The sequence below is a fragment of the Sphingobacterium sp. E70 genome (genome assembly GCF_019285695.1).
Taxonomy (GTDB): domain Bacteria; phylum Bacteroidota; class Bacteroidia; order Sphingobacteriales; family Sphingobacteriaceae; genus Sphingobacterium; species Sphingobacterium detergens.
In genome coordinates this window covers 441,783-496,717 of sequence record NZ_CP079104.1, presented here as the reverse complement: position 1 = coordinate 496,717, position 54,935 = coordinate 441,783, and the positions used below count along the sequence as shown (strand labels likewise).

80 protein-coding genes, 1 tRNA gene and 6 pseudogenes are annotated in these 54,935 nt (G+C 39.1%); 59 read left to right on the top strand and 28 right to left on the bottom strand.

The annotated features are described in order from the left end of the window. Positions 1-73: 73 nt before the first annotated feature. The 7 genes from KUH03_RS03680 to KUH03_RS03660 form a co-directional block, all read right to left on the bottom strand. Positions 74-253, bottom strand: a complete 180-nt coding sequence (locus KUH03_RS03680; protein WP_257091629.1) for a hypothetical protein — start codon at positions 251-253, stop codon at positions 74-76. Positions 254-368: 115 nt separating this feature from the next. Beyond that, positions 369-569, bottom strand: a complete 201-nt coding sequence (locus KUH03_RS03675) for a hypothetical protein (RefSeq protein ID WP_257091628.1) — start codon at positions 567-569, stop codon at positions 369-371. A 372-nt stretch (positions 570-941) separates the two neighbouring features. Next, positions 942-1,763 (bottom strand): TonB-dependent receptor, encoded by an 822-nt coding sequence (locus tag KUH03_RS45175; protein ID WP_306429928.1) that lies wholly within the window; start codon positions 1,761-1,763, stop codon positions 942-944. Beyond that, positions 1,667-2,602, bottom strand: a complete 936-nt coding sequence (locus KUH03_RS45170; protein ID WP_306429430.1) for a TonB-dependent siderophore receptor — start codon at positions 2,600-2,602, stop codon at positions 1,667-1,669. Before KUH03_RS45170 ends, KUH03_RS45175 begins: the two co-directional genes overlap by 97 nt. Positions 2,603-2,759: 157 nt before the next feature. Then, entirely contained in the window at positions 2,760-2,993 is a 234-nt protein-coding gene (locus KUH03_RS45165; protein WP_306429429.1) for a hypothetical protein, read from the bottom strand. 159 nt (positions 2,994-3,152) lie between these two features. Next, positions 3,153-3,314: a hypothetical protein gene (locus tag KUH03_RS03665; protein ID WP_257091627.1), complete on the bottom strand. Its 162-nt coding sequence runs from the start codon at positions 3,312-3,314 to the stop codon at positions 3,153-3,155. A gap of 93 nt (positions 3,315-3,407) precedes the next feature. Then, positions 3,408-3,830: a hypothetical protein gene (locus KUH03_RS03660; protein WP_257091626.1), complete on the bottom strand. Its 423-nt coding sequence runs from the start codon at positions 3,828-3,830 to the stop codon at positions 3,408-3,410. 872 nt (positions 3,831-4,702) lie between these two features. Between KUH03_RS03660 and KUH03_RS03655 the strand changes: the two genes are divergently transcribed. The 31 genes from KUH03_RS03655 to KUH03_RS03505 all read left to right on the top strand — a co-directional run bounded on the left by KUH03_RS03655 (position 4,703) and on the right by KUH03_RS03505 (position 24,532). Continuing rightward, positions 4,703-7,189: a TonB-dependent receptor plug domain-containing protein gene (locus tag KUH03_RS03655; protein ID WP_306429927.1), complete on the top strand. Its 2,487-nt coding sequence runs from the start codon at positions 4,703-4,705 to the stop codon at positions 7,187-7,189. Next, the gene (locus KUH03_RS03650) at positions 7,105-7,446 is read left to right on the top strand and encodes a hypothetical protein (RefSeq protein ID WP_257091625.1); all 342 of its coding nucleotides are present in this window, start codon (positions 7,105-7,107) and stop codon (positions 7,444-7,446) included. The genes KUH03_RS03655 and KUH03_RS03650 overlap by 85 nt, the downstream gene beginning before the upstream one ends. Before the next feature lie 72 nt (positions 7,447-7,518). Continuing rightward, on the top strand, positions 7,519-8,145 hold the full coding sequence (locus tag KUH03_RS03645) for a RagB/SusD family nutrient uptake outer membrane protein (protein ID WP_257091624.1): 627 nt from the start codon (positions 7,519-7,521) through the stop codon (positions 8,143-8,145). Then, on the top strand, positions 8,142-8,882 hold the full coding sequence (locus KUH03_RS03640; protein ID WP_257091623.1) for a RagB/SusD family nutrient uptake outer membrane protein: 741 nt from the start codon (positions 8,142-8,144) through the stop codon (positions 8,880-8,882). Before KUH03_RS03645 ends, KUH03_RS03640 begins: the two co-directional genes overlap by 4 nt. A 267-nt stretch (positions 8,883-9,149) precedes the next feature. Beyond that, positions 9,150-9,653 carry a fasciclin domain-containing protein gene (locus KUH03_RS03635; protein ID WP_257091622.1) on the top strand — a complete coding sequence of 168 codons (504 nt, stop codon included), beginning with the start codon at positions 9,150-9,152 and terminating at the stop codon, positions 9,651-9,653. A 227-nt stretch (positions 9,654-9,880) separates the two neighbouring features. Continuing rightward, positions 9,881-10,507, top strand: coding sequence for a DUF5007 domain-containing protein (locus tag KUH03_RS03630; protein ID WP_257091621.1), 627 nt, complete (start codon positions 9,881-9,883; stop codon positions 10,505-10,507). Next, the gene (locus tag KUH03_RS03625) at positions 10,479-10,640 is read left to right on the top strand and encodes a DUF5007 domain-containing protein (RefSeq protein ID WP_257091620.1); all 162 of its coding nucleotides are present in this window, start codon (positions 10,479-10,481) and stop codon (positions 10,638-10,640) included. Before KUH03_RS03630 ends, KUH03_RS03625 begins: the two co-directional genes overlap by 29 nt. A gap of 11 nt (positions 10,641-10,651) precedes the next feature. Continuing rightward, positions 10,652-12,121: a TonB-dependent receptor plug domain-containing protein gene (locus KUH03_RS03620; protein ID WP_257091619.1), complete on the top strand. Its 1,470-nt coding sequence runs from the start codon at positions 10,652-10,654 to the stop codon at positions 12,119-12,121. A 50-nt stretch (positions 12,122-12,171) separates the two neighbouring features. Next, entirely contained in the window at positions 12,172-12,348 is a 177-nt protein-coding gene (locus KUH03_RS03615) for a hypothetical protein (protein WP_257091618.1), read from the top strand. A 4-nt stretch (positions 12,349-12,352) separates the two neighbouring features. Further along, positions 12,353-13,642, top strand: a complete 1,290-nt coding sequence (locus tag KUH03_RS03610; RefSeq protein ID WP_257091617.1) for a hypothetical protein — start codon at positions 12,353-12,355, stop codon at positions 13,640-13,642. 11 nt (positions 13,643-13,653) lie between these two features. Then, positions 13,654-13,812: a hypothetical protein gene (locus tag KUH03_RS03605; protein ID WP_257091616.1), complete on the top strand. Its 159-nt coding sequence runs from the start codon at positions 13,654-13,656 to the stop codon at positions 13,810-13,812. An 11-nt stretch (positions 13,813-13,823) separates the two neighbouring features. Further along, the gene (locus tag KUH03_RS03600) at positions 13,824-14,201 is read left to right on the top strand and encodes a RagB/SusD family nutrient uptake outer membrane protein (protein ID WP_257091615.1); all 378 of its coding nucleotides are present in this window, start codon (positions 13,824-13,826) and stop codon (positions 14,199-14,201) included. A 19-nt stretch (positions 14,202-14,220) separates the two neighbouring features. Next, positions 14,221-14,982 (top strand): RagB/SusD family nutrient uptake outer membrane protein, encoded by a 762-nt coding sequence (locus tag KUH03_RS03595; protein WP_257091613.1) that lies wholly within the window; start codon positions 14,221-14,223, stop codon positions 14,980-14,982. Continuing rightward, complete coding sequence (locus KUH03_RS03590) at positions 14,979-15,266, top strand: RagB/SusD family nutrient uptake outer membrane protein (RefSeq protein ID WP_257091612.1); 288 nt, start codon at positions 14,979-14,981, stop codon at positions 15,264-15,266. The genes KUH03_RS03595 and KUH03_RS03590 overlap by 4 nt, the downstream gene beginning before the upstream one ends. 145 nt (positions 15,267-15,411) lie before the next feature. Further along, positions 15,412-16,158 (top strand): fasciclin domain-containing protein, encoded by a 747-nt coding sequence (locus KUH03_RS03585; protein WP_257091611.1) that lies wholly within the window; start codon positions 15,412-15,414, stop codon positions 16,156-16,158. 2 nt (positions 16,159-16,160) lie between these two features. Next, the gene (locus tag KUH03_RS03580) at positions 16,161-16,757 is read left to right on the top strand and encodes a DUF5008 domain-containing protein (protein WP_257091610.1); all 597 of its coding nucleotides are present in this window, start codon (positions 16,161-16,163) and stop codon (positions 16,755-16,757) included. 83 nt (positions 16,758-16,840) lie between these two features. Further along, complete coding sequence (locus tag KUH03_RS03575; RefSeq protein ID WP_257091609.1) at positions 16,841-17,068, top strand: hypothetical protein; 228 nt, start codon at positions 16,841-16,843, stop codon at positions 17,066-17,068. A 64-nt stretch (positions 17,069-17,132) separates the two neighbouring features. Next, positions 17,133-17,516, top strand: a complete 384-nt coding sequence (locus KUH03_RS03570; protein ID WP_257091608.1) for a delta-60 repeat domain-containing protein — start codon at positions 17,133-17,135, stop codon at positions 17,514-17,516. Then, on the top strand, positions 17,509-17,646 hold the full coding sequence (locus KUH03_RS03565) for a hypothetical protein (RefSeq protein WP_257091607.1): 138 nt from the start codon (positions 17,509-17,511) through the stop codon (positions 17,644-17,646). The genes KUH03_RS03570 and KUH03_RS03565 overlap by 8 nt, the downstream gene beginning before the upstream one ends. Positions 17,647-17,770: 124 nt before the next feature. Beyond that, positions 17,771-17,953: a hypothetical protein gene (locus KUH03_RS03560; protein ID WP_257091606.1), complete on the top strand. Its 183-nt coding sequence runs from the start codon at positions 17,771-17,773 to the stop codon at positions 17,951-17,953. Then, positions 17,950-18,195: a hypothetical protein gene (locus tag KUH03_RS03555; protein WP_257091605.1), complete on the top strand. Its 246-nt coding sequence runs from the start codon at positions 17,950-17,952 to the stop codon at positions 18,193-18,195. The genes KUH03_RS03560 and KUH03_RS03555 overlap by 4 nt, the downstream gene beginning before the upstream one ends. Then, positions 18,192-18,332 carry a hypothetical protein gene (locus KUH03_RS03550; protein WP_257091604.1) on the top strand — a complete coding sequence of 47 codons (141 nt, stop codon included), beginning with the start codon at positions 18,192-18,194 and terminating at the stop codon, positions 18,330-18,332. The genes KUH03_RS03555 and KUH03_RS03550 overlap by 4 nt, the downstream gene beginning before the upstream one ends. Before the next feature lie 23 nt (positions 18,333-18,355). Then, positions 18,356-18,721 carry a hypothetical protein gene (locus KUH03_RS03545; protein ID WP_257091603.1) on the top strand — a complete coding sequence of 122 codons (366 nt, stop codon included), beginning with the start codon at positions 18,356-18,358 and terminating at the stop codon, positions 18,719-18,721. 118 nt (positions 18,722-18,839) lie between these two features. Next, positions 18,840-19,508, top strand: coding sequence for a LamG-like jellyroll fold domain-containing protein (locus tag KUH03_RS03540; protein ID WP_257091602.1), 669 nt, complete (start codon positions 18,840-18,842; stop codon positions 19,506-19,508). Between the two features lie 7 nt (positions 19,509-19,515). After that, positions 19,516-19,863, top strand: coding sequence for a hypothetical protein (locus KUH03_RS03535; protein WP_257091601.1), 348 nt, complete (start codon positions 19,516-19,518; stop codon positions 19,861-19,863). After that, positions 19,818-20,552 (top strand): M60 family metallopeptidase, encoded by a 735-nt coding sequence (locus KUH03_RS03530; RefSeq protein WP_257091600.1) that lies wholly within the window; start codon positions 19,818-19,820, stop codon positions 20,550-20,552. The genes KUH03_RS03535 and KUH03_RS03530 overlap by 46 nt, the downstream gene beginning before the upstream one ends. Next, on the top strand, positions 20,513-20,860 hold the full coding sequence (locus tag KUH03_RS03525) for a M60 family metallopeptidase (RefSeq protein WP_257091599.1): 348 nt from the start codon (positions 20,513-20,515) through the stop codon (positions 20,858-20,860). Before KUH03_RS03530 ends, KUH03_RS03525 begins: the two co-directional genes overlap by 40 nt. Before the next feature lie 28 nt (positions 20,861-20,888). Then, positions 20,889-21,050 (top strand): hypothetical protein, encoded by a 162-nt coding sequence (locus KUH03_RS03520; RefSeq protein WP_257091598.1) that lies wholly within the window; start codon positions 20,889-20,891, stop codon positions 21,048-21,050. 89 nt (positions 21,051-21,139) lie between these two features. Further along, complete coding sequence (locus KUH03_RS03515; RefSeq protein WP_257091597.1) at positions 21,140-21,538, top strand: hypothetical protein; 399 nt, start codon at positions 21,140-21,142, stop codon at positions 21,536-21,538. 38 nt (positions 21,539-21,576) lie between these two features. Continuing rightward, complete coding sequence (locus KUH03_RS03510; protein ID WP_257091596.1) at positions 21,577-23,304, top strand: LamG-like jellyroll fold domain-containing protein; 1,728 nt, start codon at positions 21,577-21,579, stop codon at positions 23,302-23,304. A gap of 547 nt (positions 23,305-23,851) precedes the next feature. Further along, positions 23,852-24,532, top strand: a complete 681-nt coding sequence (locus tag KUH03_RS03505; protein ID WP_257091595.1) for an alpha/beta hydrolase — start codon at positions 23,852-23,854, stop codon at positions 24,530-24,532. A 543-nt stretch (positions 24,533-25,075) separates the two neighbouring features. Here the strand turns inward: KUH03_RS03505 and KUH03_RS03500 are convergent. The 4 genes from KUH03_RS03500 to KUH03_RS03485 form a co-directional block, all read right to left on the bottom strand. Continuing rightward, entirely contained in the window at positions 25,076-25,225 is a 150-nt protein-coding gene (locus KUH03_RS03500; protein ID WP_257091593.1) for a hypothetical protein, read from the bottom strand. Between the two features lie 187 nt (positions 25,226-25,412). Next, on the bottom strand, positions 25,413-25,958 hold the full coding sequence (locus KUH03_RS03495; RefSeq protein WP_257091592.1) for an ABC transporter permease: 546 nt from the start codon (positions 25,956-25,958) through the stop codon (positions 25,413-25,415). Continuing rightward, a complete protein-coding gene (locus KUH03_RS03490) occupies positions 25,897-26,706 on the bottom strand; it encodes an ABC transporter permease (RefSeq protein WP_257091591.1) in 810 nt (269 codons plus the stop codon). Before KUH03_RS03490 ends, KUH03_RS03495 begins: the two co-directional genes overlap by 62 nt. A 243-nt stretch (positions 26,707-26,949) precedes the next feature. Then, a complete protein-coding gene (locus tag KUH03_RS03485) occupies positions 26,950-27,447 on the bottom strand; it encodes an ABC transporter permease (protein ID WP_257091590.1) in 498 nt (165 codons plus the stop codon). Between the two features lie 416 nt (positions 27,448-27,863). On the opposite strand from KUH03_RS03485, the gene KUH03_RS03480 reads away from it, so the two are divergent. Then, complete coding sequence (locus tag KUH03_RS03480) at positions 27,864-28,631, top strand: two-component regulator propeller domain-containing protein (RefSeq protein ID WP_257091589.1); 768 nt, start codon at positions 27,864-27,866, stop codon at positions 28,629-28,631. 906 nt (positions 28,632-29,537) lie between these two features. Here KUH03_RS03480 and KUH03_RS03475 read toward each other — a convergent pair. Both KUH03_RS03475 and KUH03_RS03470 read right to left on the bottom strand, forming a co-directional pair. Then, on the bottom strand, positions 29,538-29,720 hold the full coding sequence (locus KUH03_RS03475; protein WP_257091588.1) for a hypothetical protein: 183 nt from the start codon (positions 29,718-29,720) through the stop codon (positions 29,538-29,540). A gap of 74 nt (positions 29,721-29,794) precedes the next feature. Further along, positions 29,795-30,274: a Crp/Fnr family transcriptional regulator gene (locus KUH03_RS03470; protein ID WP_257091587.1), complete on the bottom strand. Its 480-nt coding sequence runs from the start codon at positions 30,272-30,274 to the stop codon at positions 29,795-29,797. 283 nt (positions 30,275-30,557) lie between these two features. Between KUH03_RS03470 and KUH03_RS03465 the strand changes: the two genes are divergently transcribed. The 7 genes and pseudogenes from KUH03_RS03465 to KUH03_RS03435 all read left to right on the top strand — a co-directional run bounded on the left by KUH03_RS03465 (position 30,558) and on the right by KUH03_RS03435 (position 32,941). After that, positions 30,558-30,893 (top strand): hypothetical protein, encoded by a 336-nt coding sequence (locus KUH03_RS03465; protein ID WP_257091586.1) that lies wholly within the window; start codon positions 30,558-30,560, stop codon positions 30,891-30,893. Positions 30,894-30,896: 3 nt separating this feature from the next. Further along, positions 30,897-31,199 (top strand): GNAT family N-acetyltransferase, encoded by a 303-nt coding sequence (locus KUH03_RS03460; RefSeq protein WP_257098029.1) that lies wholly within the window; start codon positions 30,897-30,899, stop codon positions 31,197-31,199. A 226-nt stretch (positions 31,200-31,425) separates the two neighbouring features. Beyond that, positions 31,426-31,614, top strand: a pseudogene (locus tag KUH03_RS03455) (mobilization protein); the annotation flags it as partial. 269 nt (positions 31,615-31,883) lie between these two features. Further along, on the top strand, positions 31,884-32,108 hold the full coding sequence (locus KUH03_RS03450) for a hypothetical protein (protein ID WP_257091584.1): 225 nt from the start codon (positions 31,884-31,886) through the stop codon (positions 32,106-32,108). Further along, a complete protein-coding gene (locus KUH03_RS03445; RefSeq protein WP_257091583.1) occupies positions 32,102-32,281 on the top strand; it encodes a class I SAM-dependent methyltransferase in 180 nt (59 codons plus the stop codon). The genes KUH03_RS03450 and KUH03_RS03445 overlap by 7 nt, the downstream gene beginning before the upstream one ends. A 124-nt stretch (positions 32,282-32,405) precedes the next feature. Further along, a complete protein-coding gene (locus KUH03_RS03440; protein WP_257091582.1) occupies positions 32,406-32,621 on the top strand; it encodes a hypothetical protein in 216 nt (71 codons plus the stop codon). Beyond that, positions 32,621-32,941 carry a hypothetical protein gene (locus tag KUH03_RS03435; RefSeq protein ID WP_257091581.1) on the top strand — a complete coding sequence of 107 codons (321 nt, stop codon included), beginning with the start codon at positions 32,621-32,623 and terminating at the stop codon, positions 32,939-32,941. The genes KUH03_RS03440 and KUH03_RS03435 overlap by 1 nt, the downstream gene beginning before the upstream one ends. Before the next feature lie 850 nt (positions 32,942-33,791). Here the strand turns inward: KUH03_RS03435 and KUH03_RS03430 are convergent. Beyond that, positions 33,792-34,124: a helix-turn-helix domain-containing protein gene (locus KUH03_RS03430; protein WP_257091580.1), complete on the bottom strand. Its 333-nt coding sequence runs from the start codon at positions 34,122-34,124 to the stop codon at positions 33,792-33,794. A 121-nt stretch (positions 34,125-34,245) separates the two neighbouring features. Between KUH03_RS03430 and KUH03_RS03425 the strand changes: the two genes are divergently transcribed. From KUH03_RS03425 to KUH03_RS03410, 4 genes and pseudogenes are all read left to right on the top strand, one after another. Continuing rightward, complete coding sequence (locus KUH03_RS03425) at positions 34,246-34,716, top strand: NAD(P)-binding domain-containing protein (protein WP_257091579.1); 471 nt, start codon at positions 34,246-34,248, stop codon at positions 34,714-34,716. A gap of 50 nt (positions 34,717-34,766) precedes the next feature. After that, positions 34,767-35,141: pseudogene (locus KUH03_RS03420) on the top strand (hypothetical protein); the annotation flags it as partial. 326 nt (positions 35,142-35,467) lie between these two features. Further along, the gene (locus tag KUH03_RS03415; RefSeq protein WP_257091577.1) at positions 35,468-35,689 is read left to right on the top strand and encodes a DinB family protein; all 222 of its coding nucleotides are present in this window, start codon (positions 35,468-35,470) and stop codon (positions 35,687-35,689) included. Positions 35,690-36,133: 444 nt separating this feature from the next. Then, positions 36,134-36,304: a hypothetical protein gene (locus KUH03_RS03410; protein WP_257091576.1), complete on the top strand. Its 171-nt coding sequence runs from the start codon at positions 36,134-36,136 to the stop codon at positions 36,302-36,304. A gap of 85 nt (positions 36,305-36,389) precedes the next feature. On the opposite strand, the gene KUH03_RS03405 is transcribed toward KUH03_RS03410, so the two are convergent. The 8 genes and pseudogenes from KUH03_RS03405 to KUH03_RS03380 all read right to left on the bottom strand — a co-directional run bounded on the left by KUH03_RS03405 (position 36,390) and on the right by KUH03_RS03380 (position 40,942). Then, positions 36,390-36,632 carry a hypothetical protein gene (locus KUH03_RS03405; RefSeq protein ID WP_257091575.1) on the bottom strand — a complete coding sequence of 81 codons (243 nt, stop codon included), beginning with the start codon at positions 36,630-36,632 and terminating at the stop codon, positions 36,390-36,392. A 365-nt stretch (positions 36,633-36,997) separates the two neighbouring features. Beyond that, positions 36,998-37,073: transfer RNA gene (locus KUH03_RS03400), tRNA-Lys, on the bottom strand. A 141-nt stretch (positions 37,074-37,214) separates the two neighbouring features. Next, positions 37,215-37,493: a hypothetical protein gene (locus tag KUH03_RS03395; protein WP_257091574.1), complete on the bottom strand. Its 279-nt coding sequence runs from the start codon at positions 37,491-37,493 to the stop codon at positions 37,215-37,217. Positions 37,494-37,580: 87 nt separating this feature from the next. Then, entirely contained in the window at positions 37,581-38,357 is a 777-nt protein-coding gene (locus KUH03_RS48045; protein WP_373564628.1) for an HAD-IC family P-type ATPase, read from the bottom strand. A gap of 9 nt (positions 38,358-38,366) precedes the next feature. After that, positions 38,367-39,641: a heavy metal translocating P-type ATPase gene (locus tag KUH03_RS48040; protein WP_373564933.1), complete on the bottom strand. Its 1,275-nt coding sequence runs from the start codon at positions 39,639-39,641 to the stop codon at positions 38,367-38,369. A 12-nt stretch (positions 39,642-39,653) separates the two neighbouring features. Further along, a pseudogene (locus KUH03_RS48035) lies at positions 39,654-39,752 on the bottom strand (hypothetical protein); the annotation flags it as partial. A gap of 47 nt (positions 39,753-39,799) precedes the next feature. Next, positions 39,800-40,444, bottom strand: a pseudogene (locus KUH03_RS03385) (heavy metal-binding domain-containing protein); the annotation flags it as partial. Positions 40,445-40,801: 357 nt separating this feature from the next. Beyond that, on the bottom strand, positions 40,802-40,942 hold the full coding sequence (locus KUH03_RS03380) for a hypothetical protein (protein ID WP_257091572.1): 141 nt from the start codon (positions 40,940-40,942) through the stop codon (positions 40,802-40,804). Between the two features lie 263 nt (positions 40,943-41,205). Between KUH03_RS03380 and fbp the strand changes: the two are divergent. The 4 genes and pseudogenes from fbp (at position 41,206) to KUH03_RS03360 (ending at position 43,851) form a co-directional block, all read left to right on the top strand. Continuing rightward, positions 41,206-42,211: pseudogene (gene fbp, locus KUH03_RS03375) on the top strand (class 1 fructose-bisphosphatase). 200 nt (positions 42,212-42,411) lie between these two features. Next, on the top strand, positions 42,412-43,071 hold the full coding sequence (locus KUH03_RS03370; protein WP_257091571.1) for a hypothetical protein: 660 nt from the start codon (positions 42,412-42,414) through the stop codon (positions 43,069-43,071). 16 nt (positions 43,072-43,087) lie between these two features. Further along, entirely contained in the window at positions 43,088-43,294 is a 207-nt protein-coding gene (locus KUH03_RS03365; protein ID WP_257091570.1) for a L,D-transpeptidase family protein, read from the top strand. Continuing rightward, positions 43,261-43,851 (top strand): L,D-transpeptidase family protein, encoded by a 591-nt coding sequence (locus KUH03_RS03360; RefSeq protein ID WP_257091569.1) that lies wholly within the window; start codon positions 43,261-43,263, stop codon positions 43,849-43,851. Before KUH03_RS03365 ends, KUH03_RS03360 begins: the two co-directional genes overlap by 34 nt. On the opposite strand, the gene KUH03_RS03355 is transcribed toward KUH03_RS03360, so the two are convergent. Continuing rightward, positions 43,848-44,201 (bottom strand): hypothetical protein, encoded by a 354-nt coding sequence (locus KUH03_RS03355; protein ID WP_257091568.1) that lies wholly within the window; start codon positions 44,199-44,201, stop codon positions 43,848-43,850. The two genes, KUH03_RS03360 and KUH03_RS03355, sit on opposite strands and share 4 nt — an antisense overlap. A 268-nt stretch (positions 44,202-44,469) precedes the next feature. Continuing rightward, positions 44,470-45,414, bottom strand: coding sequence for a DUF3943 domain-containing protein (locus KUH03_RS03350; RefSeq protein ID WP_257091567.1), 945 nt, complete (start codon positions 45,412-45,414; stop codon positions 44,470-44,472). Positions 45,415-45,582: 168 nt separating this feature from the next. Here KUH03_RS03350 and KUH03_RS48030 point away from each other — a divergent pair. From KUH03_RS48030 to KUH03_RS48020, 3 genes and pseudogenes are all read left to right on the top strand, one after another. Beyond that, positions 45,583-45,945 (top strand): annotated as a pseudogene (locus KUH03_RS48030) (SulP family inorganic anion transporter); the annotation flags it as partial. Between the two features lie 136 nt (positions 45,946-46,081). Then, a complete protein-coding gene (locus KUH03_RS48025) occupies positions 46,082-46,402 on the top strand; it encodes a SulP family inorganic anion transporter (RefSeq protein ID WP_373564627.1) in 321 nt (106 codons plus the stop codon). Positions 46,403-46,430: 28 nt separating this feature from the next. Beyond that, positions 46,431-47,111: a SulP family inorganic anion transporter gene (locus KUH03_RS48020; RefSeq protein WP_373564626.1), complete on the top strand. Its 681-nt coding sequence runs from the start codon at positions 46,431-46,433 to the stop codon at positions 47,109-47,111. A gap of 90 nt (positions 47,112-47,201) precedes the next feature. Here the strand turns inward: KUH03_RS48020 and KUH03_RS03340 are convergent, their stop codons facing one another. After that, positions 47,202-47,384, bottom strand: a complete 183-nt coding sequence (locus KUH03_RS03340; RefSeq protein WP_257098027.1) for a hypothetical protein — start codon at positions 47,382-47,384, stop codon at positions 47,202-47,204. Further along, entirely contained in the window at positions 47,354-47,701 is a 348-nt protein-coding gene (locus tag KUH03_RS03335) for a TPMT family class I SAM-dependent methyltransferase (protein WP_257091566.1), read from the bottom strand. Before KUH03_RS03335 ends, KUH03_RS03340 begins: the two co-directional genes overlap by 31 nt. 323 nt (positions 47,702-48,024) lie before the next feature. Here KUH03_RS03335 and KUH03_RS03330 point away from each other — a divergent pair, with 323 nt between their 5' ends. Together KUH03_RS03330 and KUH03_RS03325 are read left to right on the top strand one after the other, a co-directional pair. Then, the gene (locus KUH03_RS03330; protein WP_257091565.1) at positions 48,025-48,546 is read left to right on the top strand and encodes a bestrophin family ion channel; all 522 of its coding nucleotides are present in this window, start codon (positions 48,025-48,027) and stop codon (positions 48,544-48,546) included. Further along, entirely contained in the window at positions 48,528-48,821 is a 294-nt protein-coding gene (locus KUH03_RS03325; RefSeq protein ID WP_257091564.1) for a bestrophin family ion channel, read from the top strand. Before KUH03_RS03330 ends, KUH03_RS03325 begins: the two co-directional genes overlap by 19 nt. Positions 48,822-48,939: 118 nt before the next feature. On the opposite strand, the gene KUH03_RS03320 is transcribed toward KUH03_RS03325, so the two are convergent. Both KUH03_RS03320 and KUH03_RS03315 read right to left on the bottom strand, forming a co-directional pair. Beyond that, complete coding sequence (locus KUH03_RS03320) at positions 48,940-49,545, bottom strand: hypothetical protein (RefSeq protein WP_257091563.1); 606 nt, start codon at positions 49,543-49,545, stop codon at positions 48,940-48,942. Positions 49,546-49,559: 14 nt separating this feature from the next. Then, on the bottom strand, positions 49,560-49,823 hold the full coding sequence (locus tag KUH03_RS03315) for an NAD(P)-binding domain-containing protein (protein WP_257091562.1): 264 nt from the start codon (positions 49,821-49,823) through the stop codon (positions 49,560-49,562). Between the two features lie 140 nt (positions 49,824-49,963). Here KUH03_RS03315 and KUH03_RS03310 point away from each other — a divergent pair, with 140 nt between their 5' ends. The 7 genes from KUH03_RS03310 (at position 49,964) to KUH03_RS03280 (ending at position 54,922) form a co-directional block, all read left to right on the top strand. Then, positions 49,964-50,320, top strand: coding sequence for a helix-turn-helix domain-containing protein (locus KUH03_RS03310; RefSeq protein WP_257091561.1), 357 nt, complete (start codon positions 49,964-49,966; stop codon positions 50,318-50,320). Between the two features lie 190 nt (positions 50,321-50,510). Next, positions 50,511-50,909, top strand: a complete 399-nt coding sequence (locus tag KUH03_RS03305; protein ID WP_257091560.1) for a hypothetical protein — start codon at positions 50,511-50,513, stop codon at positions 50,907-50,909. A 395-nt stretch (positions 50,910-51,304) separates the two neighbouring features. Beyond that, entirely contained in the window at positions 51,305-51,847 is a 543-nt protein-coding gene (locus tag KUH03_RS03300) for a hypothetical protein (RefSeq protein WP_257091559.1), read from the top strand. A 363-nt stretch (positions 51,848-52,210) separates the two neighbouring features. Then, complete coding sequence (locus tag KUH03_RS03295; RefSeq protein WP_257091558.1) at positions 52,211-52,615, top strand: hypothetical protein; 405 nt, start codon at positions 52,211-52,213, stop codon at positions 52,613-52,615. 356 nt (positions 52,616-52,971) lie between these two features. Next, positions 52,972-53,580, top strand: a complete 609-nt coding sequence (locus tag KUH03_RS03290; protein WP_257091557.1) for a class I SAM-dependent methyltransferase — start codon at positions 52,972-52,974, stop codon at positions 53,578-53,580. Between the two features lie 49 nt (positions 53,581-53,629). Continuing rightward, a complete protein-coding gene (dapB, locus tag KUH03_RS03285; protein ID WP_257091556.1) occupies positions 53,630-54,430 on the top strand; it encodes a 4-hydroxy-tetrahydrodipicolinate reductase in 801 nt (266 codons plus the stop codon). Positions 54,431-54,763: 333 nt separating this feature from the next. Beyond that, positions 54,764-54,922, top strand: coding sequence for a hypothetical protein (locus KUH03_RS03280; RefSeq protein WP_257091555.1), 159 nt, complete (start codon positions 54,764-54,766; stop codon positions 54,920-54,922). The last annotated feature ends 13 nt before the right edge of the window (positions 54,923-54,935 follow it).

Sequence of the window (54,935 nt, the reverse complement as noted above, 5' to 3'; positions counted from 1 at the left end):
AATGTTAAATTGATATCATTCCCATTGTTGAAGTCGTCGTTGACCGCATAAATATCTTTCAATTGTTTGTCGTTTAGAAAAACGATAAATCTATACTGATTGATTTGATCTGCCGGATCCTTATAGAAGACTTTAATATTCCGTTTTCCTTATCGCCAAATTTTGGTTTTTCGACAGCAATAGAGTCCAGTGAAACGATTTGCGGCATTTGCGAAGTTGCTTGATATTTATCTTGATCAATGCGTACTTCCATTGTGTATGTCTCCCCGGGATTCCTGTCAATTTTTGCGCTTTGTATGTTCCGGCTTCGGTTTCCACGAATGTATATTCGTTCTGATTCTGATCCCTTACCACGATCGTCGCTCCGTTTACCGCGGGTAATTGTTGCCGCCAGAGAAGGCTGCATTTCGACTCAGTTTTATTTCTTGTTCTGTTGTTGTGTTATTGATGACGCCTTCAATAACTAATCGGCCAACTTCATCATTGACCTGAATATCGATGACTTTCTCACAGGATGAAATGAAGGTCGTAAGGATAAGTATACTGGAGATAACAATAATATGTTTCATATATAAATATTTTATGAGCGCGCTATGCTCGGTTTGCTTTATTTTCCTCAGTGTTTGCCCCTCTTGAAATAGAGGCATTTCATGTTTTTGAAAATCTGGGATTAAAATTTAAAATTCCAGGTAAACGAGGGGATAGGGATACCAAAAATACTTGTTTGGACAGCCTCTGTTGCGTTGGCAACGGTTTTACTATCTCTAAATGCGATTCTGTAAGGATCCTTATGCCCATAGACATTGTAAATGCCAAATGTCCAGCTTGATTGATAACGTTTCCCCGGTTTTCCTTCAAAGGTGGCGGCAATATCAAGCGATGTGATGCGGGCATACGATAAGCATTACGCTCCGAATAAGAGAAGGTAGTATTGCCACCGACTATGTATTTTCCCGTTGGATAAGTGACAGCCCTTCCTGTTCCATAAACGAAATTACTGGAGAAAGTCCACTTTTCATTGAGCTTATAGATACCGACAATAGATACATCATGGGTACGGTCCTGCGTTGCAGGAAAGTATTTTCCTGCGTTGATCTCATCAAATTTGCGTTCGGTTTTAGACCAGGTATAACCCACCCAGCCATTAAAACGGCCATATTTTTCTTCAGAAATAATTCGACACCATAGGCTCGCCCTACGCCATAAACCAGTTGGGATTCGACGTCTTGGTTGACAAGCAATTGCGCGGCATCTTTATAATCGATTTGATTTTGTAGATTTTTGTAATAGACCTCCGCGGAGAACTCATATAGATTATCTTTAAAGTTTCTGAAATAACCCGTGGAGAACTGATCAGCAATTTCGGGCTTGATATTCTTGCTGCTCATCACATAGAGATCCGTCGGACTAGCGCTTGTAGAGTTTGTCAATAGGTGAATATTTTGTGTATTTCTATTGTAAGAAGCTTTGATGGACTGTTGTTCATTGAGTAGATAACTTACACTAAAGCGAGGCTCCAAATTGAGATAATGTTGTACTAGCTCTCCGGATTTGTATTGTTGTGAGCCAATGGTGTTACCCGCCGCGTCATAAGTACTAAAAGTTCCTGGACCAACCAGCAACATCGCGCTTAAACGCAGGCCATAGGCCATATTCAGCTTGTCGTTTACCTTCCAGTCGTCACTGGCGTAGGTTGCCATTTCGTAACCAAAGCGATGTTCGACATGTTTGTCATTGAAACTGGAACTGGCTGTTGTCGTAATATCACCCGGAGCAATATCATGTCGGTAACCTGCAATCCAAATTTTAGCGCATGGTCAGAACTTGCATAATATTGGAAATCCTGCTTAAAATTTAGATCGGTAATCTTAGACGTTGCCTTAAAGCCATCGTTGCGGTCCAACCCTTCGATGACATAGTTAAACTTGCTATAGACAACTGAAGTGTTTGAGAATAATTTATTGTTAAAGATATGGTTGAACCGTAGGGTTCCGGTTGCATTTCCCCAGTTGGTGCCGAAAATATCCTGGAGCCCCAATACATCTTTACCAAAATATCCGGATAGATAGATCGCATTTTTATCGTTGAATCTATAGTTGACCTTCGCATTGATGTCATAAAAGTAAAGCGTACTTTTATTAATTGTTGTATCCGAGGAGGCTTTCATAAAGAGATCCATATAAGTACGACGGGCGGATAACATAAATGAGCCTTTGTCCTTAACCAGTGGACCCTCTACTTTAATGCGGGAAGCAATTAATCCAATACCACCCTGAACAGTGGTTTTCTTATTATTACCTTCATTCATTTTTACATCGAGCACCGATGACAGCCGTCCTCCATATTCAGCAGGCATACCGCCTTTATAGATACTGACATCTTTGATGGCATCTGAATTGAACGTAGAAAAGAAACCGAGTAGGTGAGTGGCATTATAGACGGTTGCTTCATCCAGTAAAATTAAATTTTGATCGGCACCACCACCACGGACATAGAAACCTGTATTTCCTTCACCGGAGGTTTTAATGCCCGGCATTAATGTGATGCTTTTTAAAATATCGCGTTCACCTAAAACTACGGGAAGCTGATTGATCTGGTTCATATTGAGTTTTTCAACCCCATTTGTGGCGAGGAAACATTTTTATTATTACGTCTGTTGGATGAGATGACAACCTCATCCAGTAAGGTCTGTGATCGCAGCGTGAGATTAAGGGCTTGATCTTTGTTTAATTCGATTGTGTCAATACGGGTATTGTATCCTACATAGGAGGTGGAGAGTAGATACCTTCCTTCGGGGCAGCCATGGAATAGAAACCATAAGAATTACTGGAACTTCCAGATTGGGGAAGTTCGCGTAGTTTGACCGACGCACCAATAAGTGTTTCTCCTGTTGATACGTCGGTGATTGTTCCAGATAATGTATAGCGCTTTTGTGCAAGGGCAGTGCTGCCAAGTGAAATAGAAAGTAATAAAATGGGTAATGATCTGAGCATATTGCGAATTTTTCACGAAAATAGGGGTTAGTGAACTGTGAAAAATTTCTTTTATAGCAACTTGGTTAGATATTATAGCAACCTATTGTTTTGGCGACTTTTTAGTGAATTGAAATTTACTTTTGGTATTCAGCTTTTTTGGTATACGAGCTGATGTCTTTATTCTATTTTGGCTGAATAAAGTACATATTCCGTTCCGTTGAGCCCTACGTATATGTATTTATTGAAATCCCCACTAAATGCGACAATCAAGGGATACTGATGTACACGTAAGGGATTATTGTAGTATTCTTCAATAGAGGCATATTGTGCTTTGATCATGATTTCACCTGTTTTTTTATTTTTATTCCTGGAGTAGCGTCTGTTCATCGGAAAAGTAGGTATATGGCATTTCTGTGAATTTAGGATAATAAATCAATCGGATTCCTTCGTCGATAAATGTTTTATTTTTTTTTTAAAGTCAGCCATGGATCGATCGTCAGGAAATGCAATTTGACCCGTTTGATCGTTCTTTATTTGTTGGAATAGGGTCGTTTCGTCCACTTTATTTATCGTATGTGATGTGGAATTTTTAAAGAGCTGAATGAGTGTTTCTCCAGTTTTAAAATCTGCTGCATCATACTTATAAACCGGATCACCATTTTTGTCGATACGATAACGCTCACCATGGCGTTGAACCCACGCGTATTCAGCTGATCCATACTTTACAATTTCGGGTTTGTTGACATGGAAAATCTGGAAATTAAAATCTTCTTCAAATAGTTCCGCCTTTTCATACACCGGTGACAATTTTATGTCAAGAACACTATCACAATAGCCATATAGACTATCGTTCACCAGTACCGGGATTAATTCGGGGTAGGATAAGCTTTTGGTTATAGGGTTCGTCTGCGCATAAGTAAAGGTACTTAGCAGTGAAAAAGAAATATGAAAATGGAACGCATCTAGTTGTGTTTTTTCTAATATATCAAAAATACAGCAATATTGATCCATTTAATATCCATGAAATCAGGGGTTTTTGTAGTGGATGCGAGGTCCTTTCATCACCCGATGAGCGGTCAAAGGACTTGTTTTGCATTGTTTAACTCTAAACTGTATTTATCATTAAAACTAAATGGTTAGTTAGACGCATACTTCTGCAATTTTTAAAGTTTGTTGAAAAATCTAATGACAGTATTTTTTTTTCTAGCTAATCGCAAGATGTACAAAGTTTATTAGTCTTAAATAGCTGATATTTAGATTGTTGTTTATTTTTTAAGCGGCAATTTTAAGGTTTAATATATTTTCTTTTAAGTAAATATAGTGTAGTTTTTATTGAAAATATGATTGTTAACTGAAAAAACATAATGTATAAAATACACGATAACGTTGTAGTAAATTATGCAAACGATTGTGTTTGTTGAACGATAATTTGGGGTGATTTTTTTATGTAAAATTGTTGGAAAGTGATAGTACTAACCAATATCAAGAGAAGAAACTATCTATAATCCTAAATAATAAAGTTCAATTCTAAATGAGACAGTTTTACATGATCAATTTAGCGTTCTTTATGCTACTTTTTGAGTCTTCGGCAGTGAAAGCTGGTGATCCCGGTCTGACGCCAGGTCCAAAAATAGCTAAAGAAAGGGCCGGTAGGGCTCGGATGAAGAGTAAATCAATGTCGATTCTTTGACAGCAACAAGTAAGTTCTCCACGATACCTGTGTTGGGATCCGATACAATCTCAGTCGTGGAATTATCGAAATACCCCTCGTTACTTTAGAGCAGATACTGAAGGGCAATATTTCTGGTGTGTATGTGCAGGAACCTTCGGCAGAACCAGGCACAGTGCAACAAAATATGTTGGTTCACGGAATTACAAGACCCGTTTTTACAGCAAGAAATTTTAAGGAAAACCGTCCACTAATTGTTGTTAACGGTATTCAGATCATTGATGAAACCAGTCTTATCTATAACATACAAAACGAGGAAACACAACCTATCGGGGCTGCGACTAATATGCTATCTCTTTTTGACCTCGATAATATTGCGTCTATCGAAGTATTAAAAGATGCCGGGCAGATTGCTAAATATGGACCAAGAGCTGTAAACGGTGTTGTGTATGTCACAACGAAAACTGCACAAGCCGGAGATAAAAAAATCTCCATTAATGGCTATTCTGGATTTGCTGTTCCGAACAACATCACTACAGTCAATGCCGAATTCGAAAGGGATTTTAGACAAACATTTTACGATAAATACGCACGTGCCGAACAGATTGCGGCCTATCCGAGTTATCTGAGTGATTCTTCGAACACCAATTATTACGGTCCGTCAAACTGGGTAGATCAATATTATAAACTCACACCCTTGTATTCGATCAATGGTGCTCTGATGGGCGGAACTAACCGTTCGAATTTCCGATTCTTTGCGAATCATACACAAAATGTCTCTGGGGCAGATGATACCAAGTTTAATAGAACCTATGGTGGATTCAGTATCAATATGTTGCCTACGACTTGGTTCAAAGTCAGTGGTAATATCCAGATCGGTCGCTTGGCGCGGGACAGAAATCGATCATTGACCGAAAGGTATACAGAGACCAAGTATACGCCGGATTTATCTACACCTTTGGCGCCGAACAAAAGTCTGTATAATCTCTATCTACGAAATTTTGACAAATTAACACTGGATAACAACTATAATACCAGTGTCCTGGCTTCGTTGGGACTAGATATCAACATCATGCCAGGCCTTGACGTTACTTCCAGGATAGCATTGGATTATAATGAAAACCGTAGGGACGTATTTTGGCCTTCAACATTGATGGAAGGAAACAATTATACATCTAATTATCTGGGATATAATGAGCGTTTGAGTTTTGACAATAATATAAGTTATGTCAAGGAACTGAATACGGGGAAGTTATTGTTCGAAGCTGGGCTTCAAATACAGGCAGATCGACAAAAATACAATTATCTCCAAGCCTATCGAGGACCCAATGATTATATCAAGATCAATAAAGTAGAGGGCGATAAGAACAAGACTAACTATCTTGTTTCCATAGGTTTTATTCCTTATATCTATGGCGACAAGACCATTCATCATCTGATCAATACGTATTTCAGAACGACTTACGAATGGAATGGTCTAAAACTTTCAGGATTGATACGCCGGGATGGTTCCTCTTGGCAACAATTATCCGAGCGTTGGTATACTTCGTATGCTGTGAACGGTGAGTATGATCTGAGTTCCAAAATCGAAAACGATAAAATAGATATCCTAAAATTCAGGGCCTCCTACGGCCATATCGGTAATTTGCCCAATTCAGATACAGAGGCAGCAGGCCCACAATATTCCTCACAATTGAGCTGGGATAAAAATACTGGAATCATGTCTTACAATGGTGTTGGAACAGTCTCACGCCCTTATTCTTATGGCTGGGTTGGCTATGATGTGCCCTGGTCATTTACAGATATGTATAATATAGGGGTCAGTCTTTCAATGGCTAAGCAATTTGGTTTGCATGTGGATTTTTACAATAAAACCACTAAAAATATGCTCCTGCCAGTCCCTACCGTGGCTGAATCAGGATATAAGTTTGAATATGCAAGTGGTATGGATGTCCAAAATAGGGGTGTCGATGTATCGCTAAATTATACAATGCCGCGCAGTACTGGCGGTTTCTGTTGGAACAGTGCGTTCAATATTGCTTACAATACCAACGAATTGAAAAAGCTTCCAAATCAATTGGATGCTATCGTGGTAGGGAAAAATAAGCTGCAAGTAGGGAACGAATTGATCAGTACTGGCTGTTGCAAAATAGAGGAAGCTATCAATCCGATGCGGAAGTGCGTCCGTGATGGCGATAACAGGGGCATGACCTACAATGGCACTGATATGAAAGGCGGCGATCCTCGTTGGGTAGATCAAGATGGTAATTTTGATATTAATAATGAGGACCGCTTATTAATGGGTAATATAATTCCCAAATGGACTGGCGGATTTACAAACCAATTCGCCTATAAAAACTTTGATCTTTCCTTCCTCTTGTATTTTAATCTAGGCCGCGAGATCATAAACCAGCAAGCCTCGAAAAATATGATTTCGCTAACGTCGCTGAATCCAAGAATTTGTATGGTGTACGTGAAATCACTTCCTGGGAGAAAAGTTTTGACGAAACAGCATATCCAATTTATAATCCTTGGTCTTCGGTAGTTCCCTATCAGGCTGAGCAGGATCTGTTTATGGAAGACGGTTCATTTGTGAAACTTAAAAATTTATCGGTGGGGTATGATTTGACTAAAGTAGTGAACAATAAAAAGTTAAATCGACTATACGTTTATGTGACAGGAAGTAATCTATTGACTATTACCAAATATTCTGGACGCGATCCTGAGCTGGTCAATTTTACGGTTACGACACTGGTACAGGAATCCGTTATCCAAAAATGTATACCCTCGGTGTCAAATTAGACTTTTAAACCTATGATGAGAAAGAATATAATACTTCGTTTTTTACTTTGTTCGACGATTGCGATCTCCGTAATGTTTGGGACAAGTAGTTGTGAAAAATTTTTGGATGTTGAATCCAATCATATTGTTAATGAGGAAAATAAGTGGAAAGATATCAATGATATCCGGGGTTCTCTTCTTGGGGTATATGGTTTGTTGCGTACCGCCTTGGCCGAAAACAATGCACATTGGCTATATGGGGAACTGCGGAATGGTGATTTTACTGCATTGAACCGTCGTGATCTACAGGATATTGTGGATGGACGTCTAAATTCTTCGGCTAAGTTGATTCAGGAAGGTTCGGATTGGCGAAGATTTTATGCCGTGATCAATGCCGCAAATTTATTTATTGAACGCTCATATGAAGTTCTCGAACATGATAAACAGTATACTGCCGCTTTGCATGAGATCGACGTCGCTCAAATGCGTGTTGTCAAAGGTTTTGTTTATTACTTATTAGCAAGAACCTGGGGTGATGTTCCCATTTGGGACAAATCTTATGAAGGGGCTTTCCCAAAGATCAAAGCTTCTTCTGTGGATCAGGTGCTAACCTACGCCGAAAACGAAATAAATGCTGTTAAAGATAAATTGCCATTTTTTTATGGATCTTTTAATGATCCCGTGCTACCTGAGATCTTTATCTGGGCTCTACTTCTGTGAAATGGTCCGGTGTATTGTTTAATAGGCTATCTGCATATACGATTTTAGCCCATATTAATGCGTTATCGGGAAATTATCTTGAAGCATCGGTGTTTGCGGATTATGTGATCGCGAATGCGACGCGTGGCGGTATCGCTGCAACCGATATAGCAGATATAACGAATACAACCAACGTAGGTTTTTTCTTTGGTAACCGCATCAAACATATTATCGGTTTTCCCTTTCCAAATTCAAGTAATGAAGGCGGAACAGATGGGCATATCGAGTCGCTGACATTGGCTAAACCATTGGTGTCAAAACCCAATCCCGATATTTATGTGAAAGTAGAGCGTATCGTCGATATTTTTAATGAGGCAGGGGACCAACGTTTTCGTATTGATTCTACTGGAACTGTTCAAACCAGTTATTTTGCTGATTTTGGAGGTATCCGACCAATTTTCAAAAAGATACACATCATTCGTAATGGGGAATCAGGCACAGATGGTTCACTCCCATTTTTCACTTCAACTTTGGTATTCAGTCGTTTTGAAGAAATCAATTTATTGCGAGCTGAGGCAAATGCAGTATTAGGACGTACAGAATTGGCTACTGCAATATTGAACCAGTCCCGCAAAAATCGAGGCCTTGTTGAGATAGGACCCAATGTTGATCTGATCGATGCCGTATTTCAGGAACGCCGCAAAGAACTGATGGGGAAGGCTGGCGCTGGTTTGATGTCGTGCGTTACAATAAAATAAAAAAGAATGATCCTGCTTTCCAGAAGTTGATTGCCCAAAAGGGAATTTATTGGCCCATTAGTCAGAATGCATTGGCAAATAATAAAGAATTGCAACAAAATACATATTGGAAATGATGAAAATAAATAGAAGATATAATGTAAGTATTTTATTGGGGATGCTCTTGTGTATAACGGCTTGTACAAAATACCAGGGCTATTATGAATATGAAAATACTGAGAAGGTATTTAACGGGAATTCACTGGCCTATTTACAATCCAAACCGGGGTGTTTGACTCCGTGTTATTGGTGTTGGATAGATTACCTTATCTCAAGGATGCAGTAGCAAACGAAAAGGTGACTGTTTTTGCACCAACAAATAGCACCTTTCAAACTGCACTTTCCAATTTAAACCTTGTGCGAGACAATCAAAAGAAAGAACATTTGAGCATCCAGAACTTGGATATCGCTCAATTGGATACCCTCATGACCAAATATATTGGCGCGGGGATCGTAACTACGGATTCTACACTCTATATCGATGGACTATTTATCGAAACCTATGGCATAAGGCACCCGATGCACGCACAACGAATCAAGGAGAATGCATCAGGTTTGGTAAATGGTGGTGCAGAAATCATGTATTATAGTGATACTAAAAATAACTCTTTCCAGTCGCAATGGATAAGAGCCAGCTCTCAGGCCGTGAATATTTTTACGGGCAATGGGGTGGTGCATGTTTTAGGGGACGTCATGAGTTTGGATTTGGCGATTTTTAACCAGAATGAATAAATAAATGAAAAATTCAATATATACTTACGAAGCAGTCTCTTGTTTTCGACAGCACTGTGTTGTTTGCAAAGCTGTGTTAAGGACTTCGTACCGAGTGAAAAAGCCGCCTTTAGCTTGGATATGGCTTTTAGTCAAACAGAGTTCAGACCGGTTTTGGGGAGAAATTATAATCAGAACTTTTTAATGATGATCAGTCGACACGTCCACTAAATTTCCGGATTTTAAATGTGCGGGCTTTCGATGGCAGTGAAGCTCCCGAATTGTTAAAACCTTTCCCGGTTGAGGTATGGAAAAAGCCGTATACGGGTTTGGAAACATCATTGGAAGAAATCAATGCCAAGCGCGAGATTGTAAACCGTCCACTTTGGGAGATCGGTTTGCATTCGGGATCCTTTACGATGTGGAATGTTGCTTCATCGGATTTTGTCCGTGTCGAGCCAGATTCCTGTTATCTATTTGATGTAGAGGTTTCCAACTCTGGTGGAAAAAGATATTTCAAAGACTTTAAATTGAAACCCCAAAAAGAAATACCTGCCAGCGCATATTTTAATGAGTCAGAGAATGTTGTTGGGGATTCTACGAGACAGCCAATTTTGGATCAACAATTCTGGTTGAACCGTACCGGCGACAGGAGTTCTATTACTTTCAAGTTTCTTGATTCAAAATTGAAACCGATTAAACTTTCGAAATTTAATGGGATGACAGCAGAAGATTGGAAGTATCTGGTTCATGGTTTTAATCCAAAGTTTGCCGCCGATTCCAGTTCCGTCACCTACGATGTGGTTTATCCAATGCCTTTGGTACCTACACTAAATACGCGATTCAATGAAGGGAAAAAGCTTTTCTACTTTTAAGTACAATCGTGTTGCTTTTGGAGGTGCACGTATTTCGTCGACCTATAAACTGCTGTATACCATTTATCAGAAAGGGGATTGGGAAATTATTGTCTACTTCCCTACACAAGCACCTTTATTTGACAATGACTAACTAAGATACGTATGAAAAGATATATAATATTAATCAGCTGTGTGCTGACTTCGGTCATGTCACATGGGCAGACTAAGGTGACTGTAAAAGGGATGGTTTTGGATGCGGTCACTAATCGGCCAATGGTAGGTGTTTCGGTGCGTTCGGCGAAAACTGACAAGGTACTTTCCGCATCAGGATCAACAGGAGCCTACAGTGTCAGCACAACAAGTAATGATGACTTGATTTTTTCTTTTACGGGTTACACAGCATCCCGTATTTCCTTGACAGGGCGAAATTCTTTTGTGATTAACGTAAAAATGTCGACTGCACAGAATATGCTCGAGGAGACTGTTGTTCAGGGATTTTCTAGACGTTCTAGACAGACTTTGACGGGGTCATCAGTTTCCATAAGCGGAAAGGACTTACAGGATAACCCAGTAGCCAATATAACTGAACTATTGCAGGGTAAGGTCGCTGGTCTGAATGTACAGATGAATAACGGTACTCCTGGTACACGGGGTACAGTCTTGCTACGTGGTCTTTCTAACTTGGGAACCGTCGGTAGCGGTGTGGATACTTACTTGATCCCTACTTCTCCACTTTACATTATCGATGGGGTGCGCGTAGATGATAATACCAATTTCGAATATGGATATGGGGGAGCGGGTACAGGTATAAGTCCTCTTTCCTTGATCCCACCTGAAGATATTGAAGAGGTGCAGATTTTGAAAGATGCGGCCTCCACATCATTGTATGGTACCAGAGGTTCCTATGGCGTGATTTTGATCCGGACTAAAAGGGGACGGTCGGAAGTGCCTCGTATCCAATATACAACCAATCAGTTTCTTTCTATACCACCGAACCTCCGTAACGTGTTGGGTGGGAAGGATGAGCGTTTGAGCCGTATTAATCAAGTCTATAATTATGCGGATAGCTACTGGCAAGGTCGGGATGATATCAATAAACATCAGGTACTGACGGATAGCTTAAATCCATACTTTAATAATTCGACTAATTGGCAGGGCGTATTTTACAAGCCAACATACAATCAGTCGCATAATATTTCAGCATCCGGTGGTGATGATAAATTCAGTTATAAGGTAAATGGAAATTATTACAAAGAGAATGGTATCGTGCAGAATACAGGTTTCAATCGCTACACACTTGATATGAACACCCAATATACCCCCAATGAGCGTCTACGTCTTTTTGCCTCCATGTCGGGTAAGATTGGTGAGCAGCAACTCGGCGGTGGTACTTCTGTGAGCCAGGGTGGAGTAGCCTCGGCAGCAACAGCCTCTTCTTTATTGCCTTCACCCTCACAAGGATTTGTTACTTCAGATTTGATCGCTGCATTGAATGGTCGTAATGATAATAAAAGTACAAACCTGATCGGTATGGTGGAGCTCGAGTTTGATATCCTCAAGAATTTCAGGGCAAAAATACCTTCTCTTATAACTATTCTACAGATCGAACGGACACGTATAAACCTGCTATAGCAAACAACAACAGGTCGAGCTTTTATAATTATGACTCGCAGACCAACTCGTTGAATAATATGTTTTTCTTGTCTTATCTGAAAGAAATCGGTAAGCACACTTTTAATACCTATGTGTTTAATGAATTGGACATGAAAGACAACCTCAGAAAGGAATACCTAAAAGATGGCTTTGCGAATGATCAATTGGAGGGACCTTTCGGATTGTCTGCTGCCAAGGGGGAGTAACGGGGTGTCGGACTACCGTAGTGCCGGCTTTGGAGCGAGTTTCTCTTATAATTATAATTTGAAATACGTTGTGGATCTGACCTATCGTATTGATAAGACCTCTACTACCGGAGCAGAAAAACCCTGGATCAAAAACCCCTCAGTTGCTGTGCGTTGGAATATGGAGCGCGAAGGATTTATGAAAAATCTCAAAGATGCCGGTTATGTAAACAGTCTGGCACTGCGAGGAAGCTGGGGCCGTAATATTACACCTACAGGAACAGTTTTCGATGCCTTCGGTAAATATATTTATACAGGCTATTTTAACAATAATCCAACAATTGGTTTTGATTGGAAAAATATGCCAAATGCTGATCTAAAACCTGCAACAACGACGTCTATGAGCTTTGCATTGGAAGGGGATTTCTTTGATAATAAATTTAATACCATTCAGGAGGTCTATTACAAACAGGTTGAAAATGAGTTGATGCAGATTGATATGGCTGATCATAATGCTTTTGGGAAACAACAATCAAACGATCTGGCTCACGTCACCTATGGTTACGAATTTACGTTGGCCTATCGTCCCTTTGATCGCGGAAGTGATTGGAATTGGCGTATTGAGCTCAATGGAGCAATAAATAAAGAAGCATTGACGGAACTACCTAACTCACGCCGCCTACATATTGCTTATGACGAAGTATACAATACTTACCACCAGGCTTATATTTTGGGTAGAAATCCCTTTTCTCATGTTTTGTATGATTATAGAGGTGTGTTCAGTACCGACGGAGATGTACCTGTCAATCCAAGCAGCGGTGAACGGATGAAAATGATAAATGGCAATACGGTCTATTATTTTCAGGGCGGAGATCCCAATTGGACAGATGTGAATGGTGACTATATTATTGATGAAAAGGATATGGTCTATGTCGGGAATTCACAACCCCGAGTAACAGGTGGTATCAATTCATTTTTAAGTTATAAAAATTGGTCTTTGAATATGATGTTCTCTTATGTCAGAGGGCGTGATATTATCAACGAAGTATTGGCCAAACAGTTGAACTCCTATTTCGATCCCTTTATGACGGATCAGGATCGTAATGGTCGTCAGAATGCTGCTTTATTGCCATTGGATAGATATGATTTCTGGCTGCGTGAAGGTGATGTCGCGACCTATCCGAATCCTTTTGATTATCAGCGACAAGGTGGTATGAAGCCATTTCGCCCCAACCAGACTTTGTTTATGGAAGATGGGAGCTACCTTAAGTTCAATTCAGCAACCCTACGTTTTTCATTTCCAAGGAGTGGATAAAGCGTTACAAATTGCATGGGTTGAATACCTACCTCACAGCAAATAACATTTATACATTCACCAGCTATAAAGGTGTCAACCCAGAGGGGGTTTCCAGTATGGGATATGATCGTTCGGATGGCTATCCAAATAGACGTTCTTTCACGTTGGGTATTAGTGCACAATTTTAATAGAGGAAAAAATGAAAAAATACTATTATAAAATCGTTGGTTCATTTCTGCTGATCTTTTCGCTGATGGGCTGTAATAAATTTGTCAACGTAGAACCTATTGACAGCCTTTCGGGTAATAATTATTGGAAAGACCAAGGTGATGCGGAGACCTTTACACTGGAATTGTATCGACTTTTTAGAGAAGCTTCTTTATTGAAAGGACCTTATTTTATCATGGGTGAGTTGCGCAATGGGATGGTTCGACGAACACAGTCTTACCCGAATCGTTTCGATATTAATTATGCGGCGATTGGAGATGTAGAGAGCTTGGCAACCACACAACGCCCCTACCAGGAACGAATGCCGATACTTTTGGACCTATATCGTCGAGTGGGATATTCTGAATAACTGGCAGCCCTTTTATAAGGTGATCCAGTCAAGTAATATTCTCTATGAGAATGTTCTTCGACTCGCCGAAAATGATAAAAGCATCTCGCCAGCAATAGTGAAGCATTATCAGGCCGAAGCAGTATTTATGCGTTGTCTGACCTATTTCTTTATGATACGTTTATATGGGAATGTGCCTTACTTCACAAATGCATACAATGATAAACCTCTGCCCAGAACATCACATATCGAGATTGCCAAAATGTGTCTAAAGGACTTAGCAGCGGTTAAGAATGATTTGCCTTGGACATATGACGAACCTGCAAATCGGGGTGTGCGTGCAATGCGTGGATCAGTGGTCGCATTGATGATGCATTTCAATATGTGGGCTGCAGGCTTTGATACAGGCAACGAACAAAAGTATTATCAACAGGCCGATGAACTTGGTGATGAACTGACTCAACAAGGTGAGCAACAAAACAAAGCTTATGAGTTATTGCCTATAAATCGGATTAAGGAGATTTTTCAGGGTAGATCGCGGGAGAGTTTATTTGAAATATCAAATAGTGTGAATTATCAAGGTTTTGTTCCTGCAAACTCGCGCAAGATGATTCCTTTTTACGTATTGGACGGTTACACCGTTCGCCTGAATCAGGACCGTGAGAATTCGGAGATGGCTTACATTCCCCAATATATCGAAAAACTATATCCGGAAGGAGAGCCAGATGGTCGTATCGCGGAATGGTTTGACGAGGCGAACTGGAAAACTGGAAACGGAAATTCCGCCTTTATAAGTTCGTGAATTTTGAGTTTACAGGCTCAAATACCGCTGAAAATTATGCCAACTCCATTATGGTATTTCGTCTGGCTGAGTCATTACTATTGCAAGCTGAGGCATGTGTTGGATTGGGAAATGCTGATAAAGCTACCACTTTGCTCAATCGGGTACGTGGCAGAGCGAATGCGTCTTTGTATCCAGCAAATGGCTATGAAAGTTTATCACAAGCTATTTTCTATGAACGCGGCAAGGAACTTATGGGGAAGGATATTATTTCTTTGATCTCGTGCGTACCAAGCGGATCTTGAGTGGAGAGTATACGCTAGCACCTTTAACATTCTCTACATTTAATGCTGGGGCATGGACATGGCCAATCAGTAGAGAGGCTTTAAAGAACAATCCACATATGTCACTTAATTATTGGAATAAATAAGATTAAAATTATATAATCAGATGAAAAAAGCTTATTTTTTACCTTTTTTACTTGCATTAATCCTGTCCGGATTTAGCTGTTCAAAAAATTACTACGATGATTCGGGTATCCATCAAGCCAAGTATGATGGCAATATGCTACAATATCTTCAATCTAAAGGGAAAGATGAACGTAGTCTGTTTGATACTTTGCTGACGGTCATCAACCTTGCCGGCTTGGAGAATACCATAGCAAATGAACAAATTACCTTTTTTGCGCCAACAGATCCAAGTATCGGCCGCGCTATTCGCATCTTGAATAAAACGTTATTTGAGGCGGGACAAGATACGGTGACGGCGTTGAACGAGATTGATCCGCGTGTATGGAAAAAGATGCTGCAAGGTTATATGATCAAGGGGAATCTTGGAATTGTAGACTTCCCTCAGGTAGATACGATGGCGTTAAATGCCTTCTCTGGTAGACTTTATCAAACCTTGGATGATGATCTCATAGTGAATATCGGTACTGTATTCCATGATCTTAAAAATGATGGTGTGACAATCAAATACCAGGGACCACGACAGCTATTGTTCTCTTATATTCCAGATATGAGTAGACCAAAGAGTTTTTGGAAAAATGGTTATGTTGCTACATCTAATATAGAGCCTACAAATGGCAGACTTCATGTACTTCGTTACATCGATCATCAATTTGGATTTTCATTTAATAACTATGCTCGGTTTTCTGACCTTGCGATAGAATATGGCATAAAATATAAGGAGAAATAGGTATGAAAAAGAATACAATACATATGCTTTTAGCCTCCTTATGTTTAGGCGGTTTCGCAATTTCATGTACAAAAAGTATTGATTATGGAACGGATCCCTATGGAACCAGTGAACATGCATTTGATTTGAAATTTGCGGATGCAGCGCCTTCTCCAAGTCAGGCGCGTCCGGGAGAAGAGGTAACATACAAACTTGTGGGGCTATCAGGTATCGATAAAACAGCGATGACATTTTTTGTCAATAATAATCCTTCAGAGATCATTGCTGCCACAGATTCTACGATAACGGTGCGTCTGCCAGAGACGGTAAGTACCGGTAGTGCAAGATTGGTTATCAATGGGCAGACCTTCGCCGGACCATTGACACCAATTATTGGTAAGGTAGCAATAGATCCGATTTTTAATGCGGGTACCGGAGCATCAGGGATACTGCATACCATTAAGCGATTGAATAACGGCCAGTTTTTTCTGGGAGGAAATTTTGATGATTATAATGGGAGTAAGGCTTTGAGTGAAATCAATGGAATTGCACGGATAACGGCTACAGGTGAATTTGTGTCGGGAATGGCGTTCGGTGAAGGAGCCAAAGGGGGACGATAAATAATATCGTCGAACTTCCAGATGGACGCTTATTTGTTGCGGGTAATTTTTCGCAATACGATACGGATAAAACTGTTCGTAGCATGAGCATATTAAATGTGTCGGGATCATTGAATAAAGAGTCTGTAGAGATATTAAACCTTACAGATGACCCGACGAAAGGTACATTGAACGTACCTGTTTTTAATGGAGGTGTTTTGGATGGTGGAATCGTTAAAGCGTTTTACAGGGATAATAAAATAACAGTGGTAGGGGCTTTAAACGCTATACCAGTAATTATTATGCACGCTCAACCTACAACCAGATCCTAAGTGATTACTTTCAGTCTGCCAGCATTGCACGTGTCAATTTAGATGGATCATTGGATTCTACTTTTTGGTTGACAATAGCTCATTTCCAAAACGTGGATCTTATGGGGTTAACGGAGGTGTATTCGATGCAACAATGGATGACAAAGGCACATTGACGATGGTGGGCTCCTTTACGCAATACAACAATAAAATCAGTGCAAGTAGAATTCTCCGTTTAAAGACATCAGGCGAATTGGATACAGAATTTAATGCTGGTGTTGGAGCCGATAATACCATTTATAAAATTGTACCGGTCGGGAACAAGTTCTATCTGATTGGAAGTTTTTTGAATTATAAAGGGCAGCAGACAAATAATATTGTATTAATCAATGCGGATGGATCGGTCGACCCAAGCTTTAAAGCAAAGAGTTTTACGGGGGATTCCAGACTACTTAGCGGTATTGGATAATGGATTATTGTTGGTGTCGGGAACTTTCAAACGATATGATAATGTGATTCGAGAAGGTTTAATGATTTTAAATTCCGATGGTAGCCTAGCCAAAGGCTATAACAATACGGGCGATTTTTGGGCAGTGTAACTGATTCTTATATCGGGGTGAACTCGATCGGACAACGCACCATTACTTTGGTTGGTCTTATCCTTTCATTTAATGGGAAGTCTGATTTGGGAAATATTGTTCGACTAACTATTCAAGATTAACGATGATGAATATCTTAAAATATAATACGAAGAGAAGCAAAGTGTATAAACTATTTTATGCCGTGTTACCCTTATTGCTGTTAGTTTCCTGTAATAAAGAGATTGAGAATAAGGCACATTTTGCTTCTACAGATGATATTAAGGACGATTATAGCGAAAAAGCTATAAAGTTGCCTATATCGTGATAGAAGGAGCCGTCGGCTCAGTCGTGGCCACAGAAGCAACGGATTATAATAAGATGCCATTTTTGGCATCAATGACGAGTAAAGGCCTATTTAGCTGGAATTCGATTGCTTCCGATGCTACACAGGATATTACGTTTTATGCGGATTTATTGACTGGTGTAAAAAAGATAAACATAAAGTTGTCTCTGATGACATTTCAGGAGCCGCCTTTGATAAGTATCCACTTATTTTCGATCGGTTGAAAAAGGATCTGGGAACCCGTACAGCGGTATTTACCTCAAATGCTATTGTAGACAAATTGAGTCAAAACTCGACGATTGATAATAAAAAGTATTGGCTTCGGATGAACAAGTTGTACAAGAAGCGAAAACAGAATTAAAACGGGACGATTCAAATTTTACGTTGGTCACTTTAAACGGAGCGGATAAAGTTGGGAAAACACAGGGGTATGGACCGAAAAGCGCAGCCTATCTCACTGCGCTCAATACAGTGGATAAACAACTGAAGGAGATTGTAGGCACGATCGAGTCACGATTAAACTATAACTCCGAAAGATGGTTAATTGTTGTTGCTTCAAATAGAGGCGGGACTTACGAATGGATCCAATACAAGACGATCATTCGTTATATTCAGTTCCGTTCCGAAACAATTTTGTCCTTTTTTACAACAATCAATTCCAATATAAATTTATTGAACGCGTGGATCTATCAGACCCGACCTATGATGGATCAGCGATCAGATATACCGGTACCGCGACAAGTGCAGTGATTGATGCTGACAAAGCCGATATTTATAATTTGGGAAATACCGTAGATAAAGAATTCACAATTCAGATGAAAATAAAGTTTCATAATCGAGGTTCATTAAATCCTACGTTTTTTCCAAAATGGGTAATACTGGCAACTCGGACGATGGGTGGTCTTTTATTCACAATGGTGGGATCGGTTGGCGATTGAAAGTGAAGGGAACACAGGTTATTGACAATGAAGTTTTCAATCTTAACGAATGGTATACCTTAACTGCAAAAATCTATAACGATAAAGGAACCAGAAAAGCAAAAGTATTCAGAAATGGTGTACTCAAAGCTGAGGGTAGTATTAATGGCGTTCAAGGAAGTTCATCACAGTCGTTGAAGTTGGGCTCTGGTGCTACTTATGGTAGCGGAGCTTCCCATACAATTACTGACGTACGGATCTATAATAAGGCTTTACCCGATGAATACATCGCTTCGAATTATTGCCAGACAGCGGTTTACGATGATAACATCTATTGGAACGATTTGATTGGGTATTGGCCAGCGATAGAAGGTGCAGGAAATGTACTTGTCGATAAATCAAAGAGTAAAATAAATTTTAATATTACTGGCGAAGTAAGCTGGAATGCATTTTCGGAGCGCTCGGGTAGTTTATGTCCCACAGCACCACAAAATCTAGAATTGTCTACGATCCGTTCGGTCGATGCTCCGGTTCTGATTTATAACTGGCTGGGGATATTAGGAACGGATAAATTTAATCTTGACTCAAAAGTTTGGACGCCAAACTATTCAAATAATTAAGCTTACGATGAAAAGGATTTTAAAATTTGTGGGTGTATTGGCATTGCTTTCCTCCACAGTAGCTTGTACGAAAAATTATGGTTATGATTTTGAAAATGGTTTCGAGATAAACAATATCGATGATACATTGGGACTAAATGTCAACAGAGATCCGAAGTTTATTGATCGATCCAAATATACGCAAGCACGTATTTTTCCCGGATTGGTGGATAATAAAGAACCCCGGCTGCAAAATTATAAGGTTACAGTAGACCTCAATTATGTACAGGTAAAAGGTTCAGATTTGAGGATATCTGTGGCGCCGGGGAATTGGCAGAGTACATCCATGTATGCGCCGGCTGGGAACTCGTTGTGATTGATGTGCCTGAGGGAATTTACGGACTTTATGCACAAATTGGGGCTCATACGACAACGGGTTCAGAGGGAATTCCTGTACCACAACGTGACTTAGTGGTATATTCCCGTCAGGTGTTGTTCCCAGGAAAAAATTACCTCAGAAATCTGTATGGCGGGCTCATCTATATTCTTCCTTCTGCACCATTAGGTCGCCAGGTTGAGCTTGCATTTTCCGGAGTTGCTAAAGCACCGAGTTTCAAACTTGGGGTAACAGATCCTATCGCTTGGGCAGAAGAGATCAAAAAATCTGCTGTGCCTTGGTTTGAATTGGAAGGTAACCGTATTGTGTTTACGATGGAAACAGCTAAAGCGCAAAAATATGGTGTAAGCAACCCAAATGAATTGATGGAAGCGTGGGATAAAGCGATCAAGGAAGGTTATTGGGATTGGACCGGCTTGGTTGAAGGAAGTACTGACCCCAAACATAGGGCACCTTTCAATAAATGGCGTATTGTCCATGATGTCCTGTTCAAAGATGGCGTAGCCCAATATTCGGGATTTCCAGTATATGCACGTAATAACGAATCTTATTTCAGGCAGGCAACCGATATTGAGGGCGTAAAAATACCAATTGGGGAACTTATCACGAATTGGGCCATAATATGCAAATGGGGTCCACCTGGAGCTTTGCCGGTAATGGTGAGGTAACCAATAATTTATTCCATTTTAAAGTATCGCGCATATTTGGTCATCAGAGTTACAAAATTGCTGAAGTCTGGAGCGCTGCAGTACCCTATATAGCAGAGCCGAAGTCGAAAACAGGTGGTATAAATTGGGCAAGCATGGATGTAGATGGCAATAAATATAAAAGTAAATCAAGTGATATCCGATTGATGATGTGGGCACAGATACTGGAAAGGTATGGTTATGATTTTATGACCTATATTTATAAGAGAGGTCGTGATGCACGCTTTACCTCCGTCAATGATCAATCAAAGGTTGATTTTTTTCTATGAGGCTTTGAGTGAATTTACGAAAACTGACATGGAACCTTACCTTAATAAATGGGGCTTATATGTCAGTTCTGTCTCTAAGCAATATGTGTCTCAGAACAAGACTTTTCCATTATTGGATCGCGATGTATGGAATTTTAATCCGGTAACCCATACCGGAGGGAATGCGTCTACTGTTGCTCCAGTTTTCTAGAAAAGAAAGGTTGGACTGCAGATGCAAATAGTTGGGATACTCGCGGAGGGGCACAAAATCGACCACCGAGTAATCTGATTGATAATAATTTGACAAATACATGGCATCCTTGTATCAGCGGTTGTACACCACCAACCAATTACGCTAACACTGCAGTTCCGGACCGGACTTTTGTTATCACGATTGATACAAAAGACGCGATAGATGCTAAAGGATTTACGTTGGTACAGCGTCACGATAGCAATACAAACCACGCGAAAAAAATCACGGTTGAAGTTGGGAATAGTATCGATGCATTTTCAACGGTTGGTGTTTTTGATTTGGAGTATGGTAGCACAGCGGTAGGAAAGGAACAAGTGATTTATTTTGATGCGGAGACTAGGACATTGAAGAACTTTAGATACATCCGATTTAAAATCAATAAATCTGATGTCAATGGTGATGCCAGTGGCAATGCAGCTTTAAATGAGTTAGGACTTTTTAAATAAGAAAAGATGAAAAGAAACGCAATATGGTATAAAGTAGGATGGGGAGTTTTGCTGATTATGCTAATGATGTCCTGCAAAAATTTGTAGATCCGGCACTAATCTTTGAAAAGGAGCCTGAGAATACAAAGGTGAAAACCCGGAAAGTATTGATTATAGCTGTAGACGGTCTATCGGGAATAGCGTTGGAAAAATACACGCCTCAACATATCCAAAAATTATTGGAGCACGCTAAATATACCTACGCTGGATTGTCCGATGCCTCAAGCGGAGATGCTTCTACCTGGGCAACATTATTATCCGGAAAATCGTCTGCGAAACATGGCGTATATGGAGACTCATTCGAAGAAGATATCGATGAAGATGACCCACATGGCCACAATTCCTCTGGTCAGGCCACAGGCTATATAACTTTTTTTCAACGTATACTCGAACAGGGCAAACGTATGAGAAGCTTTTCGGCAACTTCTTGGCAAGAATTGGATGATAATGCACTGGATTATGCAGAGACAAGAATTGTGAAAGCAAATGACGAGGAAGTGAAGAAGACTGCAATAGATACACTGAAATCTACATTCACCAATACATCATTTGGGGTTATCAATTTCAGAGGCGTCAATGAAGCGGGGAAAAGCGGTGGATTTTCATTAAGCAATGCTGCATATAAGGCTGCTATTGATAAAATAGACGGCTATATTGGTGAAATAAAAGCTGCAATTGAAGGAAGGTCCGCGTTTGAAAATGAAGATTGGCTAATTGTAGTAACGGCTAACCATGGTGGTCTAGGGCAAGGATATGGTGGCGCTTCACTGGAAGAACGAAAGATCCCTATTATTCTCTATAACCCTAATTTTGTAGGACAGAAAATGGAGGCACCAGCACTGGTAAATTCAATGGAAATTAAAACCAAAGATGCGAATATGCCAACGATCACTGCCGCGAATACGGATATCTATGACATCAAGGATGATAAAGAATATACGATTATGTGTAAAGTGAAAAATAACGTAAAACCTACAGGTGGTAATCACGCTGTAATATTGGGGAGAGTCACTCATGCTTACACGGGTGGTAACGGATGGGCTTTTATGATTGAAGGAGCTAATACAGGTAAGTATCGTTTTTATTTGGCGGATAAAAATGCTTCTAATAATCAATTACAAGTGGTTGGATCGCTAGCAGGGGAGGCCGGAAAATGGGAGACTCTTGCTGTGAAATTATATAAAAAGGACGACGGTAAGCGCTACGCGAAGTTTTACGTAAATGGTGTTGCCGGCGAAGAACGAGATATTACCACTGGTAGAGGAAGTTTTCAGGCGCCAACAGCAAATTTCTTTGTCGGCTCGGGTAATGTATCTTCGGTTGGAACCTTTAACGGTATGGTCAATAATCTGGTTTTTGTCACTAAAGCGTTATCGGATGAGGAAATTCAGTCGTATAACTGTTTGGGGACAGTAGATGAAAGTACTTCTTTTTGGAGTCAAACTGCCGGATTTTGGTCCATGGATGATATTGGACAGCGAACATTTAAGAACAAGGTAGCAACATCGCTGGATACAGACTTCAAGTTTCCTAATGGTAATTACATCTGGAATTTGAATGCGAAGTGGAATTGTCTATCTGAACAGGAAAATGCCAAATTTTTTATAATGAACCAATATGATATCGTGCCACAAATCGCTTATTGGATGGATATCAAACCGCAGGATTCCTGGCTGTTGGATGGTAAGCTTTTCTTGGATAAATATGAAATGGAATTCCTGAAATAATCTTCGATAGGATCTTCATTGTGAAATATTATTTTTAATAGTCTTCCTTGGCGCTTGCGCCGAGGAAGCTTTGTGAAACCCGTGTTTTGAAATCTCCGGACTAGCAAAAATGATCGATTTTAGAACCTTTAATAAAGGCGTATGAAATCAAGGTTTTCTAACCAGTAATGAAGCACAGGAAAAGCAGGCTTGCAGTATACATTAAGTATCGCTCAAGTATTGACTAAGTATCACTTTAGTATTTCATACACGGTACGAAGGAAATACTTCTATTTTGCTTAATACCTAATAAATATATCTCGTTGATGTCTTTGATAAGAAATGTAAGTTTAAATACACAATGATTTTACAGATCCGGTGGGGAAACACGCTTCCGAAATATGAAAAAACCAATCTTTATGCTTTCAGTGTTGAGGTTTTTATTTAATAATCAGCTGAAGATTTGATGATTATTAAGTTGTTGATAATTATTTGGTTAAGTAATGTTAAATATACGATAATATACAGCGGATCGGGTATTTTTAGGCTAAGCAAAAATAAATACAATATGAAAGGTACTTTCGCTTACTTAATTATTTCGTTTTTTTTGATATTGATGGGTTGTCAGTCGCCAAAAGCTGACTCCGTCGAGAAAGGATCGTTAATAGATTCCTTTAAGATGACCTCTGTTAATGTCAAAGATGATTTCAATATCAAGGTTAGCTTGCCTGAGGGATACGGTACTTCGGGCAATATTTATCCTGTCATATTCCTTTTAGATGCAAATCTGTACTTTGATACATTTGCCCAAGCGCTCCGGGATTATGCAAATGTAGGCCTAGCTCCCCAGGCCGTACTTGTCGGGATCGGCTATAAAGATATTCCTGCAATGGATTCATTGCGGCAGCGCGACTACACTTATCCAATAGCGAAAGCGGAATATGAAATGAGTACAAGCGGCGGTGCGGATCAATTTTTGAGTTTTATTGAGAAGGAACTTTATGGACGGATTTCCAAATCTTATCGAATAGATAGTACAAATGTCGTACTCTACGGACATTCCCTTGGGGGCTATTTTACATTATATTCGTTTTTAAAAGGGGCGAGCGCTCCGGTTAGTAAGATCAATAAATTTATTGCTGCCAGTCCCTCTCTTCATTATAACGATTATTACCTACTCTCTCTGACCAAGCAGTACCAAAAAAGTCTGCTCATTCCAAGAAAGTTTATATCACTTATGGGGAATTGAAAACACAGATGACCCAACTGGCTTAAGGCTCGAGGCGATTGCTGATACGCTTTACAAAAATATAGGTCGAGAAAACCTGGTTTTTGATATCTATTCCAATCTCGATCACATGGACACGCAGTTCCCTACATTTTTAAGGGTTTAGATCTGTTTAATAAGAACGATTGATCTCTGATACTATTAAGCGAAAAAACAATCATTAGAATAGCGTTTTCCTTTCGCAAGTTTTAAGGAACCGTGCTTAAACTGTTTATAATAGGCGCGCAAAAATTGAAATCGATGATCGGCAATAGTCCATAAGCTATGATGAAATTCTAGCCATTACCTGATCTCTTCGTAATTGCATGATAAGACCTTTCGAGGACTTCTCTACCGTTTAAGGCTTTTACGGTGCGCTAATAAGCCAAAAAGAACATAACGCTCCATATATAGTGTTGAATATGCTTCATGATTTCGCTAACTAAATATAGTTATAAATCTACGAATATTTCGTAATAATCAAAAGGATATATTACTCCATAGTTTAGCAAATCTATTCGTCCCTTAAACTATCAACGGATTAGCCAATGCTGCTTTTATGGACTGGTAGCTAATGGTCGCAAAGGAAATAAGTATAGCTGTAAAACCCGCAATCACAAAATAATACCATTCAATATTGATCCGGTATTCATAATCTTTTAACCAATTGTTCATTACCCACCATGCAATTGGTGAAGCAATGAGAAGAGAAATAATAATCAATTTAATAAAGTCCAAAGAAAGGAGGGAAGTGATTTGAGAAACAGACGCCCCAATACCTTCCGAACGGCAATTTCTTTCATTTTTGTCTCGGCTATATAGGCAATTAGGGCCAAGAGACCTAGACAAGCAATTAGTATGGTTAACCCGGCAAAGAACATTGCAATTGTACCAACTGCCTGTGTTTCTTTGAATTTACTTTGAAACATCTTATCAATAAAATGGTAAGAATAAGGGTATTCAGGATTATATTTTTAAAGATTCCTTCAATAGTTTTTAAGTTATCACTGGTGGAACGTGCTGGATTTAATCGATAATGAATCACATCAAACCAGGATTTGGGACCTAAAATGATTGTTGGCTGATTTTTACCAAACGGAGAGTCCATGATAAAATTTTTGATAACACCTACGACGGTCCATTTTGAGTCTACACCCTCAATGGTACTTCCAATTGGATTTTTTAACTTGAGGCTATTGACTGCCGCCTCATCAATCAATACCGCCGAACTATCTGTTGGAAAATTGTAAATATCTATATCCCGACCAGCAACCAGCGTGAAGCCTAAATTTTTAACAGCATCAGCATCCGAACTAAACCAGAGGTAATTGATGCGCTTATCCTCCTCATTTGATGCATTGGAAATAATTCCCTGGCCCGAAGCGTAATAATCTGTAATAGGGGACATGTTTTTGATATCGAAACAACTGCTTGACTTGCCAATAGATCATTTTTATGCTTGTATAATTCTTTGCTATATTCCCTTCTATTTCCGTATATAATAAACCATCCCCTAAATATCCTTGATCACGATCCTTTGTATGCTGAATTTGTCTTGATATCACAACAGTCGCAATAATCAGGATTATGGCCAATGTAAATTGAAAGACTACTAAAATGGATCGGATGTTAAATCCTTTACTGTTACCTTTAAATCTACCTTTTAAAGTGCTGATAGGCTTGAAAGCGGAAAGGAAAAATGCGGGATATACAGCGGCTAGAACGCCAGTTAGTAATGAAAATACCAAAAGATAGCACCAAGTCGATACTGTTAAAAATGAAATAGAAAGATTTTTAGAGACCAACGCATTAAAATGGGGAAGGGCTATAATAATTAAGATAATAGCGACAACGACTGCGAAAAAGCTGATCAATATGCCCTCTGTCAGAAATTGAAATACAAGACTCCTCTTGGTAGCACCAATTACCTTTCTTACGCCCACTTCTTTTGCTCTCCTTTCGGATTTCGCAGTGCTCAAATTCATGAAATTTATACAAGCTACCAAGAGAATAAATCCACCGATCCAACCAAACAGTTTAACCAGATCTATACGGCCAGATTTGTAAACACCGCCCTTCCCATTGTTGTATAAATATGAATCTTTGTAAGGGAACGCGAATAGGTCAACAGTACTTTTAGAAACGTTCTTTGTCAATGTTCTATCAGCATTAATATGGTCTCTGGTGAAAGATTTAATTTTTTCGTTAAAATTACCGAGCGATGTCCCTTTTTTTTAAGTATAAACGTTCTAATCGAATTATTTCCCCAGTTATCGTCGTAAAAGCCAATTTTTTACCATATTCCCAGGAAATCAACCCCTCAAAGTCGAAGCTTGAGTTTGTTGGAATATCCTTAATCACAGCCTGAACTTTGACTTGATTGACAGAATCTATTTTGACTATCTTTCCAATTGGGTTTTCAGATCCAAACAGATCTTTGGCTTTTTCTCTGTTAATACGATGGAATTGGGATCTTTTAGCAATCCAGTTTTATCGCCTGATATAAAAGAAAAACTAAACATATCAAATAATCCGGAATCAACGAATGCTAATTGGGATTTTAATTTTTTGTCGCCATAGGTGGTTAAAAATAAGTGGAAATTGCTGTATCTCGAATAAGATTCTATATCTGGAAAGCTTTCTTTCAATGATGGTCCTAGGATTTTTGGTGTAGCTGGCCAGGCATATTTATCGCCCTTATTTTCATCTCTATTGTTAATAACATACAAGCGATCAATTTTTTCATGATATCGATCCATCGTCAGCATATTTTGCAACCATAGCATAATCATCAATGCACCAGCCATCCCAATGGCCAGTCCAACGATATTGATTGTCGTAAAACCTTTGTTCTTTCTAAGACTACGGAATGCTATTTTTAAATAATTAGTTATCATAATGATCTGAGTCGTTAAACTGAGTTACACGAATTTAAGTTGTCGATATCCAAACCTCTTGCCATTGATTTAAATATTTTGTATTCAGGTTGTTGTGTTTGTTGTTGTGTTTTAAATATGTTCAATTGCGGACAGGTTTTGTCCGAAACCGAACATCGTTGCCGCTGGTGAGGAGGCTCTAAACGGAAAGCGAAAGGACTACAGCGATACCTACCAGTTACGATATATTTACAAAGTTTACATTTTTATTTACCTTCCCAATTCCCCCACTGAAAGATTCCAAAGTAAATTTGCTACATCAAATGGATGTGAACAATAAAAATATGTTAGAGTTTGCTGAACAATGAAAAGGACAACTGCATGGAGGGTGATAAGAACTTCGCAGCTATTACGCTATTAAGTCAAATAAATAAATTATGAAACAGGCACACGTATATGTATTGCTCTTGGTTTTTAACATCTCCTGTGGACAGAACCAGACAAAGACAGGACAAGATAATATTAGTAAAGGACACTACTCTGAGTCTCAATTTAGAGAGGCAGTTGCCTCCAAGGTGCCTATGAGTATGGTTCGGAATGTAAAGAAAGATCGGGACGGAAATATTTTGATCGCTTCTTACTTAGGTGTCTTTCGGTACGATGGAATATCTTTTACCAATCTAACAAGTGAAATAATTTCGCCTAGATTCGCTAGCTTCTGGGATGTTCTGGAAGATCGAAAAGGAAATCTTTGGTTTGGCACTAAGGATTCAGGTGTTTATTATTACAATGGTAAATCCTATCTGCATTTTACAACAAAGGATGGACTTGGCAGTAATTCAGCGCTTCATATTTATGAAGATAAAGCCGGTAATATTTGGTTTGGAACCAAAGGTGGTGCAAGTCGTTATGATGGGAGGTCCTTTCGGAATTTTACAACGAAAGACGGACTGCCCAATAATGATATTAATGCGATCATGGAAGACAAAAATGGCAAATTATGGTTTGGAACAAGAGGTGAGGCCTGCTATTATGACGGAAAGAAATTTACCGTTTTCAAAAATAAGGACGGTAAACCTTTTTACAACGTTTGGTCAATAATTGAAGATAAAAAGGAAAATATTTGGTTCGGCGACGCTGATGGCCTTTGGCGTTACAATGGCAAAACCTCTACTAAGGTATCACAACGGGGGCATATGCTATAGTCGAAGATAAAAAGGGAATATCTGGACTACAGGTGAAATAAATCCGAAAGTCTGGGCACTTTCACGTTATGATGTAAAATCCCTGTACAATCAAGTGCCCAGGGTAACCGAAATTAAGTCGGGAGGAAGAATGGATTTTTGGGTATATTGGAGGCTAACGATGGAAGCATTTGGTTTGGATCTGGATCTGCGGTGCATCGTTATGACGGAAAGACTATCACGAACTTTAAAGGCAATGGCGGGCAGAAAAACTAACCCGGAACTGTTATTTCCAGTCTTCTCTTCAATGTTTAATACCGTCTATTCGGATATTCTTGTCACTTCGCTTGGGACAACACACTACTTAGCTTGCTATTTCTTTGCCGTTTGAAGCCTATTTTATTGCCGTTATACCAAAGAAACAGCAAAGCAATACCAAAGCAGAAGCAAGCTAGGACCCTAGAAAGACCGAAGAAATGGCCTAGAAACGGCCTAGAATAAGCAATAAATAACCAAAGGATCACCAATAAATAACCAAAGGATCACCAATAAATAACCAAAGGATCACCAATAAATAAGCAAAGAAATAGCAACAAATAACCAAAGGATAAGCAAAGAAATACTGCTGTTTTATTCTGGAATTGCTCCACTTCGCTTTATTTTCAAAGTCGACATTCGTTATTTATTCTCATTGAATAACTTTAATCTTTCAATTCCGTTCAAAATACCACCTTTAATCATATTTCCGTATCCATCGTCAGCTAATCTGTCAGTGAACGAAAGTGCTAATTGATAATTTTACTCGCACGCTCAATATCGCCTAAATCTTCATAAAATTTACCAATATTCAAATAAAGTGAGGGTAAGCTCCGCTAACCGTATCGTCATTTATTTTCAAGGCTAAATTTAACGCTGTCTCATCCCATTTCAATTTATCCGCAATACTTTTTGATGCCTTGCCACATAATGAGATGCGATAAATCTTTCAAAATCCTTTGTTGCTTCGTGCCAAGCCTGCATAAATAGTTTACTTGCCTCTTCTGGTCTGCCCTCAATGTCCATACCTTGAGTACAAAGTTTAATAACGTGGTTATTTGGGTCAAAATGCATATAATTTAGTCTAAAATGTGTACAAGCAAAATTAAAGCATGAAAACTTTAGATACTTTGATATAAGTCAAAAAATTATCTCGATTTAAGTCTGCTCAATGTTTCTTGAGTAATGTCAAGATAGGACGCAAGGATTTTATTTGAGAGTCGTTGAATATACATTGGTTCTTCACGCATTAGCCTGTCGTAGCGTTGTTTAGCTGAAAGCGTTATGCGATTTTCTATCTTCTTATTTTGATGTAAATAAGCCATTTCTAAAAACTTTCTGTAAAAATTTTCCCATAAGGGGATATCTGACACCAACTGATAAAAATCTTTATTACTTATTGCATACAGTTCAGAATTTTCGAGCGTTTCGACAAATTCAGACGAGCTTTTTTGCGAAATAATACAACCGCTATGTACAAAATATAACTCTTTACAAGTTTCTCCCTCTGAAAGTAATAGGGTATTATTTTTTACAGTCTTTGTTCTGAAGCATCCACTTATTTGGTCGATTTGTTTATCGGTGATGTCCGTATTGTTTTTAAGATAATATTTTAGTTTTCCTGTCATACTAATTATTGTTGTGTTATCTGTTTAGCAATTACGGATAGCAATTTTGGGCTTGACATCCGAATGGATTTTTACCATATATCTAAAAAAGAGCTGATAACTCAAAGTTAAAAAAACTTTGGTATGAAGAACAAAATCCGCATTCCTCCAACCACGACTAGCTGTAAAGTTGCTAAATTGTCTTTTTTATTTAATCACACTATCCAGTTCATTTTTTGTTGTTGAAAACATCGAGCATGGCTGGAAATCGTTATCTTTCGATGTTATTTATTAAGGTAAAAAAATGGCAAATAGTGTTTCTTCAGATATTTTAGAGAAGTGGCTTAATGCTTGGTCATTATCACGAGAATTGCCGCTACCGACTAAGTTTAAATCTGGCTATAAAGTTGACGTTGGTTATGAGAAACAAAAGGCTCGCTATGTGTTTAGAGAGTTTAATAATGACTTTATTAAACTTTCAGAGACTATAAATGAAACTTGGGTTTTTTTGAAAGTTTGTGTTTCTCCTAAAGAAATCAAAAATAAGCTATCTGAAAAATGGGTAATTCAACCACAGGGATATATGATGTCTTGTATCTCTCCGATGAATATTCCAAATAAACGCCTACCCGACGGTTAAGAGATAGAATTTGATGGCTATAATTCAACAACAGTTGTTAAAATTGTGACTAAAGATGGGGAGTTGGCTTCCATAGGTCGGCTTGTTATTGTAGATGATTTGGCTGTCTATGATAGAATTTCAACAGAAGAAAATCATAAAAGAAAAGGTCTCGCTACTTTTTTGATTAAGGAGCTTGAACAAATTGCTTTATCGAAAAACGTTCACAGAAATTTCTTGGTAGCAACAGAACAAGGAAAATTGTTATATCAATCTTTGGGGTGGAAAATTTGTAGTCTTTATACTTCAGTGGTTATTCCTTTTTAATGCATGTGGAGTATAAAGTAAAAAAATCGCTTATAATTATTTTTTAGATGACGAACCCAACCGACCCTTCTTTCGAATCCTAATGCGGTTTAAACAAGAAAAGCTAATCGCAAGATTAGCTTTTCTTTGGTGATCCTATTTGTACGAAACTCGAACTTTTTTGGAATATTTATGATCATTGAACCAATTTAAAAGACTGTCTATATGAGCATAAGTTGGATATAGAGAAACCAAAGCCTATAAGGATATACCGAACATATTATCCTTTGCCGATGAAAACGGCAACGACAATATGAAGCAGGTCGTTGAAGCCAATTACAGGCAGGTCAAGGCGGATGTTGTGCATATTGTAGAAAGCGAGAGGGAACGGATTAAGAACGACCCCGATTTACAGCATTTGATACAACAGGAGTGAATTAGTGCCAATTCACCGTTGAGAATTAATCCAAATTTTCTATCTTTGTGGTCTGCTATACTATATCTAACATATTATCTGGTCTTACTCGAAAGACAACTCTAAAAACAGAGTGATTAATGCATTGAAATCTTTTGGTTTTTAATGCACAGATAATCCTATCGACTTATTTCTTAATCTTAAACAAAACAAACGATTATCAAATCGATTGCATGATCACTTTTGCGGTGTATTCAACATTTCAAAATGTGGTGACACGATGAATAAAAATGAATAGTAAACAGTTAATAAGTAGAGATATAGAGCTATTTTACAATAGAGCATCCGAAGAAACTCGACTTGACAAAGGAATGGGCGTATTTGAATTTGAAAGAATTAAATCACTCGTAGAAAAATATATACCAACTTCATCTTCAAAAATAATAGACATTGGTGGTGGTACGGGAAAGTATTCGGAATGGCTTGCTAAAAAGGACATCAAGTTCATTTGGTAGAGCCAGTTGCAAAACATATACAAATAGCCCAAAACAGGGCGAATAGATTAAAGAACAGGTTTTCTGTACATTTAGGAGAAGCTCGAAAATTGGAATTTCCAGATAATTATGCAGACCTAATAATACTGCATGGCCCTCTTTATCATCTTCAAAAAAGGAGGATAGAGATTTAGCCATCTGCGAAGCTAAACGTATTTTAAAAAATAATGGAATTATTTTGGGGTTTGCCATTAACTATACGGCATCAACATTGGTTGGTCTTTTAAGCGGCTTAATTCATAAAAACCATTTTTTGAAATGTGCAAAGAAGAATTAACAAGGGGTATACATAATCCACCTCATGATTTCCCTTGGCTTTTAGCTGAAGCATTTTATCATAATCCCGAACAGCTAAAAGATGAATTTATAAATCAAGACTTAACCTATCTAAATACTTATGCGGTTGAGGGTATGGCATGGTTAGATAAAGAATACTTTGTCAATATGCTGAATGACAAAAACGAAGAACATTAATGGAACTTATTCAAGTTACTGAAAACGACAGCTATCTTTTACCCTTTAGTCCACACATGATGATAGCGGTGCAAAAAAGTATAATTATGGAAAATAAAGCAAAATATTACAAAGCATTAATAGAAAATGACGGTCAACTCAATGAAATTGACCTCGGAGAAAAAATAGGACTTAACGAAGATGAAACAAACGAAATAATTGTACAGCTTCTATCTGAACATAAAATTGAATATGCAGAAAACAGAGCGTGTAATTACAGTCTAATGAAAAGGGTAAGAAAGAAAAATAAATTCAGTATCAACTCATACCTGTCAGAATAACAGTAAGTTACAAGGTGAAAAAAATAGGACAAGTCTTTCTTTTTTAGACTTGTCCCAAGAGGTGATCCCGCTGGGATTGGCTCAGTCCCTCAGCTCCCGCGCGCCTTCCTGAGCCTCCAATGGATCGAACCCCGCCGACTCTTCTTTTGAATCCTAATACGGTTTAAACAAGAAAAGCTAATCTTGCGATTAGCTTTTCTTTTAGGATCCTGCTGGGGTTCGAACCTAGTCCGAATCCCAGCGATTAACAATATTTTGAAGGGCTTCTGTTATCGGACTCCCGAATAACACACCTTTTTCTAATACATTTTGTCTGAAAATGCTATAATTGAATATATTATATATTTGGCTGAAAACCAATTTTATTGTCAAACATTTTTATAAATTCTAAACAGTCTATTCAAACTTCATTTTATAGATGATGTAATGTTCAAGCCAAAATTTTTCCCCAGTTTTCAATATCATTACCATTTTTTTGTACTTAACAGTACATTTTGATATTATCTTTTTCGTAATGTGGTATGTAAGCAAAAATTGGAAAAGGCTGCAACAGGTTCTATAAACTCGATGAGTCTCCGAGAAAAACTACGTCAAAGAAAAATATGGTGAATGTGGAAATCCTCTTTATAAAAATCTTCCCCAGGTTACGGAGTCTCCTAATGTACGATCGATAGACCTGACCCGTGCAGAATCTGAATTTGAAAAAAATGGAAAATAATCTTGATAAATAGATTTAGGTACTACCTGATACATCTAATATCAATTTGTTATGAGACTTGATGACCTTATTGAATTAAGGCTGCTGCACATTTTGGCTTGACAAGAAGAGGTTATAAAAATCTTATCGGGACTATTTGGTACAGAACATCACTTGTTTTTTTATTTTCTTTCTGTGTTTGGCACCAAAATCAAATAAAGCTTCAAAGACAGGTATTGTTTCGTATGCATATTCGGTAAGTGAATAAGAAACAGTGATGGGTTTGGTGTTATTTACGGTTCTTGTAACAAGAAGATTTTGTTCTAATTCCTGAAGATCTTTAGACAGCACCTTTGACGAGATACCAACAAGCGCTTCCTGCAAATCTTTGAACCGTTTTGTACCAAAAGAAAGACTTTGTAAGATTAAAAGTTTCCACTTGCCGCCAAGTAGCTCAATGGCATCTCTCATTTCCAATGTTGCCATTTTACAGGATCTATCTATAGTACAGTCAATTTCTTTTTCATTAAAAAAATCAGTTACTTACCTTGAGGTAATTGATAGTAAAAATAATGTAATTATCAAATAGATTTGCTATAAAAAAGCGATGAAAATAAGTAATACAGATTCTAATGAAAAAAAAGTAACCGTTTTCGGGTTAGGCTTAATGGGGTCAGGCATTGCGCGTGCATTTATTGCTAATGGGTACTCCGTAACCGTCTGGAACAGGGATGTGACAAAAGCTGCTTCGCTATTGTCCCGAGGCGCTGTACTGGCAAAAGATCCCAATGAAGCAATTGTAGCAAGTCCTTTGCTGGTAATATGTGTATCAGACTACAAAGTAACCCATAAAATATTCAGCAGTGCCGATGTAACTTTACTGAAAGACCGAACCATCATACAATTAAGCTCCGGAACGCCTAAAGAAGCAAGGAGTTTTGACGGATGGATACAGAAACTCGGTGGCAGTGCACTGAACGGTGATATCCTTGCTTGGCCAGCACAAATAGGCAGCAGTGAAGCTACGATCACCATTTCGGGAGCAAATCAGTATTTGAAAAGTCGGCAGCAGCGTTAAAAGCGCTTGGGGGAACAGTAGAATTTGTAGGTGAGGAATCCGGTGCATCAGCCGTGATGTTCTCCGCTACAATGGCTTATTTGGCAGGTAGTTGGATTGGGTTCACTCACGGTGCACTCATTATGGAAAGTGAAGGGATGCGCGCCGATACCTTTGGGAACCTTGCTGCAGGTATGTCGTCGCTATTGGCAGCCGATTCGATCCATATGGGTGAAGCGATACAACAGGGCAAATTTGGCGATCCTGAAAGTACCATCCACACCACGGCACTTGACCTGCACCTGTTGGTACAGCATTCAAAAGAGGCTGGTATTAGTGCTATGCTGCCAACATTTGCAGCCAATTTGTTCCAGCTGGCAGTGGATGCAGGATATGGAAAGGAAAAACACGCGGCAATTATTAAAGTGCTACGTCATCCAGAATGATTCGCGGGACAATCAGACTTTTTTAATCTGACAAACGATAGCATTCGGATTTATTTTTATTGCGATAACCATTGATGCTATTCTTGTCATATGGCAATAGGTGATTTTGTTAATTAATATAAATTTGAATGACTTAAATCCTTAGGTATGTTAATTCAGGTTATTTTTATATGAATGGCTTTCCCGAGTATAATATTGTTCCAACCTGGAATAGGCATGAGAAAGGAGCCTCTTATTTTTTTTTTTGCTATGGCAAATTATCATTGGCATAGCTTCATATTTGGGGGCAAATACGATATTGTTTCTCAAAGTAAATTAAATAAAATATGCAAGAGACCACATTTGAAGAATTTCATAAAACAGCGTTAAGATTATTAAATATTCTAAACGCTTTAACGGAAGAACAAATAAACTTTCAACCAGAGGAAGGCTGGTCAGCTGGTCAGTTTGGAGACCATTTGTTGAAATCTTACGCATTCGTTAGAACATTGAACGGAGAGACAAGAAAAACGGAACGACCTATTGATCAAAAAATTGGAACCTGTTAAATTAATGTTCGCTGATGATTCAATTAAAATGGACGCCCCAAAAGCTATTGTACCCACTAATGAAAAAACAAATAAAGTAGAAATAATTAGTGGTTTAGAAAAAAGATAGCGCAAATAGAAAAAGTCATACAAACGAAAGATCTATCTTTAACTTGTGTTGATTTTTCAATTCCTGAATATGGTGAATTCACACGGTTCGAATGGATATGGTTTAATATTTATCACACGCATAGACACATTCGCCAATTAGAGGATATGTTGAGGACAAATAATATAAAAAAATGAAAACACGCGTAATTATACAGGCATATTTTTCTTGCTACGAGAAAAGCGACAGAAACACTTTGGAAAATCTTATCGATGATAGACTTGAATTCAGCAGTCCACACGACGAGAAGCTAGACAAAGTAACATATTTTGAGAAATGTTGGGGTTTAACAAAAGGTGGATCGGTATGAAATATTGAAATTCGTTGAAAATAATGATGAAGCATTTATAAGCTATCGGGCAATCACTTACGACAATCATCAATTTGAAAATGCGGAATATTTTCAAATTCAAGGAGCAAAAATTATTAAAATCAAGGTGTATTATGGAAATTTACCTAGTAAATAAATATTGCCAACGCAGATGACTAAAGAAGAAATGTATTGGAAAAAATGCGTTATTCAGTTTATTTTCCGATACTCTCAAGGTTACCCTAAATATCGGAACGATAAGGATTGGTCCGCGGATGTATTGCCACTACTTTTAAGATAACAGTAAAAAGGGATAAAAGGTACAGCATAGAAGTCTTTAAGTCTTGTGTTTTGCCATTTTTCCCTTGATAAAAATTGACCGTTAATCCCTTAAATTTGGGTATAACCAACTGTAAACGCTTATGAGCATCAATTATTTCAGCCCGCGTGATCGTTTTTACTTTGGACGTGGATGGTCTGGACATTGGTAATCCTATAAATTGGTACAGGGATCACTTTCTAAAGCACCTCTTCAAAAAGCTATTTGCCCTCCTAGGGCATTGGCTCGAGGGATTCTACGGCCATCACCTTGCATATTACCTTGAAAAGCATCCACAAGAAGAAGAACGTATCTTTTTCAATTCCTACATATTTAAACGTTAAAAAACGGTTAACGCTTTAACCAATTATCATTGTCAATCACTCTTCGTGTTGTCCAAAATTAAGCCATTCGAATGGACACCAGATAATATGATTTAATATGACTTTAAATGAATTGAATATTAGTGCAGAAATGCTGAAAAGATATGCTTTAAACAAGAAAAGCTAATCTTGCGATTAGCTTTTCTTTTGGTGATCCCGCTGGGATTCGAACCCAGGACCCATACATTAAAAGTGTATTGCTCTACCAGCTGAGCTACGGAATCTTACTTCTTTGTTTTTGAACTATCGTTCCTTGTTTGAAGTGATGCAAAGATAGGGTTAATCTCTATTCCTCGCAACTATTTATGTGATAAAAATGCCTTTAATGTGTTTAAACCTTCATTTTTAGCTATTTATTTTTACCACTAAGACAAAAAATCGCGATCTTCATCGGATAATGTAGACTTAGGGGCCCGATTGTCGTCTTCTGATTGATCAAATGCCGCCGTGTTTTCCTGCTGTTTCGTCTTTTTACCGCTTTTTAGGAGAAAGGCAAAGAGTACTCCCATTGCGAAAAATGTCAATAGGAGTTTCCATAATGCTACTTTGCTCTCCACAAAAAGATCAATATTGATTGTTTGCGGGTTTTTGACACAAACTAGCGTTACGATAACCGATAGAAGTATTAAAAGTATATTACGCATAATTAATAATGATAAATATATGTCATTAAGAATAGCGAATATAGTTAATTATCTATTTTCGTTGCTATCAAGCGCCTTTCTTTTTGTTTACTTCTTATCTACCTCTATTGTTGCACGGTTTAAGCGTAGTGAGTTTAAAATCACCGAAACGGAACTAAAGCTCATTGCAGCAGCAGCTATCATTGGTGATAACAGGATGCCAAAGCTCGGATATAGGAGTCCTGCAGCCAAGGGAATGCCCAAAATATTATAGATAAAAGCAAAGCCTAAATTTTCTTTAATGTTTCGGAGAAGTTTCTTACTCAATATTTTGGCTTTAGCGATGCCTAATAGGTCTCCTTGTAGCAGGGTCAGAGACGCACTTTGTATCGCTACATCTGTTCCTGTTCCCATAGCGATGCCAATATCGGCTTGCGCAAGGGCAGGAGCATCGTTAATACCATCACCAGCCATTGCTACAATATGTCCTTGTTCCTGAAGCTTATGTATTTCCTGTAATTTATCCTTCGGTAATGCATTTGCTTTGAAATGTTTGATCCCGACCTGTCCGGCGACGGATTTTGCTGTGTGTGCATTGTCTCCAGTAAGCATAATTACATCTACATCATGCTGAAGCAGGTAGTGGATGGCCTGTTTGGAAGAGGTCTTGATCTGATCGGAGATGCTAAAGTAGCCAAGTAAATCACTTCCTTTCGCGAGATAGGAAACGGTTTTGCCATTGGATTGGGCTGACTCGACAGCTTTTCGTATTTCGTCTGGGATGATCACCTGCATGGATTCCATCAACAATTGATTACCGAGGGCAACCAATTGGCCGTTAATATGCCTTGATACCTTGTCCGGCAACGTTTTCGAAATCTTCAACCTGTTGTTCTATTTTATTTCCTTCCTTTTTGCCCGATCAATAATAGCCTGCCCGAGTGGATGGGTGCTGTTGCTGTTGAGAGCGGCGGCTAAGGATAATATTTCGTTGATACTGCTCTTAGCAGTGGGTTGAATGTCATCAACGGTGGGTTTGCCTTCAGTGATTGTTCCCGTCTTGTCTGTTAATACAACATCAACCTTGTTCATTTTTTCTAATGCACTAGCATCTTTGATCAAAATACCATTTTTGGCTCCCTTGCCGACACCGACCATGACGGACATCGGAGTTGCCAGACCAAGCGCACAAGGACAAGCAACAATAAGCACTGCCAATGCATTGGCAAAGCCATAAGCCAATGATGGCGCAGGACCCCAGATCCACCAAGCGAAGAATGTCAACAATGCGATAACGATCACAATTGGAACAAATATTTCAGATACTTTATCTGTGAGACGTTGGATTGGAGCTTTACTTCTGCTGGCATCATTGACCATCTGAATGATCTGAGCCAATAAGGTGTCTGAACCAATACGTTCTGCTTTCATGAGAAAACTTCGTTCACCGTTGATGGTTCCGGAACTGACCTTGTCACCTTCCTGCTTTTCGACAGGTAGAGGTTCGCCTGTCAGCATGGATTCATCAATGCTCGTCGTACCATTTGTAATCTGTCCATCGACAGGGATTTTATCTCCGGGTTTTACTTTCAGCGTATCACCGATCTTAATCTGATCGACCCCAATTTTTACGTCGATACCATTTTCGACCCGGGTAGCGTCAGAGGGGCTGAGTTTAATGAGCTCTTTGATTGCTGAATTGGTTTTGGAATGGGCTTTTGCTTCCATCACCTGTCCAAGGAGAACCAATGTTAGGATAACAGTAACGGACTCAAAATATAATGCGATATATCCGTGATGATTTTTTAGGTCGGCTGGAAATAACTGTGGGAAAAAAAGGCCAATAATACTATATACAAACCCCGCGCCAGCGCCAAGGGCAATCAAACTAAACATATTCAGACGCCAGGTTTTAAAAGAAATCCAACCGCGTTGGAAAAAGGACCAACAGGTATAGAAGACCACCGGCAGGGATAGAAATAATTGTATCCAGCCTGACCAATCCGTTGGAATTACTTTTCCGATCGGATTACCGGGAAGCATTTCTCCCATGGATAGTATAAATATCGGAACTGTAAACAGGATGGATAGCCACAGTTTCATCCGGAGATCTCTATAGGTCCTATCATCGTCGGTATCATTTCCTCCAGCGATAGGGACAAGATCCATACCACAGATCGGGCAGCTTCCAGGATGATCCTGAACAATTTCGGGTGCATCGGACAGCTGTATTGTGTGCTTTTGGTTAATTCGGGGACTTTCTCCAAGTTCATCCCACAAACTGGACAGTTGCCCGGTTTATCATAGAGCTTGTCGCCCTCACAATGCATGGGACAGTAGTATTTTCCCGCTGAACTCGCTTTCCGTTGATTGGGTTTTGCAGCGGCAGAATGGTCATTATGGGCTTGTTTATGCTGGTTATAATCGTGACCATGTTGTACCGATTCATGTTGGTGATGGTCATGATCCTGTGCTTCAGATTGATGTTGTTGTCCAGCATGATTATGTTCCTGCATAATGGATTCATGCTGCTGTTCTATCTTTGTCTGTGTGACAACCGTTGGAGTTTGGTCTGCGCTGTGCCTATGATCAGGATGATGATGTTTGTTTTCATTATTTTGCATCGGTACAAGGTACATCCCACAAACTGGACAGCGTCCCGGTTGATCGTAGGTTTTATCACCTTCGCAGTGCATAGGGCAATAGTACTTGCTTGACGCAGATAGCTTTGGTTGTTCCGTATTTAGGATTTCTTGTACAGGTTTATTCAGTTCGCCAATATGATAATTACCTAATTTAGCGAGGGTCTCCTGGAGTTGTTCTGTCGGAATTTCTATTGCAGATTCTATTGTCAGTAGCGGTGGCTCTAGCGTAACTTTAGCCCGAACTTCAGGAAGCTGATTGATAGCATTCTCAATTGTTGTTCTACACCCGTCACAGGACATGCCTGAAAGTTTATATTGGTATTGCATAGCATTTTGTTGTACAATAAATTTAAGGGTTATTGCTTGGGTAATGTTATACTTTTACACTGTTTATTTGTAATATTTCAAAGCGTATATCCGTCCTTTCGGAAAGAAAATCAACCTGTTGGATAAACGATGATCTCGATACCACACCTAAAATAAACAAACAAAGTGGGCTATTTGTTTAGCGTGATAATACCCAACGAAACAGGAGCGGCGACGGGGAGGATAGGGAGTGAGCTCAGCTGTATTGGGGGCCAAAAGTCGGCTTTTAGGAAAGCAGCATGGCTTCTGGATGCTTCATTAAGCTCTGGACAGTTAGTTTGCCTGCTAACAATGCTTCGTGAAAAGGTGCTGGAACCATTATTTTAAAGGTTTTACGCGCTGTTTTAACGAAAAAAGTGCACCATGGCTGACCTGCTTTTCGTCAATAATCAGCGTATGTTGCGTAACAAGTTGGCTGCCTAGTTTTTCCTTTTCAACGAGCTGTATAAGTTGTTGCATTGTATCAATCTTTTTGCCAAAATTACCAAATACTTATCATTTTTTAGTTTTTTTATTTGGCAATATTTAGAAGATATCTACTTCTGGCTGAGCTTTGTTATCTTTTTGTAGTTGATAATCGTTTTAGCAAATGAAAGTTTTCAAGAAATGCGCAATCGATTGCGCATTTCGTCTGCTAAAGTTTAGCTGAACAGGGGTTGACTTTGCTAAAATATGTTTTACTTTTTTAGCTTTGTGCAACAAATATCCAATAAAACACTATTATGAGTGGTATAACAACACTAGGTCAATTTATTATTGAAAAACAAGCCGATTTTCCATACGCGAAAGGCGAGCTGTCCAGACTCTTGCGTGATATCGGAATTGCAGCAAAAATTGTTAACAGAGAAGTCAATAAGGCTGGATTGGTTGATATCCTGGGGATGCAGGTCAAACCAATATTCAGGGGAAGGGCAGAAAAAGCTGGATGTGTACGCCGATGAGCAATTTATTAAAGCGCTGCAAAGTGGGGGCGAATGCTGTGTGGTTGCTTCTGAGGAACATGAAAATCCAGTTTACATGCAGTCGGGAGTTTCCAAAAATGCAAAATATATTGTTTGTATAGATCCACTGGATGGTTCGAGTAATATTGATGTGAATGTTTCTGTGGGTACCATTTTTTCGATTTACCGTCGGCTTTCGGATACCGGAGTATCGTGCAATAGCAATGATATTCTGCAACATGGAACTAAGCAGGTTGCAGCTGGATATGTAATTTACGGAAGTTCAACGATGTTAGTCTATACCACTGGAAAGGGTGTGAATGGGTTTACATTGGATCCTTCGATTGGTGAATTCTGCCTATCACATCCCGATATGAAGATTCCTGAAGCTGGCCATATTTATTCGATCAATGAGGGAAACTATTCTAAATTTCCGAACGGCGTTAAGCAATATATCAAATACTGCCAAATGGAAGATGCTTCTACCCAGCGCCCCTATGCGTCACGTTATATTGGTTCTATGGTTGCCGACATTCATCGTAATCTATTGAAAGGAGGGATATTTCTTTATCCAACCACCTCTGCCCATCCGAATGGAAAATTACGATTGATGTATGAGTGTAATCCGATCGCTTTTATTATTGAACAAGCCGGAGGTAAAGCGACCAATGGATATCAACGTATTTTAGATATTGAACCAAAGACATTACACCAACGAACAGCAGCTTTTCTGGGGAACTCCGAGATGGTCGAACTCCTCGAAGATTTTCTGGAAAAACAGCAGTAATTCATTCTGTAGTGATTCAATGACAGGTAAAATTCGTTTGCCAATTAGAATTATTTATCTTTGTGATCAGAAAATGGCTTCATTATTGCGAAGCCATTTCTTTTTCATTATTTGTTGTATGTTACGTATTTTAGTTTTTATTTCCTTCGTTTCAATTGTATTTTTTTTCCTGTAAAGAGAATCCTCCGACTTATGGCGATGTGCTCGCAAAGGGTTTTGAGCAAAAATCCTATAAAGAATTTGATACAACGGCCTATCTGAAGGTATTCCATGAGGTGTATGGTAAACAGAAGTCCAAACTGCATAATCCGAGTTGGATGAAGGAGTTGTCTGACTCTACCGAGGGGATGACTTTAATCGCTGGCCATCTATTCGATGGCAGTATTGATACCCTATTGAATTATTTTGAACGAAGCGAAGAACATGGAATTCGTAGCAGTTACTTTCATACAACAGAGATCAAGGAAACTTTATTTTCTCTTCGTAAACTGAAGCCTAAGGATGTAGCGGAATCTTATCCGCTTTTGGCCAAATTGGATCTTTTAGGGACAGATGGCTTAGTGGCTTATGTAAGCAGTATAAAATATGGTGTAATTAATCCAAAACGTTTGTACGGAAGGTATTTTGTTCCTCAAAAACGTATGAACTATGCTGGCGTTGTACATCTACTGGATAGTGTGGAGATTGGGCCATTACTGGCTGGAATTCAACCTAAAAACCAGTATTACATTCAATTTCAGGATTTGTTGGAAAAGGGTAACCTGGATAATGCGCAAAGAACGAAAGTATTGATGGTGCTGGAAAAATTACGTTGGATGGGGAGTCTTTCCCGAGAAATATGTTATTGTCAATATTCCTGAACAGCGACTACACATCATGGAAGATGGAAAAACCAGCCAATTGATGAATGTGTGTGTTGGCGAAACGGATAACCCGGCATATACCCGTAAAGGTGAAAACCATGAAACTCCGGTCATGCAGGGCATCTTGGATGCCATGCAGGTCAATCCTGTATGGAATATCCCAAGTAGTATTGTGAAAAAGAATTATTGGCAAGTGTACGGAACAACCCCAACTATCTAGCTTCACGTAATATGGTGGCATATTATAAAGGAAAGCAGGTGGATCCCAGTACCGTAAATTGGCAATCCGATTCGGTGGAGAAATTCCGTTTTAAACAAAATCCGGGTTCAGACAATTCGTTGGGTAATGTGAAATTTTTGTTTGAAAATGCTTATTCGATCTATCTCCATGATACACCTGCCAAACAAATGTTTGGACAGACTAACCGCGCTGTGAGCCATGGTTGTGTGCGCGTTGAAAAGCCTGTGGACCTGGCCGGTTACCTGGTCAATAATGAAAAGCAGGCCGAGAAGATTGCGAAAGAGATTACAACGGATTCTATCACCAAGTCGCGTTGGGTAACACTGAAACGTCAGATGCCTGTATACTTGACTTATTATACCACCTGGCTTGACGATGACGGTAAAATGGTTTCTTATCCAGATATTTATGGGTATGACCCGCGTTTGAAAGAGGCGATGAAAAATATTGGACAAATTAAAGAAGGCCTAACCGGAAGACGGTTAGGTCTTTTTCTAATCGTTTGCTTTGTCTTAGTATTCGGAGTTGTAGGCTAGAGCCAAACGGATAAAAGGATAATCTTTATTGACATTGTTATGGTCTTGGTAATGGCCTTCAAGTCTAAAATATCCGGAGTAAAGGTTGACCCCAAAGTTTTCCAGATCCGCACAGATGCACTGGTGGATGCGGTATGAAGATAGTGGTGAGATTTGTTGCCACTGATTGTGACGAAATATCCACCACGGTAATCTATACCAAATTTGAAGCGATTGAGCGTACTTAGTGTTGCTGATGCCCGGACGTCTGCTCCGGGGCCATAATCGTAGGTACGACTTTCGCCAAAATGAAGATAGGGATCCGGTACTGCGGCCAGTACGACTGGGCCACCACCCAGAATGGTGGTCAACTTGGTCCGTTTACTGATGTTATAATTGGAAAAATATTGTAATTGATGCTTTGTGATCCATAATAGAACGCTTCATTACGCAAAAAGTCAAAATGAGCGGAAACGATACCACGATGTCGGCCTGTTAAATTGGATAATATTCGATTCCCATAGAGAGAAGCGTAAACATTAACTGCATTGACCATAGAGCTGTCATCTGATCCAATCTCAAGATTTAGAAAGAAGTCGTCAAATGGTTTCTTTTTATCGACATCATCGTTGTTGTAAATCAGTTTAATGCGCGCGTAGATGTCATTCTTCCCCGGCTCAGGACGTTATGCTCCTTGGCATCAAATCTGCGGATCCCCAGCTCCACTTCGGTATGAACCAAAGAACTGTCAATCACGGCACCTTTGGTTGTATTTCCCCAACGGCCATCGAGCAGCCGATTTAAACCATTCATCGGATTGATCAACATCGCCAAAATTTCCTTTTTATTACGTTGTCCTTTTGTAAGACTTGGTCTGGCGAGCACATGGTGTGAAAGACGATGAGTCATCTCACCGAGAATTGTTCCACCAAAACTGGTATTGATAATATCGTTGATCGAAGGTGGCTCTGTCTCACCTGCTGTCTCCCAGATGTAACTTCCGGCAACTGTCGCGAGCGTAGACTGTAGGAAACTAAAATTGTTTGATCGAAATGAATTGAAATAGAACTGACCATGGTAAGGGTGGGCGATCTGATTTGTAGCAAAGAGATTGTCATCCCAGGTCCAAGCGGAAAACTTCAAATGACTGAAGAAATTTTTGAAGGAAATATGGGAGACAGGATCTTTCCGTATGAAATAATTGACTGAAGCAGGTATGGCCTGAATAGAAAACCATTCGATTCCAGCCCGTAGAAAGTTTTTCTTTTGATAATTTACGATACTATCGGGTAATTTGGCATTGATCCGATCGGAAAACCATTTCGTCTGTTGCATGGATACGGTGATGCTATCCGTCATTTTTTTCGAGGGGCCGATAGGAATTATGCTGTCTGTTGATGATTTTAGCTGCGTACTATCTGTTAGCAATGAGGGATTTAAGATTGAAAATGGTACGACAAACTGACTTGTATAAGTGGATCCGCTAGCTGTGGAATTAGCAAATACCAAGGTTCCAAAAAGAGTAGTAAATAGATTTATAAATAAAAATAAAATAGAACGATATGTACCTGAATGCTGTTTCATAAGGGCTAATATACTGTTTTGCAATAAAACTTGTAATGAATAACAAATAGTTGTTAAAAGTGTTTTTAGGATTGTGATTTCTTTGTGTTTTAGCAGCGCATAGCTTGCTGATTTGCGGTACGGATTGTTACCTTTGCAGGGCTTTATAACTGTTCAACTGATTTTGATATGAACAATACCTTTGAATTTTTTAATGTGCGATCCATCAATTTTAAGAACGAGCTATTTGCTGGTTTGACGGTTGCCATGACCATGATACCGGAATCACTTTCATTTGCAATATTAGCGGGCTTGCCTCCTCTGACGGGGCTGTATGCGGCCTTTTTAATGGGGCTTGTGACAGCTGTTTTGGGAGGAAGACCAGGGATGGTATCTGGTGGCGCCGGTGCGACTATTGTTGTTCTGATGGCGCTTGCAGCAAGTCATGGTATCGATTATCTTTTCGCCGCTGTGGTCCTGGCAGGTCTATTGCAATTTTTGGTCGGTCTTTTTAAATGGGGTAAATTTGTTCGGCTGATTCCGCAGCCCGTTATGTATGGTTTCTTGAACGGATTGGCCATTATTATTTTCATGGCACAAGTTGTCCAATTTAAAGTGAGCAGTGGAACAGGTACAGCATGGATGTCGGGGCGACACTATATATTATGGGGGACTTACGTTGTTAACGATGTTGATTGTGATCGGTTTTCCCCGGCTGACAAAAGCAATTCCTGCTTCGTTAATCGCTATTTTAGTCGTTTTTGGTCTTGTTTCCCTGCTGGGTATCGAAACCAAGAAGGTCGTGGACATCGCTTCAGTCAGCGGATCACTACCACATTTTCATCTGCCCAATGTTCCCTGGAATTGGGAGACATTGCAATTGATCTTTCCATATTCCCTGGTGATGGCTGCTGTGGGACTTGTTGAGTCTCTTTTAACCCTTAATATGGTCGATGAAATTACAGCTAGCAAGGGGACGCAAATCGTGAGTCCATGGCGCAGGGGATAGCAAATACGGTTAACGGATTTTTGGTGGAATGGGAGGATGTGCCATGGTGGCCCAGACGTTGGTGAATCTGAATGCCGGTGCACGGACCCGACTATCTGCTTTTATCGGTGCCATAACAATCCTAGTGATTATCCTGGTCGGTGCTCCCTTTATTGAGCAGATCCCAATGGCGGCTCTTGTCGGAGTGATGATGATGGTTGCGATCGGAACTTTTCAATGGGTAAGTTTCCGGATCATCAATAAATTTCCGAAATCAGATATTTTCGTTGGTATTCTTGTTGCTGGAATAACAGTGTTATTGCACAATTTGGCCTTAGCTGTACTTGTTGGAGTCGTCGTGTCTGCATTGGTTTTTGCCTGGGATAATGCAAAACGGATACGGGCCAGAAAATACCTCGACCAAGATGGCATAAAGCATTATGAAATATATGGTCCCCTTTTTTTCGGATCTACCGCCAATTTTTTGGATAAATTTGATATCTCTGAGGATCCCGATCGCGTCATTTTGGATTTTAAGGAAAGTAGGGTGGTGGACATGTCTGCTGTGGATGCGTTAAATAAAATCACGGAGCGTTATGCCGCACAACAGAAGAAGATAGAGCTTTGGCACCTCAGTGAGGATTGTCGCTCTTTACTCAAAAATGCCGAGGGAATCGCTATCGTTAATATTATGGAGGATCCGACTTATCAGGTGATGCCTGGTAAATAAGCTATTTCTTCCTTAATGCAATGAAAAGCTCACTACCTTGTCGTTGAGGTATGCTGTTAAAACAGTCTTCCATTTTTAAAATATCAAAGGCTACCTGAAACAGTCGTTGATATTCCGTTTTGTTTCCGCCAAAGGTGGGCCTGCTGATTCAAATGTTCTGTTAAACATTAAACCTGCAAGGATACCATGTGGATGAAGTAGATCGGCCATTTTGTTACTGTATTTTTTACGTAAAATCGGATCTAATGCACAGAAAAAAGTCTGCTCGAGAATATAATCGTATTTTTCGCCATGTTCAAAAAAATCTTCGCAGATAATCCGGATCGGTGTAGTTTCGCCAAACTCTTTTTAACCTGATTGACTAAAGTTGGTGCGATATCAAGTAAAGTGATATTTTTAAACCCTTTGTCAAGTAGCGCTTTCGCTTCGTATGCATTTCCACAGCCAGGGATCAAAATAGAAGCCTCTTTGGGAATCACCGTTTCCGCATATTCGATTAATGCCGGTGAGGCATAACCGATATCCCATCCGGTCTCCCTGTTTTTATAGCGATTGTCCCAATATTCTTTATCCAAATCCAATATATCCATCGTATTATATACCTGTTAAATCAAGCGGACACAATTTAAGGAAATCTTGTGTAATACGGCATTATTTTTGTTTTTTACCTGAAAATCTGTCCATAAGATTCGTAATAATCTCAATAGATGATAAAAAATAATTCGCTTTATTGTAGGTTTTTAACATTTTGTTTTTGGTCTTTTAAAACAAAAAAACAACTTTCGGATTTATATGATGTATTATTTCAACTAAAGAATGATTGTTATATGTTACTTAATAGGAGGATCTCTGTCTCATACTTCTTAAAAACCATTCAGACTGATCTGGTTCGAATTGTATTTTTGGCTGTCTGGTGGGCCTACTGGCAAAACACAAAGACTTTCTTACATTGGAAATTCCTTTATCGTTAATAGCCATCGTTGGTACAGCCATATCGCTTTTGTTGGCTTTTCGAACTGCCCAATCTTACGATAGATGGTGGGAAGCCCGTATCGTTTGGGGCGGAATTGTCAATGATTCACGCAGCTTAATTCGTCTTTTGCAGACTTTTATCAGTAAAGATCAGGATATACATCTAAAAATGTTTGTTGAAAGACAGATTATATGGAATTATGCCTTGAGCGAATCGCTGCGCAAGGAGCCGTATTCAAAACGGGTAAGCGACTATTTGGAAAATTATCAAATCAAGGACACCAATGCTGTTTACGGAATTTTAAATGCGCATGGAAAGCATTTGCGTTTATTGGCCCAGGAGGAGTTGATTACTGAATTTCGGCAGGTTGCTGCAGATGAGATTCTAACGCGGTTTTCGGATTCAATGGGTCGATGTGAGCGGATAAAAATACGGTTTTTCCGGTGTCCTATGGTAAGCTGATCCATTTTCTGATTTATCTATTTGCGCTCTTATTACCCTTTAGTCTGAATGATGATGTTATCTTGGTCAAAATGATGCTGACGATCGGAATTCCCATTATTTTTATTATTATCGAACGTACTGCCATCTTAATGCAAGATCCTTTTGAAAATAAACCAATGGACACGCCGATGACAACGATCTGCCAGACCATTGAGATGAATCTGTTGGAGGCTATTGGCGAACCTACTCCGAAGCCAACGGCACCTGCCGAGGAATTCTATTATATTCTTTAAGCGGTTGGTCGTAAATTTTAGTTGTAATCAGATAGCTTTATCTCCAGATTTGGTTTCATCAAGCTATCCGATCATAACGTTTTTGTGTTGAGCCACTTTTAGGTGGTCGGGCTTCTGTTTATCGCGGTGTCCGCAATGTCTTAATCACAGCAGCAAATTCTTCCTGTTCATAGCCCGCATCTTTTGCTCTTTTGAGCCAATTTGCTGCAAATTGGGGAAATTCACTATTTATTCCACTTAATTTTGCTGTTGCAAGGATTCTTTCTGTTGCCTCTACAGAGATAGCAAGTGGGCTTTGGGAAAGCTTAAAATCTCCACTACTGATCACTGCACCCTCATGCTTTAAAAATTCGCCCATTCCCGGAGCAATTTCTGCGATGATATTGCCATATTCCCTGACGTCAAAATTTTCAGATTCGGCAATTAAAGCACCATGTAGAAAACCTGCTGCTGCACCATAGATATAGGAGAGTGTAGCTGTATCCATGGCTGCCGCAGCCCCAATATTTTCGCCTAGATATTTTAGATTTCCACCCAGAATTTTCAATGTATCTTCGATTTCCAGATATTTTCCGCTATTGCCCGAAAACAATATTGTTGTATCGGGCTGTGCCATCTGTTCTGGCGCCACCTGTATCGCTCCATCAAGGTAACCGGCTGTTTTACCGTTAAACCAGGTTTCGCTTAAACGTGCTTCCTGCGATGTACCTGTAGTCAATTGCACAATGAGTTTGCCGGCTAATGCATTCCCCGTTTTGATTGATGAAAAAGATTATTCGCTACCGCATAGTTATGAACGATAACAATACTCGTTGGACTCGCCTCAATGGCCTCGCTAATGTTTTTCGCTAATCGAGCACCTTCTTTTACCAGTTGATCTGCTTTAGCTGTGGTTCGATTGAATACAGTGACCTGAAAACCTTTTTGTAGATAGAGCTGCGCTATTTTTATACCCATTGGACCTAGGCCGATAATGCTGATTTGATTTTTCAATGTTTCCATGTGTTTCCTCATTTATTTTTATACAACAAATATGAGGACAAGCCGGTACGCTGGCAATAAGGGAAAAAGGATTCACCCAGGGAAAAATTATTCCCTATGGAATTGCAAAATTCACTAGTTTTAATGAAAATTATGAAATTATGTATAGTAGAAAGATTCCCGAAGATCTTGACTGTGGCATAGTCGTCACAATGAAAATACTTGGTGGAAAATGGAAAGCCTGTATATTGGATGGTATCAACAAAGGTATAAAACGTCCCAGTGAATTGCATCGTGCTATTCATGATGCAAGCCCAAGAGTAATCAATATGCAGCTTTATGAATTGGAACAAGCTGGTATTATCGTGAAGAAAATTTATCAAGGATTTCCGCTGAAAGTCGAGTATAGCCTGACTGACTTGGGGATTAGCTTATTGCCAGTTATAGCAATCATTGATAAATGGGGTATTGAAAACAACCATTTGGTTGAAAATTTGAGAGAGCAGATTGTAGGCTGATACTGAACCCTTAAAATCATGAAAACAGACATATTGTAAAAGGACGATAGCGAATTGTAAATAAATATATTATTGTGGCGGTAGAGCGCTAGCTTTATCCCAGCAGTCAGATAAAATAAGACCTGTTCGGCTTTTGATAAGGGTCAATTTGAAAAATAGCCTGCTGTTAATCCAGAAAAGATAATTGTATATGAAGCAGCCACTCCAAGCTGAAGCCTTTAACTTTGATCGAATACTTTTGTATAGCTTATATGCCGCTTTGATTTCTTTCGCGCTCATGTTCGCTAGCACACTATTAATTCGCAATATTCATCCCTTATGGAATGCAGTCTTAGTCATAGGTTTCCCGTATTCATTATTTGTGTCGAAAATAAAATCGAGCGCAGATGCTATAATTTTTGAGGATAACCAAATCATTTTGAACGGGAAAAACATCGCTATTCAAGATATTGAATTCTTTCGCATATTTGATTCGTTAAGGTTGTACTTTGTCTTGCGAATAACCTTAAAAACAGGCCAGCAGTATATTCACTATCTTCCAGTTTCGGCAAAGCAAGATCTGGAAAACTATTTTGAAAAAGAGGGGTAAGGAGCAGTAAGGGATCTTTTGATTTTATTGCCAAATATTATTCCTTATTATATGTTTTACCAGTCATGATATTGCTAGGATTAGCTTATTCATTAGGTACGCAACTGTATTATTATTTGCAGTATTGATAAAATAAGGATTTCATAAAAACGGATAAAAGTAGTAATGAACAAATTGTAAGGGGTGAAAACGCTTAAATTAGATCAATTCCTGTGCGATTCTAGCTCCGGAACCTTGTAATTGATAGACGGATATTCATTGGGTTCAGGCGAATATTAGACCGGTCTAAAAGTGGTGCCTGCTTATTCTATATTTGATTGTTGGGTTTGTTATCTCAGGATACTGCTACAACAACAGAATGGTTTAATTAAGGTATTACTTTTAATGATAATAATATGAAAACAATGAAAATGACAGTGATGACTCTGCTAACGGCTGCAACTTTTGCGATATCAAGTTGTGGTGGTGGAAAGGATCAACCGTCAACTCCAATTAATGCGGATCAGTTTGAAAAACTAGATCAAAACAAGGATAATGCCGGCAAGCGCTTTAGCTTGACAGGGTACCCTTACCTTAACAGTGACGTAACAGTCCGAAGCGATATGGAAATTGCTGTTTCGTTGTTTTCTGAACCAAAGGGAAAAGGAGATTATATCGGTAGTATAGATTTGGGCTACAAGGACAATAAAAACGGAATGTATATTCCTGATAAGTTTACAGCGGATGATTTGCAGGTTTTTGATAATGAAGGAAACAGTCTTGGGATAAATGATAAAATTACCATTTCTTTCGAGATGGATCTGGATACCAAACGTCCACCAAGAACGGGTATTAAAAAATTGGAAAAAGACGAAAATGGCAATCCAAAGATGGTCGAACAGAAACCTACATACTATGGAGATGGGCCATCTGATATAAAAATTGAAAAGGCGAAATAGTTGATTTTCATGGGTTTTTGAGGCAAAAGGATCATAAATGAATCATGTTATATTTTAAAATTTGAACGTCATGTTAGCACTGGAAAATTATAAAATACTGCTGCTTGTACTATTTGCATCGCAATCTTGTGGGAATAATGGCCAGAAAACAGGCGGCGACACATCTCATCTGGCTGATCATCATGCTGAAATCATAACATATAAAAGCGATTCTACCAATGAATTGGTGCTGAACTTCAGGGATCATAGTTATTTTTATAAGGAAACAAACCTTCCCTGAAAGCGGGGAGGATGTGGGCTATGAGAATCAATCTAGAGGGTCCTTTGTAATTAAAAATGATACCCTGACTTTTTTTCTCTCAGATGCCATCGCAGATCGATGTTAAAACAGATTGGTCTACGAGTACGGAATTTCTCCCCTTATATCAAACCAATGAGGAACTTGATAGCAATAGCGTGAAAATATATGTTGACAATATTGCTGAACCACAATATTATCGGGCATTTGAATTAGCGAAAGGAAGAGTTGAAAAATTGGCGGTGAAAGCCTGTGTAACAGATGGAGACTTTGGTTGGATAAAAACGGAAAACGACCAGATTCCATTGTACCAATATTTAATTATTGAAAAACCTAAAAGCAATAAGCTTTTAATCATAGACAGCATGAATACAGCGCACAGTTATTATTTTGACTTTGATCATATTCCTTTTCGTTCATTCCACTTTTTACAAGAGCTTATTGGAGTTATTACGATTTTACAGGACTGACATTTGTGCTTGCGGACAACAGACTCAAATTAACAGAAAATAATAGGTTAGGACGTTATCTGCATTCTAATATTAATCTGACCTTCTTAAAACAATGAAGTATTACAGCTGTTAAGAACATTAATTCTTCTTTAAGCATGGGTTAATGATATAAATAATACGGATAAAAAGGTAGATTTAAGCTATGAATAAAGAACAGCATTATTTGGATATAAACAGAGCGTCCTGGAATAGTAGAACGGATTCACATCTCAAGTCGGAATTTTATGATCTCCCGGGTTTTCTTCAGGGAGAAGTTCTTTGAATGAGATTGAGCTAGATCTGCTCGATGATATTCAGGGAAAACAATATTACATTTGCAATGTCATTTTGGTCAAGACACAATTTCACTGAGCCGGCTCGGTGCTGAAGTAACTGGGGTCGACTTGTCCGATAAGGCTATTGAAAGTGCACGAAAAATTGCTGAACAGACAAATGCCGATGTTCGTTTTATCTGTTGTGATCTATACGATCTGCCGAATCATTTGGATCAGCAATTTGACTATGTTTTTACGAGTTATGGTACAATCGGCTGGTTGCCTGATTTAGATAAATGGGCAAAGGTTATTTCCAGATTTTTGAAGCCCAATGGGAAATTTGTCTTTGTTGAGTTCCATCCTGTTGTTTGGATGTTTGATGATAATTTTGAAAAAATAGGTTATCGATATTTTAATTCAGGAGCTATTATAGAAACTGCAAACGGAACTTATGCGGATAGAAATGCGGCTATAACAGAGGAGTATGTCATGTGGAATCACGGTATAAGTGAAGTGGTCAATAGTCTGATAAAAAATGGACTGCAAATCGCGCAACTTGATGAATTTGATTATTCCCCTATAATTGTTTTAACGGGACGATTGAATTTGAAAAGAATAAATATCGGATTGAACTACTTGAGGACAAAATTCCAATGGTCTATGCTATAGTGGCCATAAAGAAGTAACATCTGAGCGTTGGACGATCAAAAAAGGAATTATGATAAAGGTATTTATAGCGGGTGCAACAGGATGGGTGGGAACTGAGCTAAGCAAAAGGATAACGCAGGAAAAGGACTTACAATTGGTGGGTGGTCTGTCCCGCTCCAAAGGTGGTGCTGATTTAGCACCAATTTTAAATCTGGGAAACGGGCCGATTCCATTATTTGATAATATAACAGATGCGCTTGATTTAGTGGATTTTGATGTGATGATTGATTTTACCAAACCAGAAATTGCCAAGAGCAATGTTATTGCAGCGTTAAAAAGAGGGAAGCGGGTTGTGTTGGGAACTTCGGGGCTAACAGATGCTGATTTTAAAGAAATCGCAGCGGTGGCAGATGAGCATCATACGGCAATTTTAGCTGCCGGTAATTTTGCAATCACGGCAGTGCTTCTACAGAAGTTTGCGGAAATTGCGGCTAAGTTTATCCCACATTTTGAAATTATTGATTATGCTTCCGGGGATAAGCCTGATGCCCCAAGTGGCACCGTAGCTGAACTTGCATATCGCCTTTCCAAAATTCAGACACCGGAATTAGCGGTAGCAATTGACGATACTGTCGGACGAAAGGATGCGCGTGGGGCAAGCATAAATGGTATACAGGTGCATTCTGTGCGTTTACCGGGACATATTCTTGGTGTCGAGGCGATATTTGGTGAAAAGGACGAAACGTTAATCCTTCGTCACGATGCAGGCAATGGCGCAGAACCGTACATAAAAGGGATTTTGATGGCTGTAAGTAAGTTGTCGACCTTTGAGGGCTTGAAGCGCGGATTGGACACCGTAATGGATATATAGAAGCGAAGATATCGAATAATCGGGATTAAAAAAATTAGATTATTTTATGCTAAAATAATTAGTATAATACTGTTTTTTATTTTTATATTTACATACTTATTTAGCATGTGAACACTTATTCGTAAGCCTATTTTGGATATTTAGGAGAGGTGTATGGATGCTCCAATGTGGTTAAGAGCTATAGATAGGCTGACCATACGGTTTGAGAGATTAGACTAAATTTGAGTTAGATGCCATGGAAGATACGATTGGACAGTTAAATACAGCATATAAAGGACAGATTTTCCGCATTACATATCAGGAAAGAGATTTTCAGATTCAATTGTTGAAAAAGTGTCCGACAAAGAAGAAACAGAATTGGATATTCTGTTAGATGGTCTATTGCAAACTTTGGTTAAGAACAAAGAGAGATGGTCTTTTCAACAGCATGAATTGGATCAGGATCTTGCAAATCATATCTGGCGGGCCATCTCTCTCCGGTATAGACTTTGATAAGAATCAAAGC

Bases quoted from the DNA above. Each gene is read 5' to 3' on its own strand.
- KUH03_RS03680 (WP_257091629.1), bottom strand. From the start codon at position 253: ATGGAAGTACGCATTGATCAAGATAAATATCAAGCAACTTCGCAAATG.
- KUH03_RS03675 (WP_257091628.1), bottom strand. From the start codon at position 569: ATGAAACATATTATTGTTATCTCCAGTATACTTATCCTTACGACCTTC.
- KUH03_RS45170 (WP_306429430.1), bottom strand. From the start codon at position 2,602: ATGAACCAGATCAATCAGCTTCCCGTAGTTTTAGGTGAACGCGATATT.
- KUH03_RS45165 (WP_306429429.1), bottom strand. From the start codon at position 2,993: ATGCTCAGATCATTACCCATTTTATTACTTTCTATTTCACTTGGCAGC.
- KUH03_RS03665 (WP_257091627.1), bottom strand. From the start codon at position 3,314: ATGATCAAAGCACAATATGCCTCTATTGAAGAATACTACAATAATCCC.
- KUH03_RS03645 (WP_257091624.1), top strand. From the start codon at position 7,519: ATGTTTGGGACAAGTAGTTGTGAAAAATTTTTGGATGTTGAATCCAAT.
- KUH03_RS03625 (WP_257091620.1), top strand. From the start codon at position 10,479: ATGAAGGGAAAAAGCTTTTCTACTTTTAAGTACAATCGTGTTGCTTTT.
- KUH03_RS03620 (WP_257091619.1), top strand. From the start codon at position 10,652: ATGAAAAGATATATAATATTAATCAGCTGTGTGCTGACTTCGGTCATG.
- KUH03_RS03600 (WP_257091615.1), top strand. From the start codon at position 13,824: ATGAAAAAATACTATTATAAAATCGTTGGTTCATTTCTGCTGATCTTT.
- KUH03_RS03585 (WP_257091611.1), top strand. From the start codon at position 15,412: ATGAAAAAAGCTTATTTTTTACCTTTTTTACTTGCATTAATCCTGTCC.
- KUH03_RS03580 (WP_257091610.1), top strand. From the start codon at position 16,161: ATGAAAAAGAATACAATACATATGCTTTTAGCCTCCTTATGTTTAGGC.
- KUH03_RS03575 (WP_257091609.1), top strand. From the start codon at position 16,841: ATGAGCATATTAAATGTGTCGGGATCATTGAATAAAGAGTCTGTAGAG.
- KUH03_RS03560 (WP_257091606.1), top strand. From the start codon at position 17,771: ATGATGAATATCTTAAAATATAATACGAAGAGAAGCAAAGTGTATAAA.
- KUH03_RS03540 (WP_257091602.1), top strand. From the start codon at position 18,840: ATGGGTAATACTGGCAACTCGGACGATGGGTGGTCTTTTATTCACAAT.
- KUH03_RS03535 (WP_257091601.1), top strand. From the start codon at position 19,516: ATGAAAAGGATTTTAAAATTTGTGGGTGTATTGGCATTGCTTTCCTCC.
- KUH03_RS03525 (WP_257091599.1), top strand. From the start codon at position 20,513: ATGGGGTCCACCTGGAGCTTTGCCGGTAATGGTGAGGTAACCAATAAT.
- KUH03_RS03520 (WP_257091598.1), top strand. From the start codon at position 20,889: ATGGAACCTTACCTTAATAAATGGGGCTTATATGTCAGTTCTGTCTCT.
- KUH03_RS03510 (WP_257091596.1), top strand. From the start codon at position 21,577: ATGGGGAGTTTTGCTGATTATGCTAATGATGTCCTGCAAAAATTTGTA.
- KUH03_RS03505 (WP_257091595.1), top strand. From the start codon at position 23,852: ATGAAAGGTACTTTCGCTTACTTAATTATTTCGTTTTTTTTGATATTG.
- KUH03_RS03500 (WP_257091593.1), bottom strand. From the start codon at position 25,225: ATGAACAATTGGTTAAAAGATTATGAATACCGGATCAATATTGAATGG.
- KUH03_RS03495 (WP_257091592.1), bottom strand. From the start codon at position 25,958: ATGTCCCCTATTACAGATTATTACGCTTCGGGCCAGGGAATTATTTCC.
- KUH03_RS03485 (WP_257091590.1), bottom strand. From the start codon at position 27,447: ATGATAACTAATTATTTAAAAATAGCATTCCGTAGTCTTAGAAAGAAC.
- KUH03_RS03480 (WP_257091589.1), top strand. From the start codon at position 27,864: ATGAAACAGGCACACGTATATGTATTGCTCTTGGTTTTTAACATCTCC.
- KUH03_RS03475 (WP_257091588.1), bottom strand. From the start codon at position 29,720: ATGCATTTTGACCCAAATAACCACGTTATTAAACTTTGTACTCAAGGT.
- KUH03_RS03470 (WP_257091587.1), bottom strand. From the start codon at position 30,274: ATGACAGGAAAACTAAAATATTATCTTAAAAACAATACGGACATCACC.
- KUH03_RS03465 (WP_257091586.1), top strand. From the start codon at position 30,558: ATGGCAAATAGTGTTTCTTCAGATATTTTAGAGAAGTGGCTTAATGCT.
- KUH03_RS03450 (WP_257091584.1), top strand. From the start codon at position 31,884: ATGAATAGTAAACAGTTAATAAGTAGAGATATAGAGCTATTTTACAAT.
- KUH03_RS03440 (WP_257091582.1), top strand. From the start codon at position 32,406: ATGTGCAAAGAAGAATTAACAAGGGGTATACATAATCCACCTCATGAT.
- KUH03_RS03435 (WP_257091581.1), top strand. From the start codon at position 32,621: ATGGAACTTATTCAAGTTACTGAAAACGACAGCTATCTTTTACCCTTT.
- KUH03_RS03430 (WP_257091580.1), bottom strand. From the start codon at position 34,124: ATGGCAACATTGGAAATGAGAGATGCCATTGAGCTACTTGGCGGCAAG.
- KUH03_RS03425 (WP_257091579.1), top strand. From the start codon at position 34,246: ATGAAAATAAGTAATACAGATTCTAATGAAAAAAAAGTAACCGTTTTC.
- KUH03_RS03415 (WP_257091577.1), top strand. From the start codon at position 35,468: ATGCAAGAGACCACATTTGAAGAATTTCATAAAACAGCGTTAAGATTA.
- KUH03_RS03405 (WP_257091575.1), bottom strand. From the start codon at position 36,632: ATGTCCAGACCATCCACGTCCAAAGTAAAAACGATCACGCGGGCTGAA.
- KUH03_RS03395 (WP_257091574.1), bottom strand. From the start codon at position 37,493: ATGCGTAATATACTTTTAATACTTCTATCGGTTATCGTAACGCTAGTT.
- KUH03_RS48040 (WP_373564933.1), bottom strand. From the start codon at position 39,641: ATGGATCTTGTCCCTATCGCTGGAGGAAATGATACCGACGATGATAGG.
- KUH03_RS03380 (WP_257091572.1), bottom strand. From the start codon at position 40,942: ATGCAACAACTTATACAGCTCGTTGAAAAGGAAAAACTAGGCAGCCAA.
- KUH03_RS03365 (WP_257091570.1), top strand. From the start codon at position 43,088: ATGGAAGATGGAAAAACCAGCCAATTGATGAATGTGTGTGTTGGCGAA.
- KUH03_RS03350 (WP_257091567.1), bottom strand. From the start codon at position 45,414: ATGAAACAGCATTCAGGTACATATCGTTCTATTTTATTTTTATTTATA.
- KUH03_RS48025 (WP_373564627.1), top strand. From the start codon at position 46,082: ATGTTGATTGTGATCGGTTTTCCCCGGCTGACAAAAGCAATTCCTGCT.
- KUH03_RS48020 (WP_373564626.1), top strand. From the start codon at position 46,431: ATGGGAGGATGTGCCATGGTGGCCCAGACGTTGGTGAATCTGAATGCC.
- KUH03_RS03335 (WP_257091566.1), bottom strand. From the start codon at position 47,701: ATGGATATATTGGATTTGGATAAAGAATATTGGGACAATCGCTATAAA.
- KUH03_RS03315 (WP_257091562.1), bottom strand. From the start codon at position 49,823: ATGGAAACATTGAAAAATCAAATCAGCATTATCGGCCTAGGTCCAATG.
- KUH03_RS03310 (WP_257091561.1), top strand. From the start codon at position 49,964: ATGTATAGTAGAAAGATTCCCGAAGATCTTGACTGTGGCATAGTCGTC.
- KUH03_RS03305 (WP_257091560.1), top strand. From the start codon at position 50,511: ATGAAGCAGCCACTCCAAGCTGAAGCCTTTAACTTTGATCGAATACTT.
- KUH03_RS03300 (WP_257091559.1), top strand. From the start codon at position 51,305: ATGAAAACAATGAAAATGACAGTGATGACTCTGCTAACGGCTGCAACT.
- KUH03_RS03295 (WP_257091558.1), top strand. From the start codon at position 52,211: ATGCCATCGCAGATCGATGTTAAAACAGATTGGTCTACGAGTACGGAA.
- dapB (WP_257091556.1), top strand. From the start codon at position 53,630: ATGATAAAGGTATTTATAGCGGGTGCAACAGGATGGGTGGGAACTGAG.